The sequence below is a fragment of the Kitasatospora sp. NPDC059973 genome, from assembly GCF_042737525.1.
Taxonomy (GTDB): domain Bacteria; phylum Actinomycetota; class Actinomycetes; order Streptomycetales; family Streptomycetaceae; genus Kitasatospora.
In genome coordinates this window covers 1-41,030 of record NZ_JBHWUI010000072.1, presented here as the reverse complement: position 1 = coordinate 41,030, position 41,030 = coordinate 1, and the positions used below count along the sequence as shown (strand labels likewise).

The window sequence follows — 41,030 nt, the reverse complement described above, 5'->3', positions numbered from 1 at the left end:
GCCGGGCGGCCGACTCCCCGGCCGCCCCCGCCGCCCCCGCCGCCCCGGCCGCCCCCGCCGCCCCCGCCGCCGCCCCCGCCCTTCGTGGCGTGCTCTGCCTGGCGGGCGTCGACGAGCGGCCCGAGCCGGACCACCCCGAGATCACCCGCGGCCTCGCCGGCGCCCTCGCGGTCCAGCAGGCCGTCACCGACCTCGGCCTCGACGTCCCGCTCTGGACGGCGACCAGGGACGCCGTCCCGGCGACCCCGCAGGACGGCCTCGGCGGCTACGCCCAGGCCCCGCTCTGGGGGCTCGGCCAGGTCGCCCGGCTGGAACAGCCGCTGACCTGGGGCGGCCTGGTGGACCTCCCGGCCGCGCCGGACGGGCGGACCGGCGCTCGGCTCGCCGGCCTCCTCACCGGGGCGACGGGCGAGGACCAGGCCGCGATCCGCGGCGACGCGGTGTTCGCCCGCCGGCTGGTGCGCGCCCGGCCCGGCCCGACGCCGCCGCGCTGGCGGCCGTCCGGCACCGTCCTGGTGACCGGCGGCACGGGCGCGCTGGGCGCCGAAGTGGCCCGCTGGCTCGCCCGGGAGGGCGCCGGGCACCTGGTGCTCACCGGCCGCCGGGGCGCCGACGCACCGGGCGCCGAGGAGCTGGCCGCCGAACTGGCCGCGCTGGGCACCGAGGTGAGCATCGAGGCGTGCGACGTGGCGGACCGCGCCGCGCTCGCCGCCCTGCTGGCCGGGCTCCCGGCCCCGGTCACGGCCGTGGTGCACGCCGCCGGGGTGCTCGACGACGGCGTGCTGACCGCGCTGACGCCCGGGCGGCTCGCCGAAGTGGCCCGGGCGAAGGCCGCCGCCGCGCTGAACCTGCACGAACTGACCCTCGGTACCGAGCTGTCGGCGTTCGTCCTCTTCTCCTCCGTGGCCGGCACGCTGGGCAGCGCCGGCCAGGGCAACTACGCGGCGGCCAACGCGTTCCTCGACGCGCTGGCCGAGCGCCGGGTGCGGGACGGCCTGCCGGCCACCTCGATCGCGTGGGGGCCGTGGGCCGGCGCGGGGATGGCGGCGGGCGACGGCGCCCGGCAGAAGCTGGCCCGGCTCGCGGTCGAGCCGATGGCGGCCGGGCCCGCCCTCGCGGCGCTGCGCACGGCGGTGGACGCCGGCGCCGCCACCACCGTGGTCGCCGACGTCCGCTGGGCGCGGCTGGCCGCCGGGGGAGCGCCGCTGCCGCCGATGCTCGCCGACCTGCCCGAAGCCCGGCCGGAGTCCGCCCCGAGCGGCGCGACGGCCGGCCCGGGCAGCGCCACGACCGGGCTCGCCGCCCTGCCTCCCGCCCAACTCGACCGGGCCCTGCGCGACTTGGTGGCGGCCACCACGGCCCGGGTGCTGGGCCACCGGGACGCGACGGCGGTCGTCGCCGACAAGCCGTTCCGGGAACTCGGCCTGGACTCGCTCACCGCGGTCGAACTGCGCAACGCGCTGGGCACCGCCCTCGGCGTCACCCTGCCCCCGACCCTCGCGTTCGACCACCCGAACCCGCAGGCGCTCGCCGCCCATCTGCGCACCCGGCTGCGGGACGACACCGAGCAGCGGGCCGACCGGTCCGCGGCCGGTGCCGATCCCGCGGAGGACCTCGTCGCGATCGTCTCGATGGACTGCCGGTTCCCCGGCGGCGTCGCCGGTCCGGAGGACTTCTGGGAGCTGCTGCGCACCGGGCGCGACGCGGTGTCCGAGTTCCCCACCGACCGCGGGTGGGACCTCGCCACCCTGTACGACCCGGACCCGGAGCGGTCCGGCACCAGCTACACCCGCCACGGCGCCTTCCTGGACCGGCCCGACCGCTTCGACGCGGCGTTCTTCGGGATCGGCGAGCGCGAGGCGGCGGCGATGGACCCGCAGCAACGGCTGCTGCTGGAGATCGCCTGGCGGGCGGTGGAACGCGCCGGCCTGGACCCGCTCGGTCTGCGGGAGAGCCGCACCGGGGTGTTCATCGGCACCAACGGGCAGGACTACCTGTCGTTCGTCCGGGAGATCCCGGACGGCCTGGACGGCTACCTGGGCACCGGCAACGCGGCCAGCGTGCTCTCCGGCCGGCTCGCCTACACCCTGGGCCTGCGCGGTCCGGCGCTCACCGTGGACACCGCGTGCTCGTCCTCGCTGGTGGCGCTGCACCTCGCCGCCCGGTCGCTGCGCCAGGGCGAGTGCTCGCTGGCGCTGGTCGGCGGGGCGACGGTGATGTCCGGCCCCGGAGTGTTCGTCGACTTCAGCCGCCAGCGCGGACTCGCCGAGGACGGCCGCTGCAAGGCGTTCGCCGCGGGGGCCGACGGCACCGGGTGGGGTGAGGGCGCGGGCGTCCTGGTGCTGGAGCGGCTCTCCGACGCGCGCCGCAACGGGCACCCGGTGCTCGCGGTGCTGCGCGGCAGCGCGGTGAACCAGGACGGCGCCAGCAACGGCCTGACCGCGCCGAACGGGCCCGCCCAGCAGCGGGTGATCGGCGAGGCGCTGGCCGACGCCGGTCTGACGCCGGCCGAGGTCGACGCGGTGGAGGCGCACGGCACCGGCACCCGGCTGGGCGACCCGATCGAGGCGCAGGCCCTGCTGGCCGCCTACGGGCAGGAGCGCCCGGCCGACCGGCCGCTGTACCTGGGCTCGGTGAAGTCGAACATCGGGCACACCCAGGCCGCCGCCGGCCTCGCCGGGCTGATCAAGATGGTGCTGGCGATGCGGCACGGGGTGCTGCCCCGGACGCTGCACGTGGACGCGCCGTCCCCGCACGTGGACTGGTCGTCCGGCGCGGTGTCACTGGTGACCGAGCCGGTGGCGTGGCCACGGACCGACCGGCCGCGCCGCGCCGGGGTGTCCTCCTTCGGGGTCAGCGGCACCAACGCGCACGCGATCATCGAGGAGGCCCCCGAGCCGGAGCCCGGGCCGGCCCCCGCCCCCGCGGCGGACCTCGCGACCGGCTCCGTCGCCACCACCGGGACCGCCGCAGCGGCCGCCGGCGTCCTCGCGCTGCCGGTGTCCGCCCGGGGCGCGGACGCGCTGCGCGCCCAGGCCCGCTCGCTCCGCGCCCACCTCGGCACCCACCCCGACCAGACGCTCGCCGACCTCGGCTGGTCCCTCGCCACCGGCCGGGCCGCGCTGACCCACCGGGCGGTCGTCCTCGCCGAGGACCGGGCCGGCTTCGACGCCGGCCTCGCCGCCCTCGCGGCGGACCGCCAGGTGCCCGGGGTGATCACCGGCCGGGTGGCCGCGGACGGCGCGGTGGCCTTCCTCTTCACCGGGCAGGGCAGCCAGCGCCCGGGAATGGGAAGGGAGTTGTACGAGGCGTTCCCGGTCTTCCGGGCGGCGTTCGACGAGGCCTGCGACGGGCTCGAAGAGCGGCTCGGCCACTCCGTCCGGGGCGTGCTGCAGGCCGGCCCCGGCTCCACCGGGGCCGCCCTGCTGGACCGGACCGGGCACGCCCAGGCGGCGCTGTTCGCGCTGGAGGTCGCCCTCTTCCGGCTCGTGGAGAGCCGTGGCCTGGTGCCGGACGTGGTGGCCGGGCACTCGATCGGGGAGCTCGCCGCCGCCCATGTGGCCGGTGTGTTCGACCTCGCGGACGCCACCGCACTGGTCGCGGCCCGGGCGCGGCTGATGGAGGAGCTGCCGCCCGGCGGCGCGATGACGGCCGTCGAGGCCGGGCCGGACGAGGTGGCGGAGCTCGTCGCCGAGCGTGCCGACCGGCTCTCGGTGGCCGCGGTCAACGGCCCCGCCGCCACCGTGCTCTCCGGCGACGAGGACGCCGTCCGGGAGGTCGCCGCCGTGCTGGCCGCCAGGGGCCGGCGGACCAAGCGGCTGCGGGTCAGCCACGCCTTCCACTCCCCGCACATGGCGGGCATGCTGGCCGCGTTCCGCGCCGAGGCCGAGCGGATCGCCTACCACCCGCCGGTGATCCCGCTGGTCTCCAACCTGACCGGTGCGGTGGTCGGTCCGGCCGAGGTGGCCGGCGCCGACTACTGGGTGCGGCACGTGCGGGAGCCGGTCCGGTTCGCCGACGGCGTCCGGACGCTGGAAGGGCGCGGGGTGCGCACCTTCGTCGAACTCGGGCCGGACGCCGTGCTCACCGCGATGGTCCAGGACTGCCTCACCGATCCCGGGGCCGCCGCGGCCGTCCCGCTGCTGCGGGCCGACCGCCCGGACCGCGCCGCGCTGACGGCCGCGTTCGCCCGCCTCCACGTACGGGGACTGCCGGTGGACCTGACCGCCCCGGGCGGTGGCCGCCGGGTGGACCTGCCGGTCTACCCGTTCCAGGGCCGCGGCCACTGGCTGTCCGCGACCCGCTCCACCGCCGTGACCGGCCGGCCCGGGGCCGGGAACGGCACCGGCCGGGAGGCCTTCACCGGACAGGAGCCGGCCGGCAGCCCGCACACGAGTCCGCACACGTATGTGCGGCCGGGGGCGAAGCCGGAGGAAGCCGAGACCGGGAGCGAGACGCTGCGCCGACGGCTCCGCGAGGCGCCGCCCGCGTCCCGGACGGCGCTGCTGACCGAGGTGGTGCTGGATCAGGTCGCCGCCGTGCTCGGCGATCCGGACGCGCCCGCCGGGCCGGCCGACACCTTCACCGAACTCGGGCTCAACTCCCTGGGCGCGGCGGAGCTGCGCACCCGGCTGCACGAGGCTACCGGGGTCCGGCTGGCCCCGTCGGCGATCGTCGAGTGCCCGACGGGCGCGGCGCTGGCCGCCCTGCTGACCGAGCGGATCGTCGACGCGCCCCCGGTGGACCCGACTCCGACTCCCCCTCAGGCTCCGACTCAGGCTCAGGCTCAGGCTCCGGCCCCGAACGGGTCCGAGACCCCGCTGGTGGCGCTGTTCCGGCAGGCCAGCCTGGCCGGCCGGGCCGGCCAGGGGCTGCGCCTGCTCGCCGCCGCCGCCCACCTGCGCGACGAACCGGACGGCCCGGACCGCCCGGACCGCCCGGACGGACCGGACACCCCGGCGTCGGCGCCGCCCGCACCGCGGAGCGCCCGCTTCGCCGAGGGACCGGCCGGACCACCCCTGGTCTGCTTCCCCTCGCTGGTGGCACCCGCGCACGCCTACCAGTACGCCCGGTTCGCGACCGCGTTCCGGGGCCGCCGGGGCCTGACCGTGCTCGCGCCGTCCGGGTACGCGGCCGGTGAGGCACTGCCCCGCACCCTGGCGGAGTTCGTCGGCCGCCAGGCGGCCGCCGTCCGCGCGGAGCACGGCGACCGGCCCGTGGTCCTGGTGGGCTACTCGTCGGGCGGCTGGGTCGCGCACGCCGTGGCCGGAGCGCTGGCGCAGGAGGGAGCGGCCCCGGCCGCCGTGGTCCTGCTCGACAGTCACCTGCCGGGCAGCCCGGGTCTCACCGCCCTGGAGTCGACGCTGTTCACCGCCCTGGCGGACCGCGCGGAGCTGGTGGAGGCGACCACGGACGCCGGACTGAGCGCGATGGGCCGTCACTTCGACCTGTTCCGCGACTGGCGGCCGGCGCCGGTGGCGAGCCCGACCCTGCTCGTCCGGGCGACCGAGTCCCTCCCCGGCACCGCGGCCGACCGACCGGTCCCCGCGGCGTCCTGGCCCACCCGGCACACGACGGTCGACGTGCCGGCAGATCACCTGACCATCATCGGAGACTCCGGACCCTCGACCGGCCGTGCCGTCGAGTCGTGGCTGTCCGGATCGGTACCGGAGGAAGAAGCACCGCGATGACCACCGAATCCACCCCGCCCGCACCGGCCCCGGAGGCCGACACCGTGTTCGGTCCGACGTTCATGCAGAACCCCTATCCCTCCTACGACGTCCTGCGCACCGAGGCGCCGGTCGGCCGGCACGTGGTGAAGACGCTCGCCTCGGAGGTCAACGCCTGGGTGGTGACCCGGCACGAGGACGTCCGGGCGCTGCTGGCCGACCAGTCGCTGTCCAAGGACGCGCTCGGCCTGCCCCGGATCATCGAGCGGCACGCCCTGCACCCCGACGGCTCGGCGGGCAGCAACCCGCGCAGCATGCTCTTCAGCGACCCCCCGGACCACACCCGGCTGCGGCGGATCGTCTCCAAGGCCTTCACCATGCGCCGGGTCGAGCAGATGCGGCCGTGGATCGAGGAGTTGGCCGACGATCTGGTCGAGGACGTCGTGCCGGGCGCGGAGTTCGACCTGGTCGAGCAGATCGCCCTGGCCTTCCCGATCTACGTGATCGGCGCCCTGCTGGGCGTGCCGGTGTCCGACTTCGCCGATCTGCGCCGCTGGAACGGCGTGCTCACCAGCGTCCGGTCCACCGCCGCCGAGAAGCGGGAGGCGGTCGGGCTGGCGTACGGCCACTTGGCGGCGGTGGTCGAGGCCAAGCGCAAGGAGCCCGCCGACGACCTGGTGAGCGCGCTCATCGACGCCGAGGACGACGGCAACCGGCTGGACGGCGGCGAACTGATCTCCAGCCTGTTCCTGCTGATGAACGCGGGCTACGAGACGACCGCGAACATGATCAGCAGTGGCGTGCTGGCGCTGATCCAGCACCCCGACCAGCTGGGCCGGCTCCGGGCCGACCCCACCCTGCTGGCCGGTGCGGTCGAGGAATTCCTGCGCTACGAGAGCCCCTTGAACCTCGCCACCATCCGCTGGACCACCAAGCCGGTCCAGGTGGGCGAGGTGACCATCCCGGCGGACGAGATCGTCTTCGTCTCGCTCTGCGCCGCCAACCGGGACCCGGCGGTCTTCGCGGACCCCCACCGGCTGGACGTGGGCCGCACCAGGAACCAGCACTTGTCCTTCGGCCACGGCATCCACCACTGCATCGGCGCCCCGCTGGCCCGGCTGGAGGGCGAGGTGCTGTTCGGTCGCCTGCTGAGCCGCTTCCCCCGCTGGGAGCTCGCGGTGCCGGCCGACCGGCTGGTCTGGCGGCACAGCCTCCAGTTCCGCGGGCTGGAGAGCCTGCCCGTCCTGCTGTCCTGACCGGCACCCGCCCGGCCCACCCGGCCCGCCCGGCCCGTTCCGTACGACCGAGCGTGCCCGACACATCCCGACCGACACATCCCGACCAACAGATTCCGACCGACACATCCCGATCGACACATTCCGACCCGAGAGAGACGAGATCACGATGACCGACAACGCGGTAGCCGGCACGGCGGTGGGCGAGGGCAAGGTCGCGGCCTTCTTCGACGCGTGCGCCCGGGACGCCTTCGACGAGGCGGTCGCCTGCTTCGCCGAGGACGGCGTCTGGAGCGTGGCCGAGGGGCCCGAGCCCGGCACCACCTACCGGCGCGACGAGATCCGGGACTACCTGGTGGACCTGGTCAAGAAGCGCGAGGAGTTCGGCGACCAGGGGATCGCCCTGGTCTTCGAGCCGGCCGTGGTCGTGGGGGACCGCCAGATCATCGAGTTCACCCTGCGCGACGCCACCGGCCGGGTGCTGGACCGGGGCGTGGACCTCTTCACGCTCAAGGACGGCCTGATCCTCGTCAAGGACGTGTTCCGCAAGGCCTGACATCCCCGGTACCCGACATCCCCGGTACCCGACCACCCCGGTACCCGACCGTCCCAGGGCACCCGACCCCACCCGTCATGACCGCCGGGAGCACCCGGCACCCCTACCGAAGGAACGATGGACAATGTTCGAGAACCTCAGTGAGCACCTGGTCACCTTCGCCAACGACATCGACTTCGAGGACCCGAAGGTCGGACAGAGCGGCACCTACGTGGCGGAGCTGCGCGACCCGTCGGGTGCCGCGATCGGTACGGTCGACGGCTTCTACAAGATCGTCACGCGCCGCGAGAGCGACGACGAGCTGATGACCTGCATCACCGAGAAGATCGCGCTCGCCGACGGCGACGTGCACGTCGAGGCCTGGGCGCGGTTCAGCAACCTGGTCTCCGGTGAGTGGCTCTACTGCCCGGTGGTCGGCGTGAGCGGCAGCTACGCCGGGCGCACCGGGGTCCGCCAGTGGCGCCCGGTTGACCCCGGCAAGGTCGCCGAGGCCAAGCTGGTCTTCTTCTCGACCCTGCTCTCCTGACCCGGACGCATGGACACGACTCCGGACACGGCCGGTTCCGCGGGCCCCGCGAGGTCCGCGGACCTCGCGGGCTTCGCGGGCAAGGTCGTACTGATCACCGGTGGGGGCGGCGGAATCGGTTCCGCCGCCGCCCGGCGGTTCACCGCCCAGGGCGGTCACGTCGTGCTGGCCGACATCGACCGGGCCCGCGGCGAGGCGGTCGCCCGGGAGACCGGCGCCCTGTTCGTCCGGGCGGACACCGCCGAACTGGCCGACAACGAGCGGCTGGTGCGGGCCGCGGTCGACCGGTTCGGCGGCCTGGACGCCGTCTGGCTCAACTCCGGTGTCCTGGCCGGGAGCGCGATCGGCGACGGGTTCGATCCCGAGGCCTACCGGCGGCTGCTCGCGGTCAACGTCGACTCGGTGGTCTACGGGGTGCAGGCCGCGCTCCCGGCGCTGCGGGCCCGTGGCGGGGGCTCGATCACGGTCACCGCCAGTACCACCGGGCTGCGTCCCTCGCCCGACGTGTTCTACGCCGCCTCCAAGCACGCCGTGGTGGGGCTGGTCCGGTCGCTGGCGCCGGCCCTCGCGGGCGACGGCGTCACCCTCAACGTGCTCTGCCCGGGCGCGGTCGAGACGCCGCTGATCGCCGGGCGCCTCGCCGCCTGGCGGGCCGCCGGGGTGGCGGTGGCCGCCCCGGACCTCGTGGTGGACGCGATGGCCGTCGCCGTGCGGGACGGGCGCACCGGACAGGCGTGGGTCGTCGCGGCGGACACCGGCATCACCCGCTTCGAGTTCGCCGACCTGGTCGTCGCCGGGGAGGGCCGGCTGCGCTTCGCCGACGGCCGGGTGACCAGCACCACCGCCGATCCGCACGGCGACGGCGGCCACGACGCTCCGGGCGACCCGCCCGGCGCCCGCCCCGGCGACCCGGCGGCCGCCCCCGCCGCCCCGCCGGCCCCGGGTCGGTGACCCGGGGCCGGCCCCTGCCCACCGTCATGAGATGAGGACCCGAATGCTGTCCATCAAGGCCGCCGTCGCCCGAGGCAAGGGCGGGCCGTTCACGGTCGAGGACGTCCTGCTGGAGCCGCCCCGGGCCGACGAGGTGCTGGTCCGGCTCGTCGCCACCGGCCTGTGCCACACCGACCTGCTGGCGCTGGACCAGATCCTCCCGCCGGGCCTGCCCGCCGTCCTCGGGCACGAGGGCAGCGGTGTGGTCGCGGCCGTCGGCGCGGGGGTGACCTCGGTCGCCCCCGGCGACCCGGTGGTGCTGGCGCCGATGAGCTGCGGCTCCTGCCGTCCCTGCCTCACCGGCCACCCGATGCACTGCGCGTCGTTCCTGCCGCTCAACCTGCGCGGCCGGCGGGCGGACGGCTCGACCGCCTACCGGGACGCGGACGGCGCCGAGATCAACGGGCACTTCTTCGGCCAGTCCTCCTTCGGGGACCACGTCGTCGCCCACCGGCGCAGTGTCGTGAAGGTCCGTGAGGACGCCCCGCTCGAACTGCTCGGCCCGCTGGGCTGCGGGCTGCAGACCGGCGCGGGCGCGGTGCTCGGGGTGTTCGCGGCACCGCCCGGGAGCAGTCTCGTGGTGTTCGGCGCCGGGCCGGTGGGGCTGGCGGCGGTGATGGCGGCCAGGATCGCCGGCTGCTCACGGATCATCGCCGTCGACCTGAACCGCGCCCGGCTGGACCTCGCGCTCGAACTCGGTGCCACCGACGTGCTCGACGGCGCCCAGGACGGCGTGGCGGCCGCCGTGGTCCGGCTCAGCCGGGGCGGTGTCGACTTCGCGCTCGACGCGGTGGGCCTGCCGCGCACCGCCCGGGCCGCCGTGGAGTCGCTGGCGGTCGGCGGAACGGCCGGCATCGTCGGGTCGGCGGGCACCGGGCAGGACCTCTCGGTCGGGCTGGTCCAGCTGCTCGGCCGCACGGTGAAGGGCATCCTCCAGGGCGACAGCGTCCCGCAGCTGCTGATCCCGCAGCTGCTGGACTTCTTCCTGGCGGGCCGGTTCCCGCTGGACCGGCTCGTCCGGTCGTACCCGCTGGCCGACATCAACCGCGCGGTCGCGGACTCGGTCGCCGGAGCTGCCGTCAAACCGGTACTGCTGCACGGCCCGGCGCCCGCCTGAGCCCGGTGCGGGTCCGGATCCCGGTGCCGCCCGGCGCCCGCCTGAGCCCGGTGCCCGCCCGGTGCCCGCCGGGTGCCCGCCCGCCCCTACGGGCCCGGGCGGGCACCCGCGCCTCCCGCGCCTCCCGCGCGACCTACAGCGCGTAGGGCCGGTGCGTCCGGGCGAAGGCCGCGGCGTCCCAGTCGCCGCCCAGCTCGGGCGCCAGCGAGGCGGCGGCCAGCGCGGCGAAGTCCGGCGCGCCGCCCGCGTGCGCCGGGAGGGCGCCGAGCAGCGGAGCGTCCGCCGACCGGGGCAGGTCGGCGAGGTTGCAGCGCTCGGCGAGCCCGGGGCGCTGCGGCCAGGAGCCGACGACGACGCCGGCCAGCGGCAGCTCGCGCGCCCGCAGGGCCTCCGCCGTGAGCGCGACGATGTTGAGCGTGCCCAGCCCCGCCGAGGCCACCAGCAGCACCTCGGCCGCGAGACCGGCCCGCCGCACCGCGCGCGCCTGGTCGGCCAGCGTCCGGCCCTCGTCGTCGTAGTGCACCAGCAGTCCGCCGGCGCCCTCGACCAGTACCAGCTCGTGCGCCGCGGCCAGCGCCGCGACCTCCGCCGCCACCTCGTCGGGCGATACCGGGGGCAGTCCGGCGCGCCGCGCCGCCGTGTTCGGGGCCAGCGGCTCCGGGTACCGGGCCAGCTCACGCGTGGTCAGCCGACCGGCCGGCGCGCCCGCGGCCGGGCCGGCGGCGAGGCGGCGGACGTCGTCCACGTCGCCCGGCTCGCCGGCGGCCAGACCGGTCTGGCCGGGCTTCAGCACCGCGACCCGCGCGCCGCCCCGCAGCGCCGCCGAGGCGACGGCGGCGGTGGCGACGGTCTTGCCGACCTCGGTGTTGGTCCCCGTGACGAACAGGATCCGCGCGCTCATCCGGCCACCGCCGCCGCCGTCACGGCCGCGGCGATCCGCGCCACGTCCTCGTCCTGCGTCACGTACGGCGGCATCGTGTAGAGGAGGTCGCGGAACGGCCGCAGCCAGACGCCCTCCCGGGCGGCGGCCTCGGTCGCCGCCGCCACGTCCACCGGGTGGTCGAGCTGCACCACCCCGATGGCCCCCTGCACCCGTACGTCCCGGACCCCGGGCAGCTCGGCGGCGTCCGCCAGGCCGTCCCGCAGGCCGCCCTCGATCCGCTTCACCTCGACCTGCCAGTCCTGGCCCAGCAGCAGGTCGATCGAGGCGTTGGCGACGGCCGCGGCCAGCGGGTTGCCCATGAACGTCGGCCCGTGCGCCAGCACCGGCATCTCGCCCCGGCTGATCCCGTCCGCGACCTCGGCGGTGCAGAGCGTGGCCGCCATGGTCAGGTAGCCGCCGGTCATCGCCTTGCCCAGGCACATGACGTCCGGCGAGACGCCGGCGTGGTCGGCCGCGAACAGCGCGCCGCTGCGGCCGAACCCGGTGGCGATCTCGTCGAAGACGAGCAGCACCCCGTGCCGGTCGCAGAGTTCGCGCAGCATCCGCAGGTAGGCCGGCGAGTGGAACCGCATCCCGCCCGCGCCCTGCACGACCGGCTCGACGATCACGGCGGCCAGTTCGCCCGCGTGCCGCTCCATCAGCGACTCGAACCGCGCCGCGTACCCGGCGTCCGGCGGGGCGTCGAAGCCGGCCGGCGGCTGGGGTGCGAAGAGCTGGTCGGGCAGCACCCCGCCCCAGAGGTGGTGCATGCCGCCCTGCGGGTCGCAGACCGACATCGGGTGGAAGGTGTCCCCGTGGTAGCCGCCGCGCCAGGTGAGCAGCCGCCGCTTCTCCGGCCGCCCGACGGACTGCCAGTACTGCAGGCACATCTTCATCGCCACCTCGACCGCCACCGAGCCGGAGTCGCCCAGGAAGACGTGCCGCAGCGGTTCCGGGGTGATCTCGACCAGCCGGGCGGCGAGCCGTACGGCGGGCTCGTGGGTGAGCCCGCCGAACATCACGTGGCTCATCCGGCCCAGCTGGTCGCGCACCGCCTCGTCCAGCACGGGGTGCCCGTAGCCGTGGATCGCCGCCCACCAGGACGACATGCCGTCGACCAGCTCGCGGCGGCCCGCGACGGGCTCGGCGAGCCGCAGCCGCACCCCGGACGCCGATTCGACGACGTAGGGGGTGGCGGTGCCGGGCATCGGGCCGTACGGGTGCCAGACGTGCGCCCGGTCGAGGGCGAGGAGGGTGTCGGTGGTCAGCTGAGCCATGGTGAGTCTTTCCCTGCGGACGGTCAGGCGTTGGGGGCCAGCTCGGTACCGGCACCGCGCCGGCGGACCCGGACGAGGTCGCTGCGCAGCCCGTCGCCGGTGTTCGCCCCGGCGACGGCCGTCCCGGCCCCGGCGGTCTCGGTGGCCTCGGCGGTGTCCGCCTCGACGGCCGGCGCGGCGTGCCCGCCGCAGGGCCCGCAGCCCCCGGCCTGCTCCGCGGTCGGCTGTTCGGCCGGCGCGGCGTGCCCGCCGCACGGCCCGCAGCCGCCGCCCGTCCCGCACGCGCCGCCCTCGGCGGCGGCCGCGATGTCGGCCCGGTGCCGGGGCAGGGTGGCCTCGCCGGCGCCCTCCACCTCGAAGCCCGCGTCCTTGATCATGTCGAGGTCGGCCTGGCCGGCCTGGCCCTCGCTGGTCAGGTAGTCGCCCAGGAAGATCGAGTTGGCGATGTGCAGGCCCAGCGGCTGCAGCGAGCGCAGGTGGACCTCGCGCCCGCCCGCGATCCGCACCTCGACGTCGGGGCAGACGAAGCGGACCATCGCCAGGATCCGCAGGCAGCGCTGCGGGGTGAGGTTCCACTCCTTGGCCAGCGGGGTGCCCTCGAACGGGATGAGGAAGTTGACCGGCACCGAGTCCGAGCCCAGCTCGCGCAGCGCGAAGACCACGTCGACCAGGTCGCCGTCGCTCTCGCCCATGCCCGCGATCAGGCCGGAGCAGGCGGACAGGCCCGCGCCGTGCGCCTTCTGCACGGTGTCCACCCGGTCCGCGTAGGTGTGGGTGGTGGTGATGTCCCCGTAGGTGCCCTCGGAGGTGTTGAGGTTGTGGTTGTACGCGTCGGCGCCGGCCGCCCGCAGCCGCTCGGCCTGGTTGTCGGAGAGCAGGCCGAGGCAGGCGCAGATCTCGACGGCCGGGTCGGCGTCCTTGATGGCCGAGATGGTGTCGGCCACCCGGTCGATGTCACGGTCCGTCGGGCCGCGGCCGCTGGCCACCAGGCAGACCCGCTTGGCGCCGCCGGCGACGCCCGCCTTCGCCGCCTCGGCGGCCTGGTCCGGCTTCAGCCAGGTGTACTTGAGGATCTCGGCCTTGGAGCCCAGCCGCTGCGAACAGTACGAGCAGTCCTCCGGGCAGAGCCCGCTCTTGAGGTTCACCAGGTAGTTGAGCTTGACCCGGCGGCCGAACCACTGCCGGCGCACCCGCCCGGCGGCCGCGACCACGTCCAGCAGCTCGTCGTCGGTGGTGGCGAGGACGGCCAGGGCCTCCTCGCGGGTGGGGATTTCCCCGCGCAGGCCCTTGGCGGTGAGGGTATCGAGCAGATCCATGAGGCTGATCCTGCCTGCTGGCCGTCGGGCGACGCCAGAGGGAACCCACCAGAAGATCTCCGGGAGGATGTGCGAGTTGTCACAGTGTCACAGCTCACGGTAGTGGTGCAGGTCACGTCCCCCGGGGGCCGGGGTTACCGACCGGTAGTACGGGTGATCGTCAACGGCCCGCCCCCGTGATCTCCACCACCCGCGCACTGCTTAGAATCTGCGCCATGACCACGCAGGGGGAGCGGACCCCGCCATCGGGTGACCAGGAACAGCACGGAGCCGCCCGGCCGGCCGAGGCCCATCGACAGCCGCCCGGGAGATTCGGCGCCCGCCGCGTCGTGGGCTGGGTCGTGGTGGTCGGCGTGGTGGCGGCCGGCGGCTGGATCATCACCCGCCCGGCGCCCGGCGACTGGATACCCGGACTGGGCCCGGCCAGCAAGGACGCCTCCAGCACCCCGCGGGTGGTCGGCAGTCCGCCGCCGCGCGCCGCGACCGACCCCGAGGGCCTCAACGTCGACACCCTCTTCCCCGCCCAGCGGGTGATCGAGGTCGGCGCCTACCGGGGCAAGCGCTCCGGTGTCCGGCAGGGCGAGAGCTGCGCCGAGACCCTCCAGGACCGCGCCGAGGACCTGCTGCGCGACAGCGGCTGCCAGGCCTACCTCGCCGTCAGCTTCGCCGGCCAGGCCCAGCCGGTGCTCAGCAGCGTCACCCTGCTGCGCTTCGCCGACCACGCCGCCGCCGCCAGGGCCGCCGAGACCCTGCGGGCCAAGCCGGGCGCGCTCACCTTCATCCTCCCGGACGCCTCCACCGCCCCCGCCCAGCCCGCCGGCAGCGCCAAGCCCGGCTCGGAGCAGCGCGTCGCGGCGGTCGGCCAGTACGTGACGGTCACCAGCTCGCGGCCCGTCGAGCCGCACGGCGCCCCGCCCGCCCCCTCCGGCCCGCCCACCCCGGTCGGCGCCCCGTCCACCGCCCCGGCCGGCGGCGAGCAGGCGCTCGACGAGGCCACCCGGGCGGTCTCCTACTCGGCGGGCGCGCCCTTCGTCTGGATGTGACGCGGCGGCGGGGCCCACCCGTGGTGGACCCCGCCGCCGTCGGGTGGTCAGCCGTCGAGCCGGTCCACCGAGGTGACCCGCAGGACCGCCCGGCCCTCCTCGTCGGAGCCGTACAGGTCGACCTCGGCGCTGATGCCCCAGTCGTGGTCACCGGCCGGGTCGTCGAAGATCTGCCGGACCTTCCAGGAGGAGTCCTCCTCCTCGATCAGCAGCATCTTCGGGCCACGCGCGTTCGGCCCGGTCCCGAGGTCGTCGTGCTCGTCCCAGTACCCGTCCATCGCCTCCGCCCAGCGGTCCGCGTTCCAGCCGTACTCGCCGTCCAGCTCGCCGAGGGCGTGGTAGTTCTCCAGCGCGGCCAGCTCGACCCGGCGGAACAGCTCGTTGCGCACCAGCACCCGGAACGCCCGCGCGTTGGCCGTCACCGGCGCCGGCTTGTCGTCCAGCGCGACCTCGGGGGCCTGCGGATCGGTCGGGTTGGCCAGCTGCTCCCACTCGTCCAGCAGGCTGGAGTCGACCTGGCGGACCAGCTCGCCGAGCCAGGCGATGACGTCCTTGAGGTCGTCGGTCTTGAGGTCGTCGGGCACGGTCTGCTCCAGCGCCTTGAAGGCGCCGGCCAGGTAGCGCAGCACGATGCCCTCGGTGCGCGCCAGGTCGTAGTGGCCGACGTAGTCCGAGAAGGTCATCGCCCGCTCGTACAGGTCGCGGACCACGGACTTCGGCCGCAGCTCGTGGTCGCCGATCCACGGGTGCGCCCGCCGGTACACCTCGTAGGCGTGGGTGAGCAGCTCCTCCAGCGGCTTCGGGTAGGTGATCTCCTGGAGCCGCTCCATCCGCTCCTCGTACTCGATGCCGTCGCGCTTCATCTCGCCGATGGCCTCGCCGCGGGCCTTGTTCTGCTGCGAGGCGAGGATCTGGCGCGGGTCGTCGAGGGTGGCCTCGACCACCGAGACGACGTCCATCGCGTACGAGGGCGAGGCCGGGTCGAGCAGCTCGAAGGCGGCCAGCGCGAAGGTGGAGAGCGGCTGGTTGAGGGCGAAGTTCTCCTGGAGGTCGAGGGTCAGCCGGACGATCCGGCCCTCCGCGTCCGGCTCCGGGAGCCGCTCGACCACGCCGCCCTCCAGCAGCGAGCGGTAGATGGCGATCGTGGTGCGGATGTGCCGGCGCTGCGCACCGCGCTCCTCGTGGTTGTCGGTGAGGAGCTTGCGCATCGCCTCGAAGGCGTTGCCGGGCCGGCCGATCACCGACAGCAGCATCGCGTGGCTCACCTTGAACCGGGAGACCAGCTGCTCCGGGTCGGCCGCGATCAGCCGCTCGAAGGTCTCCTCGGACCACCCGACGAAGCCCTCCGGCGCCTTCTTGCGGACGATCTTGCGCTTCTTCTTCGGGTCGTCGCCCGCCTTGGCGACGGCCTTGTCGTTCTCGATCACGTGCTCGGGCGCCTGCGCGACGACCTGACCGACGGTGTCGAACCCGGCCCGCCCGGCCCGTCCGGCGATCTGGTGGAACTCCCGGGCCCGCAGCACCCGCACGCGCACGCCGTCGTACTTGGACAGCGCGGTGAACAGCACCGTGCGGATCGGCACGTTGACACCCACGCCGAGCGTGTCGGTGCCGCAGATGACCTTCAACAGCCCCGCCTGGGCGAGCCGTTCGACCAGCCGGCGGTACTTGGGCAGCATGCCCGCGTGGTGCACGCCGATCCCGTGCCGCACGAAGCGGGACAGGTTGCGGCCGAACTTGGTGGTGAAGCGGAAGTTGCCGATGAGGGCGGCGATGGCGTCCTTCTCCGCCTTCGAGCACATGTTGATGCTCATCAGCGACTGCGCCCGCTCGACGGCTTCCTTCTGGGTGAAGTGCACGACGTAGACCGGGGCCTGACCGGTCTTCAGCAGCTCCTCCAGGGTGTCGTGCATGGTGGTGCGGCGGTACTCGTAGAACAGCGGGACGGGCCGGGTCGCCGAGCGGACCACGGTGGTCGGCCGGCCGGTGCGGCGGGTCAGGTCCTCCTCGAAGCGGCGGACGTCGCCGAGCGTCGCGGACATCAGCAGGAACTGCACCTGCGGGAGTTCCAGGATCGGGATCTGCCAGGCCCAGCCGCGGTCCGGCTCCGCGTAGAAGTGGAACTCGTCCATGACGACCTGGCCGACGTCGGCCCGGGCGCCGTCCCGCAGCGCGATCTGCGCCAGTACCTCGGCGGTGCAGCAGATGATCGGCGCGGTCGGGTTGACGCTCGCGTCGCCGGTCATCATGCCGACCTGCTCGGTGCCGAACATCTTGCAGAGGTCGAAGAACTTCTCCGAGACCAGTGCCTTGATCGGCGCGGTGTAGAAGGTCCGCTTGCCCTCCGCCAGCGCGGCGAAGTGCGCACCGGCCGCCACCAGGCTCTTCCCCGACCCGGTCGGCGTCGCGAGGATGACGTTGTTCCCCGACACCAGCTCGATCAGGGCCTCCTCCTGCGCCGGGTACAGCGTGATCCCGCGCTCCTCCGCCCAGGCGGCGAACGTCTCGTACAGCGCGTCGGGGGTAGCGGGCTTCGGCATCAGATCAAGGAGGGTCACCCGGCTATCTTGCCTGCTCGCGCACACCCCGGGCAAAGCCCGGGGCTCAGCTCCTCCCGGAGCCGCGGGCACCCGCTCGGCGAGGCGCACCCCGGCGCACCCCTCCTGCCGGACGGCCTCCCCGGCGCCCCGGTGCGCGAGGTCGACGAACGCCCGGGCCCGCTTCCGCTCCGACGGCGCCGGCAGCCCGAGGCCCCCACTGACCTCGATCCGCCGGGAGACGGCGTCGGAACGGCCGCCCGGGCGTGTGCCGCTTCGCACATTGCCCGGGTCGCGCCCGCCGTGCCAGAGTGCCGGGCATGGCCCACCGCACCGCGTCCGAACCGCCCGTCCGCACTCCGGCGGACGCCGTTCCCGCCCCCGCCGCCGTCTTCGACTGGCTCGACGAGACGGCCGAGCTGCGGGCCCGGGCGGGCCTCACCCGGACGCTGCGCAGCCGCCCGGCCGAGGACCCGGTGCTCGACCTCGCGGGCAACGACTACCTCGGGCTGACCCGGCACCCCGCCGTCACCCGGGCCGCCGCCGACGCGGCGCTGCGCTGGGGCGGCGGCGCCACCGGCTCCCGGCTGGTCACCGGAACCACCGCCCTGCACACCGAACTGGAGGGCGAGCTGGCCGAGTTCTGCGGGGTGGAGGCGGCCCTGGTGTTCTCCTCCGGCTACACCGCGAACCTGGCCGCGCTGACCGCGCTCACCGACCCGGACACCCTGATCGTCTCCGACGCCTACAACCACGCCTCGCTGATCGACGGCTGCCGGCTCGCCCGCGGCGACGTCCACCGCGCCCCGCACAGCGACCCGGACGCCGTCCGGGCCGCGCTCGCCGAACGCGCCCACCGGCGGGCGCTGGTGGTCACCGACTCGGTCTTCTCCGTCGACGGCAACGCCGCCCCGCTGCCCGGACTCTCCGCCGCCGCCCGCGCCCACGGCGCCGCCCTGCTGGTGGACGACGCGCACGGCCTGGGCGTGCTCGGCCCCGGCGGCGCCGGGGCGCTGGCCGCCGCGGGCCTGGCCGGCGAGCCCGACACCGTCGCCACCGTCACGCTGTCCAAGTCGCTCGGCTCGCAGGGCGGCGCGGTGCTCGGCCCGCGCCGGGTGATCCGCCACCTCACCGAGACGGCGCGCACCTTCATCTTCGACACCGGCCTGGCCCCGGCCGCCGCCGGCGCCGCCCTCGGCGCCCTGCGCCTGCTGCGGGCCGAGCCGCACCGCGCCGAGCGGGCCCGCGAGGTAGCCCGCACCCTCGCCGCCCGGCTCACCGCCGCCGGCCTGCGGGTCTCCACCCCGGACGCGGCGGTCGTCTCGGTCCGCGCCCCCGGCCCGGAGGCCGCCGTGGCCTGGGCCGCCGACTGCCGCCGGGCCGGTCTCGCGGTCGGCTGCTTCCGTCCGCCGTCCGTCCCGGACGGCGTCTCCCGGCTGCGCCTCACCGCCCGGGGGGACCTCACGGACGGCCAGATCGCCGACGCGGTCCGGATCATCGCCTCCCTCGCCCCGGCCGGCGCGCACTCCGCCTGACCGCACCCGCCCCCCCGCAACCACGCACCGGTCGGTCCGCGTCCCCTCCCGGGGGCAGTGCGCTCCGCCGGGGGGCGGAGCGAATTGCGGGGGAGCCACGGCGGGGGCGGCGGATGCGACCGTTCCTCGGCAGGGTGTTCGTCCTGACGGCGGCCGCCGCGCCGTGCGGCGTCGGCCCCGCTGGTGCCGAGCCGCACCGCAGCGCACGCGGCCCCGGCCGCCGGGTGGTCCGGCGAGCCCGGCCGGTACATTCGCGGACTCTGCGCACCGTGGCACGAGGGCCCACCCGAGAACTGCCCGGGGACGTTCAAGCCCGCGCACGGCGCACCCGTCTCCTCCTGCACGTTCCAGGAGGACGTCGGCCACCTGGCCGTCAGGCCCGTCCGGTTCGAGGACGGCGTCTGCCGCGCGAGCGGGGGGAAGCCGGTGGCGCTGGCCGGCGATGAGCCTGTTCGGACTGGCCGCCGTGCCGTTGGCGGCCTTCCTGCTCGTCGTCGGCTTCAGTGGCCCGGACTCCTGGGAGCGGCTGTTCGTCGGGCTGCCCCGGGTCACCGGCGGCGCGCTCCCGCTCGCCTTCCGCTGCCTCCTCGTCTCCGGCGAGGCCGCGGAGCACTCCTGACCGCTGCCCTTCCCGACCGCCGGCCTACGGAGCCGAACCGGGCGGCCGGTCGGTGCGTCCCTGCAACCGGGGGCGACGGAACAGGGGTGGCGATGGATCCGGACATTCGGCGGGCACTGGTGAAGGCGCTGACGATCGCCGCCGCCGTGCTGGCGCTGCTCGGGGTGGGCGGCTGGGGCGCGTTGACGGCCGGGGAGGGGCTCGGGTACGCGACCGGCCTCTCCGGCACCCCCGGGGTGCTGGTGGCGGACCGGTGCCTGCGGACCGACTCCGCCGAGGCCGTCCCGACCGAGACCGGCGACTGCCGGGGCACCTTCTACCCCGACGGCGGCGGCCTGCCGAACGAGTACGCCCGGATCGACTGGAAGGTCGACACCCACCACCGCGTCCGGGTCTCCTGCGAGGACGGCGAGTGCCGCCTGGCGGGCACGGCCGGGCTGTTCAAGTGGCTGAGCCTCTTCCTATTCGCCCTCGCGGCGATCACCCTCGGCGCCTGCCTGGCAGCCCGGCTGCTGAAGTCGCTGATCCCCTGGAAGTGGCTGGTCACCGCCCTGGCGATCACGACCGGCGCCCTCCTCACCGGCGCCTTCGCCTTCCTCCTGGGCGGCCTCGCCGCGGGCTGAGGTCCCGCCCTCGGCACTCGCGCAGGAAGTCGGCCCCGCCGACTTCCTGCGCGGACAGGGTGGCCTCAGGACCCCGGCGCCGTCCGGTGCTGCGCCGGGGCCTCAGAACCCCGCCAGCTCCAGCAGGAACGCCGTCTCCGGGTCGTGCCGGCCCGCTGCCGCGCGGGGGGCGGCGACGATCACCGCGAGGGCGCGGCACCAGGCCAGGACGCGGGCCGGATCGGCCCCGGGGACGCGGGCGCTCAGGTCGGCGATCGCCCGGTCCAGGGCGGGCCGGTCGGTGACGCTGTCGAGCACCCAGTCCACCAGGTCGAAGTCCGGGTCCCCGAGGGACGGGCGCGGGTCGATCGCGACCGGTCCGGCCGGGCCGTCCAGGACGTTGGCCGGGTGCAGGTCCCCGTGGACGAGCGCGAGCGGCCCGCCGGCCGCCAGCTCCCGGGCGAAGGCACGCGCCCCGGGCGGCACCGCGCCGGGCGCGCGCCGTTCGGTGAGGTCGAAGAGGAACTCCACCCGGTCGCCCAGCGGCCGCAGGGCCAGCCCGTCCACCGGCACCGAGCGCAGGGCGCCGAGCAGCGGCGCCACCTCCGCCGGCCGCCAGGCCCGCTGCCGCAGCGGCGCCCCGGGCTCCACGTCCGCCAGCAGCAGGGCGTTCGCCGCCGTGTCCGTCGCCAGGAGCCGCACCACGGACGGCAGCCCCGACCAGGCCCGCAGGGCCACCGCCTCCTGCGCGGCCACCTCGGGATCGGGCGTCAGCTTCAGCCAGACCGCGGCGCCGTCACCGCGCTCGCAGCGGAACACCCGGGACGTCCCGCCGCCGCCGGCCGCGCGCAGCTCCAGGCCCCAGCGCCGGGCCAGCTCCTCGACCACCGCCGGGAGGGCCGCGCACCACGCCTCGGCCGCCGGCCCGAAACGGACCGTCAGCCGGTCCCGGACCTCGGCCGGCACCGTCACCAGGTCACCCGGAACCGCCCCGCCCGGGACCACCTCGCCCGGAACCGCCCCGCCCGGGACCGCCTCGCCCGGAACCACCTCGCCCCCGTTCACGGCCGCCCCACCACCAGCAGCGCCTCCGCGCCCACCGGGCGGTAGCCGGCCGCCTGGAACGCCCGCACGCTGGTGGCGTTGCCCGGCGCCTGCTGCGACCAGATCCACTCGCCCTCCGGGAGCAGATGCCGGGCGCTCGCCGCCAGCGCGCGCCCCAGGCCCCGGCCGCGCGCCTGTGGGTCCACCTCGATCGCGCACTCCCACCGTCCGGCCACCCCGCGCCCGAGCACCAGGACCCCGCCGTCGACCGTGAGGACCCGGACGTCCTCGCGGTAGCGCAGCGCGCGCACCACCCGGGGGTGCGCGCGGTCCCGGACCTCGGCCAGCGGCAGCGGGGGAGCACCGGGCAGCCGGCCGGCCACGGTCAGCAGGTCGATGGCGCCGGCCACCCGGCCGGTCCGCTCGGCGAGCGCGGTCAGGAAGGGCGGGCAGAGCGGTGCGGCCAGCGGGTCGCTCGGCACGGCGGCCAGCGCGGCCCGCACCCAGGCCGGGTCCTCGTCGGTGAACACCATGGCGTGCGCGGAGAACGCCAGCACCCCGGCCTCGCGCGCCGACGGCTGCGGCACCACCGTCACCGAGCCGTCCGGCGGCGGGAACAGTCCGCCCGCCGCGTCGGCCATGATCTCCCGCAGCCCTCGCCCGCCCACCCCGACGCCCCCCCCGTTCCACCCGTTCCACCCGTTCGGAGAGCGTCAGCCTATGCGACCACCGCGCGGTGCCCGCCGCCCCGTCAGGTCTTCCGGGCCCGGCTCGGCTGCACCCGGCTCGGCTCGCCGGGGGCCTTCGGATGGTCGGGCGGGTACGGCAGCTCGCCCAGCCCCTCGTCCCGCAGCTGGCGCTCGTACAGCTCCAGCAGCCCGTCCAGCCGGTACGCCTTGTCGTCCATCTCCGCCTGGAGGTCGCCGAGTTCGGCGAACCGCGGTGGCACCGTCCGCAGGTCGAAGTCCTCCGGTGCGGCGTCGTCCAGCTCCTCCCAGCGCAGCGGCGTCGAGGCGGTCGCCCGAGGGCGGGCGCGCAGCGAGTAGGCGGAGGCGATGGTACGGTCCCGGGCCATCTGGTTGTAGTCCACGAAGATCCGCTCGCCGCGCTCCTCCTTCCACCACGCGGTGGTCACCCGGCCCGGCATCCGCTGCTCCAGCACCCGGCCGAGCGCGATCACGGCGTGCCGGCCGTCGGTGAACGTCCACCGCGGCTCCAGCGGCACGTACACGTGCACCCCGCGTCCGCCGGAGGTCTTGGGCCAGCCGCGCAGTCCGTGCTCCTCCAGCACGGCGCGGAGTTCGTGGGCGGCCAGGGCGGCGTCGTGGAAGTCGGTGCCCGGCTGCGGGTCGAGGTCGATCCGCAGCTCGTCGATGTGGTCGGTGTCGGTGCGCCGCACCGGCCACGGGTGGAAGGTCAGACAGCCCAGGTTGGCGGCCCAGAGCACGGCGGCCGGCTCGGTGGGGCAGATCTCGTCGGCGGACCGCCCGCTCGGGAAGCTGATCCGGGCCGTCGGCAGCCACTCCGGCAGGCCCTTCGGCGCCCGCTTCTGGTAGAAGAACTCGCCCGTGACGCCGTCCGGGAACCGCTGCAGCGTGGTCGGCCGGTCCCGCAGCCCGCGCAGCACCCCGTCCGCCACGGCCAGGTAGTACTGCGCGACGTCCAGCTTGGTGAAGCCGCGCTCCGGGTAGTACACCTTGTCCGGATTCGACAGCCGTACGCTGCGCCCGGCGACATCCAGTTCCACGGCTGCGCCCATGCCTCTCACGCTAGACGCGCTCCGCCCGGCGCGCGCCCCGGAACGGTTGGCGCGAGGATCGGAGCCATGGACCTGCCCGTGATGCCGCCGGTGGCGCCGATGCTCGCCAAGTCGGTCGCCAAGATCCCGCCGGGAATGCAGTACGAGGCCAAGTGGGACGGCTTCCGCACCGTCGTCTTCCGCGACGGCCACGAGGTCGAGCTCGGCAGCCGCACCGGAAAGACGCTCACCCGGTACTTCCCCGAACTGGTGGAGGCCCTGAAGCGGGAGCTGCCGCCGCGCTGCGTGCTGGACGGCGAGGTGGTGATCGCCCGGGACGGCCGGCTGCGGTTCGAGGAGCTGCTGGAGCGGATCCATCCGGCGGCCAGCCGGGTGCGGCTGCTGGCCGAGCGCACCCCCGCCTCCTTCGTCGCCTTCGACCTGCTCGCGCTCGGCGACGTCTCGCTGCTCGACGAGCCGCTCTCGGTGCGCCGCCCGGCCCTGGAGGCGGCGCTCGGCGGGGCCGCCGACCCGGTCTTCACCGCCCCCGCGTCCACCGACCGCGAGCTGGCGCAGAGCTGGTTCGCCGAGTTCGAGGGGGCCGGACTGGACGGCGTGGTGGCCAAGCCGCTGGACCAGCCCTACCGGCCGGGGGAGCGGACCATGTTCAAGATCAAGCACGAGCGCACCGCCGACTGCGTGGTGGCCGGCTACCGCGAGCACAAGAGCGGACCGGTGGTCGGCTCGCTGCTGCTCGGCATCAACGACGCCGAGGGCCGCCTGCAGCACGTCGGCGTCTGCGCCGCCTTCTCGATGGCCCGCCGACGTGAACTCGTCGAGGAACTGGCGCCGTTGCGGATGACGGACGTCTCCGCCCACCCGTGGGGCGGCTGGGCGGACGAGGCCGCCCACGCCGATGCCCGGCTGCCCGGCGCGGTCAGCCGCTGGACCGGCGGCAAGGACCTCTCCTGGGTGGCGCTGCGCCCCGAGCGGGTGGTCGAGGTGGCCTACGACCACATGGAGGGCACCCGGTTCCGGCACACCGCCCAGTTCCGCCGCTGGCGCCCGGACCGCACCCCGGAGAGCTGCACCTACGCGCAGCTGGAGGAGCCGGTCTCCTACGACCTGGCCCGGGTGCTGGGGAGCTGACCGGCCCGCCGGCCGGTCGGCTCCCCGGGTCACCGGGGGGACCGCTCAGGTCACCGAGGCGGACGGCGACGAGCTCGCCGTCGCGGGCGGGAACGAGTAGACGTTCCCCGGCGAGACGATCTCGGTGATCGCCTTGGCGAAGAGCGTCGACGGCTCCTCGCCCTGGGACGAGATGTCCGTGTTCAGCAGCACCGCCAGGGTGGCCTGCGCCGACGGCAGGTAGACCACGGCGCTCTGGTAGCCGGGCAGCGAGCCGTTGTGCCCGACCCAGCCGTGGTTGACGAACAGCCCGAGCCCGTAGCCGACGTCCGGCAGCGGGGTGGGCGGCGTCACCAGCCGCTCGGCCTGGGTGGCCGGCTTGAGCAGCGTGCCGGTGGCCAGCACCTTCGCCCACTTCTGCATGTCGGCCAGGTCGGAGATGACCGCGCCCGCCGCCCAGGCCCAGGACGGGTTCCAGTCGGTGGCGTCCGCGATCGAGCCGTCCGGCGTCTGGTCGGTGTACCCGCGGGCGTGCGGCTGGGGGAACGCCGCGTCGGTCGGGAAGACCGTCCGGCCCAGCCCGGCGGGGTCGAAGACCTGCTGCTTCAGGAAGACGTCGAGCGGCTGCCCGCTCAGCTTCTCCACCACCAGGCCGATCAGCACGGTGTTGGTGTTGCTGTACTCGAAGGCGCTGCCCGGGGCGAAGTCCGCGGGGTGGTCGAAGGCGTAGGAGAGCAGCTGCTGCGGGGTGAAGACGCGGTTCGGGTCGTTGACCACGGCCTGCTGGAAGTCCGGGTCCGCGCTGTAGTTGAAGAGGCCGCTGCGCATGTCGGCGAGCTGGCGCAGGGTGATCGTGTCCCCGCCGGGCACGCCCGCGATGTACGTGCCGACCGGGTCGTCCAGCCCGGCCTTGCCCTGGTCGACCAGCCGGAGCAGCCCGGTGACGGTGAAGGTCTTGGTCTCGCTGCCGATCCGCATGTTCAGCCCGGTGACCATCGGCGTACCGGCGACCTTGTCGGAGACGCCGAAGGCCTTGAGGTAGCTGCCGTCGGGCGTGGTCAGAGCGACCATCACCCCGGGGACGGAGGCCTCGCTCAGCACCTTCTGCACCGCCGAGTCCAGCCGGGCGGTGACGTCCGGGGTGAGCGCGGCCACGGTGCCGCCGGCCGTCGGCGAGGAGCCGGACGCGCTCGGCGAGCCCGAAGCGGAGCCCGAGGCGGGGCCCGAGGCGGAGGACGGGCCGGACGACGGACCCGACGACGGGCCGGACGGGCTCGCCGAGGGGCTGAGCGCGGCGGGGACGGCCGTGACCGCGCCGGCGGGCGGGGGGTCGGACGCCGTCCGGCCGGAGCAACCCGCGGCGGCCAGCAGACCGGTCAGGGCCAGGACCGCGGTGGCCGCCCGCACGGAGCGGCGGGGGAGCGGGGCGAGCGGCCGTCGTGTCTTCGTCATGATCGGAGCGCCTCTCTGGGCCGAACGGCCCCGGAGCGGCGCTCCACGGGGCCATGGGGGGAGCGATCGCCACCGTATGCGCGCCACGACCGGCCCGCGCGCGGGCCGCCGCCGCACTGGCCCGAACGGCCCCACCCCCAAGCACCCCGGAACCGCCGGCGCGCCGAACCAGTCGAACCCCCAGTCACCCCGGCCCGGTTCACGCCCGGCCGGGCCGCCGCGCCCGTGCCGAGCGCCCCCAGCGCTCCGCCGAACGGGTGGCCACCGGCACGCCGCGCCGGTCGCCGGGCCCGGCTCGGGCACGATCGTTTAGCCCAGCTGTGGCGCCCCTTAAGAATTCCTCGATGGACCGCACCCCCTCCCACCAGGCAGATTGCTCCATGTTCGGTGCGAGGAGGCAGGAGCAGCCACCCCGCCGGGCCCCGTCGGCCTGCCCACACCAGGCCGCCCCACCATGCGTCAGGAGCCGCCGCAGTGAAGGCACTCGTCAAGCAGAAGGCAGAGCCCGGACTCTGGCTGATGGACGTCCCGAAGCCTGCCATCGGCCCCGGCGAGGTGCTGATCAAGGTACTGCGCACCGGGATCTGCGGCACCGACCTGCACATCCGCAAGTGGGACGGCTGGGCCCAGCAGACCATCCGGACCCCGCTCGTCCTCGGCCACGAGTTCGTCGGCGAGGTGGCCGAGATCGGCGCGGCCGTCGCGGACATCTCGGTCGGCGACCTGGTCAGCGGCGAGGGCCACCTGGTCTGCGGCAAGTGCCGCAACTGCCTGGCCGGCCGCCGTCACCTCTGCCGCAACACCGTCGGCCTCGGGGTCGGCCGGGACGGCGCCTTCGCCGAGTTCGTCGCGCTGCCCGCCTCCAACGTCTGGGTGCACCGGGTCCCGGTGGACCTCGACGTCGCGGCGATCTTCGACCCCTTCGGCAACGCCGTGCACACCGCGCTCTCCTTCCCGCTGGTCGGTGAGGACGTGCTGATCACCGGTGCCGGTCCGATCGGCATCATGGCCGCCGCCGTCGCCAAGCACGCCGGTGCGCGCAACGTGATGATCACCGACGTCTCGCCGTACCGCCTCGACCTGGCCCGCGAGGTCGGTGTCACGCTGGCCCTGAACGTGGCCGAGCACACCATCGAGGAGGGCCAGCAGAAGCTCGGCCTGCGCGAGGGCTTCGACGTCGGCCTGGAGATGTCCGGCCGCCCCGAGGCGATGCAGTCGATGATCGCCAACATGACCCACGGCGGGAAGATCGCCATGCTCGGCCTGCCCGCCGAGCAGTTCCCGGTCGACTGGGCCTCGGTCGTCACCTCGATGATCACCATCAAGGGCATCTACGGCCGCGAGATGTTCGAGACCTGGTACGCGATGTCCGTCCTGCTGGAGGGCGGGCTCGACCTCAGCCCCGTGATCACCGGCCGCTACGCCGCCGCCGACTTCGAGGCCGCCTTCGACGAGGCCGCGAGCGGCCGCTGCGGCAAGATCATCCTCGACTGGACCGTCTGAGACCGTCTGACCCCCTCTAGGGAGACACCGTGTTCGACAACGTGCGCGACGACCTGGCCGCCACCCTCGACGAGATCCGCGAGGCCGGCCTGTTCAAGCCGGAGCGGGTGATCGGCACCCCGCAGAGCGCCGCCGTCACCGTCACCGCCGGCGGGCAGCCCGGCGAGGTACTGAACTTCTGCGCCAACAACTACCTCGGCCTCGCCGACCACCCCGAGGTGCTCACCGCCGCCAAGGACGCCCTGGACCGCTGGGGCTACGGGATGGCCTCGGTCCGGTTCATCTGCGGCACCCAGGACGTCCACAAGGAGCTGGAGGACCGCCTCTCCGGATTCCTCGGCCAGGAGGACACGATCCTCTACTCCTCCTGCTTCGACGCCAACGGCGGCGTCTTCGAGACCCTGCTCGACGAGCGCGACGCCGTCATCTCCGACGCGCTGAACCACGCGAGCATCATCGACGGCATCCGCCTCTGCAAGGCCCGCCGGCTGCGCTACGCCAACCGCGACCTGGCCGACCTGGAGCAGCAGCTCAAGGAGGCCCAGGGCGCCCGCCGCCGGCTGGTCGTCACCGACGGCGTCTTCTCGATGGACGGCTACGTCGCCCCGCTGCGCGAGATCTGCGACCTGGCCGAGCGCTACGACGCCATGGTCATGGTCGACGACTCGCACGCGGTCGGCTTCGTCGGCCCGAACGGGCGCGGCACCCCCGAGCTGCACGGTGTGATGGACCGCGTCGACATCATCACCGGCACCCTCGGCAAGGCCCTCGGCGGCGCCTCCGGCGGCTACGTCGCGGCGCGCCGCGAGATCGTCGCCCTGCTGCGCCAGCGCTCGCGGCCGTACCTGTTCTCCAACTCGCTCGCCCCGGTGATCGCCGCCGCCTCGCTGAAGGTGCTCGACCTGGTCGAGCGCTCGACCGAGCTGCGCGAGAAGCTGGCCGCCAACACGGCGCTGTTCCGCTCGCGGATGACCGAGGCCGGCTTCGAGATCCTGCCCGGCGACCACCCGATCGCCCCGGTCATGATCGGCGACGCGGCCAAGGCCGGCCGGCTCGCCGAGCTGCTGCTGGAGCGCGGCGTGTACGTGATCGGCTTCTCCTTCCCGGTCGTGCCGCACGGCGCGGCCCGGATCCGGGTGCAGCTGTCCGCCGCGCACTCCACCGAGGACGTCGAGCGCGTGGTGGCGGCCTTCGTCGACGCCCGCGCCGCCCTGGGGGAGTAGCCCCCGGCCGGGGCACCTCCCGGGACCGCCCGTGGCCCGTCCGCCCGGAACCGGACGCGCCACGGGCACCCCCGGGCCGCCGTGCGGCGCACCACGTCCGCTCGGCACCCCGCCGCCGCACGGTGCGCCGCGGCGCACCACCAGAGACCAACTGCCCCACCCTCCCGCCCGGGAGTGGGACGTCGGCCCGGCCGACGCCCCACTCCCGTTCGCGGTTTCGGCGGACCCGCCCGCCCACGGCGCCGCCGCTGTTCCGCCCGCCCACGGCGCCGCCCGTTGTTCCCCCCGCTGCGCCGCCGGACGTCCCCCCGGTGGCTCCGGCACCCCGCGGCACGCTGGCAGAATTGGCGTGTGATCGACGCACGACGGCTGCGGACCCTGCGGGCCGTGGCGGACCACCGCACGGTGACCGCCGCGGCGGCCGCCCTCTACCTCACCCCCTCGGCGGTGTCCCAGCAGCTGGCCGCGCTGGAGCAGGAGACCGGCCACCACCTGCTCGCCCGCGAGGGCCGGGGGGTGCGGCTCACCGCCGCCGGGGAGATCCTGCTCGGCCACGCCGACGCCGTCCTCGCCCAGCTGGAACGGGCCGAGGCGGATCTCGCCGCCTACAGCGCCGGTGTGGCCGGTGAGGTCACCGTGGCCTCCTTCGCCACCGGGATCTCCCTGGTGCTGGCGCCCGCCATCGGGACCCTCGCCGCCCGGGCGCCCGGCGTCCGCCTCAAGGTGCTGGACGCGGAGGGCGACGCCAGCCTGCCGATGGTCCTGGAGGGGCGGGCCGACCTGGCGGTGGCCGTCGAGTACCGGGGGGCGCCGCGGGCCGACGACGCCCGGCTCACCCGGGTGCCGCTGTACGCCGAACCGTTCGAGGCGGTGCTGCCGCTCGGCCATCCGCTGGCCGCCGGGGAGGGGCCGATCGCCGTCGCCGACCTGGCCGCCGAGCCGTGGATCGGGCCCTACCCGGGCAATCCGTGCCACGACGTGGTGCTGCTGGCCTGCGAGCACGCCGGGTTCCAGCCGCGTCTGGTGCACTCCTCGGACGACTTCCGCGCCGTCGTGGCGCTGGCCTCGGCCGGTGCGGGGGTGGCGCTGGTGCCCCGGTCCGCCCTGCTCGGGGTGGATCTCGGACGGGTCGCGGTGCGGCCGGTGGACAGCGCGCTCGCCACCCGCCGGGTCTTCGCCGCCGTCCGGGCCGGCGCCGACGGCCACCCGTTGATCCGCCCGGTGCTGGAGGCCCTCACCGAGGTGGCCGCCGCCACCGGGTGACCGCGCCCGGGGCGGCGGCCCCGGAAACCACGAGGACCCCGACTCCCCCCGGTGGGCCGGGGAAGGCGGGGTCCCGGGTGGGACTCAGATGCTGAGCAGACCGATGACGTGCCCGTCGTCGTCCACCACCGGCCAGGTGTCCAGACCGCGGGCGCGCATGGTGGCCGCCGCGGTGGCGGCCGGCATCCCGGCGGTGGCGAACGGCGCGCGGTCGTGTTTCACCGCCCGCACCGGGGTGCGCTCGGTGTACCAGGAGCGGGCCCGGAACGGCGCGAGGTGCAGACGGGTCAGCAGCCCGGCGCAGCGGCCCTCCTCGTCACGGACCAGGGCGTGCGGGGCGCCGGAGCTGAGCAGGATGTCCAGCGCGGTGTCGACCATGACGTCGTCACTGATCTGCAGCTCGGGTCGGGTCATCACGTCCCCGACCGTGGTCAGGGCGTCGGCGGCGAAGTCGGCGGGGTGTTCGAGGGCCATGGTCATGGGGCTCCTTCGGGTCGGTCCACCGGTGACGGCGGCGATCAGGGAGGTGCTCGACGGTGCTGCCGCGGCTGGGCCCGGCCCGCGGGTGTCCGGCCGGACGCGGGGCCTACGCGGCCAGGTCGACGCGCCGCGGCCCGCCACGGCGGGCGCCGCCGGTGCCGCCACCCTGCTGGCCGCGGCCGGCCGAGGTGGGGCGGCTGCGGCGGTTGCGACCGCCCGAAGCGCTGCGCCGGGGCCGCTCGACCACGGGGTCGGCGATCACCACGGGCACGCCGGTGGGCACGCGGGCGCCGGTGATGCGGGCCAGCTCGTCATCGGTGGAGTGGACCCGGGTGGACTCGGGGGTGATGCCGGCGGTGGCCATCATCCGGGCCGTCTCGCGGCGCTGGTTGGGCAGGACGAGCGTCACGACGGTGCCGGACTCGCCCGCCCGGGCGGTGCGGCCGCCGCGGTGCAGGTAGTCCTTGTGGTCGGTCGGCGGGTCCAGGTTGACGACCAGGTCGAGGCCGTCGACGTGGATGCCGCGGGCCGCGACGTTGGTCGCGATCAGGGCGGTGACCTGGCCGTTGCGGAACTGCTGGAGGGTGCGGGTGCGCTGGGGCTGGGACTTCCCGCCGTGCAGCGCGGCCGCCTTCACCCCGCTGGCGAGCAGCTCGTCCACCAGCCGGTCGGCGCCGTGCTTGGTGTCGGTGAACATGATCACGCCGCCCTCGCGCGAGGCGATGTGGGCGATCGTGGCGTTCTTGTCGCCGTTCTGCACGTGCAGGACGTGGTGCTCCATGGTGCTGACCGCCCCGGCGGACGGGTCCACCGAGTGGGTGACCGGGTCCTTGAGGAACCGGCGCACCAGGCGGTCGACGTTGCGGTCCAGGGTGGCGGAGAACAGCATCGTCTGGCTGTCGGCCTCGACCTGGTCGAGCAGCTCGATGACCTGCGGCAGGAAGCCCATGTCGGCCATCTGGTCGGCCTCGTCGAGGACGGTGATCCCGACGCTGTCGAGCCGGCAGGCGCCGCGCTGGATCAGGTCCTTGAGGCGGCCGGGAGTGGCCACGACGACCTCCGCGCCCCGGCCCAGGATCTGGGCCTGGCGGCCGATCGAGACCCCGCCGACCACGGTGGCGAGCCGCAGCCGCACCGAGTGGGCGTAGGGGGTGAGCGCCTCGGTGACCTGCTGTGCGAGCTCACGGGTGGGCACCAGGACGAGAGCCAGCGGCCGGCCCGGCTCGGCCTGCCGGCCGGCGATGCGGGCCAGCAGCGCGAGGCCGAAGGCGATGGTCTTGCCGGAGCCGGTCCGGCCGCGGCCGAGGACGTCCCGGCCCGCCAGCGAGTTCGGCAGCGTCGCGGCCTGGATCGGGAACGGCGAGGTGACGCCCTGGCGGGTGAGCACCGACAGCAGGGCCTTCGGCATGTCGAGCTGGTCGAAGGTCTCGACGGCCGGCAGGGCCGGGGTGGTGCTGACCGGCATCGCGAACTCGCCCTGCATGGAGGAGCTCTGGCGCCGCCTCGGACCGCCGCCCGAACGGGAGCCGTACGAGGAGCCACCACCACCGGAACGCGAGCCGTAGGAGCCGCCGCCACCACCCGAGCGGGAGCCGTACGAGGAACCGCCCCCGCCGGAACGGGAGCCGTACGAGCCGCCGCCGGAGCGGGACTCGGAATTCTGGTACGAGGAGCGACTGGAGCGATTCATCTGGAGACCTTCCTCAAGGTGGCACGTCACGAGGAAGGCTCCGCGCCCACGGGTAATCCGGGCGGAGGCTGCAAGGAACGGGCCGGAACTGGCGGAGCGTGGACGGTGAAACCGTGCGGCACGTCACCTACGGTCGGCGCTCACCGCGCGGGCGGGAGCGAAGAACCTCGAACCGTGAGTCATCACGGCGGGGCGCCGACCCGGACGCGGCGCGGAGCAGCTCGCGTGGGGAAGGCCGCCGGTGGCGGAGCCGGGAATGAAGCCCGGGCAGCGGTGGGTCCTGCGAAAAGCCGAGGGGCCCGCACCAGGCATGAACGCGGTGCGGGCCCCTCGCTGCCGGGCGGGTGCCGTGGCAGAAACTACAGCGGACGAATGTTCTCGGCCTGCGGGCCCTTCTGGCCCTGCGTGACGTCGAACTCGACCTTCTGGCCCTCGAGCAGCTCACGGAAGCCGTTGGCGTTGATGTTCGAGTAGTGGGCGAAGACGTCGGGGCCGCCACCCTCCTGCTCGATGAAGCCGAAGCCCTTTTCCGCGTTGAACCACTTCACAGTGCCATTAGCCATAAAGAAATCTCCTTCAAGGGGCTGTCCGGAGCTCGCACGGTGCGTGCTCCGAGATGCCGCGATGATGACCCACCCGGGGAAGAGCCGGGAAACAAAAATGCGCCTGCGAGACCTCAGCAGGCCCACACAAAGTTCATGGGAACCACTACTGCAACTCATTCGACTCTAGCAGGCCGGGGGTCTCCGTGGTGGAGCGATTCACCCCCGGCGGCTCCGCGGCCCCGCCCGGGGCCGGCTGTCGCGGCGGCGGAAGCAGCGCCAACCGGTCGGCCGCCCGGCGGAGTTGGCGTCCCGGTGCGCGGGGTCGGCCGGGCCTGCGAATCGCTCGAAAGAGCGGCGGGCACAGGTGCGCTGACCGCCCCCGCCGACGCGGTTCGCGCCGGTGGCAGACCGTCCGCGCCCGCGAAATTCCGTCGGCGCGGTGGTGAACCGCACCATACGGATTCCGGTTATGTGCGAATTCGAGACCTTCCGGAGGGCCCGCTGGGGCGAGTTCCGGCGCATACTGGGGGAGATGACGAAATCAGCAGCAGTCCGGCGTACTCTGCCCACCAGCCCCTTCAAGGCCCGGGTCGAAGCTCCTCTCAAACGGTTCGCCGTCGGCGACAGGGTCACCCACGACACGTACGGCCTCGGCCGGGCCATCGCCGTCGAGGGTGGCGGTGACATCGCGGTACTGGTCGACTTCGGTTCACGGCAGGAACGGATCACCCAGCCGTACACCGCCATGTTCAAGCTCTGATCCGCGGTTCGACCTCCACCCGGGGCGCCCCGGGGCCGTGCGGCCCCGGGGGCGCGGTGCTGTCCCGCCGCACCGGCCCGGCACCCGTGCCGCCGTGGAGTTCCGGCGGCCGGCCCGTCCGTCTGCCCTAGCGGCGCCGGGCACTCCCTCCATGCTCCGGCCGCGCTGTCTCTGCCGCCCCGGTCTCCCGTCCGGCGCGGCCGGTCACAGGCCTGTCCGCGCCCGGGTCAGCCGCCAGACCTTGTCCACCCCGGTCTGGGCGGGCGCGAGGCGCTCGGCGGGCCGGCAGAGGTGCTCGGCGAAGCCGAGGCGCGCCGGTACGGCGCCGCTCGCCCGGTTCGCCGGGTCGTGGACGATCTCGACGTGGTCGACGCCGGGCAGCAGGAACGCCTCGTCGACCAGGGCCCGGACGGCTCTGGTGGCCAGACCGCGGCCGGTGGCGGCGGGGTGCAGCCAGTAGCCGATCTCCAGGCCGTCGCCCGGCAGGCCCTCGCGGCGGAACAGCTGGCAGGCGCCGACGATGCCCCGCTCCGTCACCATCGCGTAGGTGAACGCGGCGCCGCTCTCCCACTGCTCGGCGCGGCCGGCCAGGAAGGCACGGGTGGCGTCGGGGCTGTGCGTGGCGACCCAGGGCATCCACGGGCGGAGGTGCTCCAGGGACTCCTCGATGACCCGGAAGAGCTCGGGAAGGTCCGCCTCGCCGTCGAAGCGGCGGAGCGTGAGGTCGTCCAGCGTGATCGACTCGGGCGGAGTGGTCATGCCGAGAGCCTCGCCCACGAGCCGTCCCGGTCACAACCGGATTCTCCCGTCGGGGGAGGCCCGGCGCGGGGGCGGAGTGAGGCCGACTCGCGGACGACCATGCGCACGCCCAGCAGGTTCCGGGTAGCGGGCACCCGGCCGGGCTCGTTCACCGACCGGTCGACCGGGGCGGCGAGCTCCTCCCCGCCCGGCAGGGCCGGATGGCCGGTGGTCGGCCTCGGGCGGCCCGGCATGATCGTCTTCTCCGTGGTCAACGGACTGGCCTTCGGCCGCTCCACGGCCGTCGACACCGCGCCGGTCACCCTGGTGCTGCCCAAGGCGGACGACGCCCGGGACATGGGCGGGCTCGACATCGTCAACGCCCGGCCGCGGATCCTGGCGCCCTTCGTCGCCTCCGTCGTGCCCGGCCTCGGCGGCCGCACCCCGCTGTTCCTGCTCGGCGCGGCCCTCGCCGGGCTCGGCGCCCTCGCGCCGAAGCCGGTCCGCGGTGTTCGCTGAGTACGCCGGCACCTCCGGCACACCCACGACGTTCACCCGACCGAGTAAGTCCGCCCACCCGAGCGTTCCCAGAGAGGTTTCGATCTCGTGAAGTTGCACACCCAGGAGTGGGGTTCCGGCGACCGCGTCGCCCTGCTGGTGCACGGCATCATGTCCGACCACCGCACCTGGCGGCGGGTCGGCCCGGCCCTGGCCGCGCGCGGGTACCGCGTCATCGCCGTCGACCAGCGCGGCCACGGCCGGAGCCCGCGCGGTACCGGCGGGAGCCCGCAGGAGCGGTACGCCCTGGAGGCCTACGCCGAGGACCTCGTCGAGGCCCTGCCGGCCGGCGCGGAGCTGGCCGTCGGCCACTCGCTCGGCGGCATCAGCCTGCTGGGCGCGGTCGAGCGGCTGAAGCCGGCCCGCGCCGTGTACGTCGACCCGGCCTGGCAGTTCGGCCGGATCGAGGGCGCCGACCCGCGGATGTTCGTGGAGTTCCGGCACGCCACCCGGGAGCAGATCGCCGGGTTCAACCCCCGCTGGGAGGCCGCCGACGTGGACGTCGAACTCGCCACCCTCGCGGCCTGGGACGAGGAGTCCGCACTCGCCCTGTCCGGCCAGGAGTGCGGCCTGCCGGCCGCACCGGCCGTGCCCTCGCTGGTGCTCCTGGCCGACCGGAGCTTCCTGGTGAGCGCCGGGGACGCCGAACTGCTGCGCGCCCGGGGCTTCGAGGTGCGCACCGTGCCCGGCGCCGGCCACACCGTCCACCGGGACGATCACGACGGTTTCCTGGCCGCGCTCGACGGCTGGATCTGAACCATGACGAGGACGAGGAGTTCGCCGTGACCGCCGGCGTCAGGCGCGAGGCCGCCGTCGAGGCCGCCCTCGCGCGACTGGACCTCACCGCCGAGGCCGCCCTGCTGAGCGGGCCGACCTGTGGTCGCTGCCCGCCGGCGAGGCGATCGGCCTCGGCCGGCTGACCGCCCGAAAGAGCACCCCGCTGCGGGCGGTGCGGACCCGGGACACCGCCGCGCGCGCCTGGGCGGCCCGCCCCGGCGGGTCCACCGTCACGGCCGGCCGCCGCGTGGCGGACCGCTCGCTGACGCGGGCGCTCGACGTCGACTGAGCGGGGGACGGTGGGGCCCCGGCCACCGGTCGGGGCCCCACCGCGCCGGCACCGCCGCACGCGTCCGCCGGGTGCGCCGGGCCACCCCGCCGGCCGCCGGGGGAGCGGCGAGTAGGGTGGGCCGGGCCGATGATCGTCCGGACCACTGGAGCACCGATGAGCCTGACCTCCGCCCCCGACGCTCTCCTCCCCGTCGGGGTGATCGGGCTCGGTGACATCGCCCAGAAGGCCTACCTCCCGGTCCTCGGCACGCTGCCCGGCCTCGACCTGCGCCTGATGACCCGGGACCGGGCCAAGCTGGACCGGATCGGCGAGGCCCACCGGATCGCGCCCGAGCACCGGTTCACCGACCTCGGCGCGCTGATCGGCAGCGGCATCCGGGCCGCCTTCGTGCACGCCGCCACCGACCAGCACGTCCCGATCGTCGAGCAGCTGCTGACGGCCGGGGTCGACGTCTACGTGGACAAGCCGCTCGACCAGACCCTGGACGGGTCCCGCCGGCTGGTCGACCTCGCCGACCGCACGGGCCGCTCGCTGATGGTCGGTTTCAACCGCCGCTACGCGCCCGGCTACGTGCAGGCGAAGGAGCGGCCGCGCGACCTGATCGTCCTGCAGAAGAACCGCGAGGGCCTGCCCGAGGCGCCCCGCTCGATGGTCTTCGACGACTTCATCCACGTGGTGGACCTGCTGCGCTTCCTGGCGCCCGGGGAGATCGAGCAGGTCGACGTCCGCTCCCGGGTGCGCGACGGCCTCGTCGAGCACGTCGTCCTCACCCTCTCCGGTGAGGGCTTCACCGCCCTGGGCATCATGAACCGCGTCTCCGGCTCCACCGAGGAGATCCTCCAGGTCTCCGGCGGGGACTCCAAGCGCGAGGTCCACAACCTCGCCGACGTGATCGACCACCGCGGCCAGCCCACGATCCGCCGTCGCGGCGACTGGGTCCCGGTGGCCCGCCAGCGCGGCATCGAGCAGGTCGTCCTCGCCTTCCTCGACGCCGTCCGGACCGGGAAGACGATCGACGCCCACGACGCCCTGCGCACCCATGAGCTCTGCGAGCTGATCGTCGGGCGCCTGGAGGGAACGGCGACGGCCGCCACCCGGTAGGAGCCGCCCCGCCCCGGCCCCGGCTGGTGAGCCTGCGGCCGCGATCCGGGCCGCGAGGTGACAATGGGGCATGCCCTCCAGCCCCCACCCGACGGATCCGCGGCGGGTGACGCCGGACCGGGCCGCGGTGAGCGGCGAGCACTGGTGGCCGGTGGTGCTGGCGGTCGCGGTCGTCGCGATGCTCCACGTGACGCTGCCGGCCCGCTACCGGGTCGACCCCGCCTGGGTGCTGCCGGTCGCCGTGGGCTCGTTGCTGGCGGTGCTGATCATCGGCGACCCGGGCCGGATCGACCGGCAGAAGGCCTGGCTCCGGGTCGTCACCCAGCTGCTGATCGGCGCCATCACGGTGGCCAACGTGTTCGCGGGCGTCCATCTGGTGGTGGACATCCTGACCGACAACAAGCTGTTCGCGAACAACGCCGTCGGGCTGCTGGCGACCGGCGGCGTGGTCTGGGTGACGAACGTGGTGGCCTTCGCGCTCTGGTACTGGAGCCTGGACCGCGGCGGCGCCGCCGCCCGCGCCCACCGGCCCTTCGCGAACCCGGCGTTCGTGTTCCCCGAGATGCAGTACCCGGACCACGCGCCGGCCGCCTGGGTGCCGCGGTTCGCCGACTACCTGACGCTCTCCTTCTGGACCGCCACGGCCTTCAGCCCCACCGACGTCTCGGCGGTCAGACGGTGGGCCAAGCTGCTGATGATGGCGCAGGCGGCGACCTCCCTCGCGCTGGGCGCCCTGGTCGTCGCCCGGGCGATCAACATCCTGCAGTGAACGCGCTGTGAGCACGGTGCGACGGCACTGTTTCGGCCCGGCGTCGGCGTCCGGCGATTCGGGATTGCCCCTGGTCCCGGGCCGGTCGAGCGGTACTGTGGACCTTCACGGTTGCCGGACGCGAAACGGACGGGCGATGCACGCACGCCAACTGCGGGGCGGGCGGGTGGTCTTCGGACACCCGCTGCGGCCGCGCGCGGCGTTCCGCCCGCAGGCCGGAGCCCACGCGGCCGCCGGCACCCGGACCGTCGGCATCCGGCCCGGTGGCGCCCGGCTGGTGCGGCGCCGCTGGATCGACGGGGTCGGCTCCCCGACCGGCCTCTGTCGCCCGTAACCGCCCGTAACCGCCCGTCGTCACGCGTGCCCGGCGCCCCGGTGCGCCCGGCAGCCCCGCTCCGCCGTGGCCCGTGCCGCCCGCCCGGCCTGCCGGCGGCCGCCCGAGGTCCTGCCCCCGGCCGGCGACGCCCCGGGCCGACGCGACCGAGAAGACCGAGATCGAGGAACGGCTCCCGCATGCCCCAGTACCCCGTGCTCATCCCCGACGACGCCCCGGACACCGCCGAGCGGCGCCACCCCCTGGACAACCCCGCCCGCGCCGCCCTGCTCGGCCCGCACGCCCACCTGGCCGAGCGAAGCGGTGAGGTGCTGCGCTACCCGGCCGACGTGTCGCCGTTCGTCGCCCTCCCCGACCGGCCCGACCGGGAGACCTGGCGGGACGTCGCGGCGCTGTACGGCCCGGGCGCCGTCGTCGCCGCCACCGGCTCCCCGGACGCCGTACCGGCCGACTGGGAGATCCTGCTGCGGGGCCGGGGCGTCCAGCTGGTGGACGACGGCGTCCGGGCCCGGCCCGACGAGGAGGCCGTCCGACTGGGCCCCGCCGACGTACCGGAGATGCTGGCGCTGGTGGAGCACGCCCGGCCCGGCCCGTTCCTGCCCCGGACCATCGAACTCGGCGGCTACCTGGGCATCCGCCGCGGCGGCGCGCTGGTCGCGATGGCGGGGGAGCGCCTGCGCCCGCCGGGCTGGACCGAGATCAGCGCCGTCTGCACGGCCGAGTCCCACCGGGGCCGGGGGCTCGGCTCCCGGCTGGTCCGGGCGGTCGCGGCCGGGATCCGTGAGCGGGGCGACACGCCGTTCCTGCACACCTCCGCCGAGAACACCACCGCGATCCGGCTCTACGAGTCGCTGGGGTTCCGGCTGCGCCGGCACGTCACCTTCCTGGGCCTGCGGACGCCCGGCGGGGGCCCGGGCGCGTGACGAAGCCCCGGCGCCCCGCCTCCGCACCGAGACCACCCGCCGAGCCGCACCGTTCCACCCTTCCGAGGAGTCCGAGGAGTTCGATGTGAGTCAGAACGCGCACTACGCCAGCCCCGCCGACACCGCCGTCCACGGCGAGTACCGGATCACCAGGGCTCCCGGCGACGAGCGCCCGCTGTACCGCTTCACCGGGCGGATCACCGCCGACGGGAGCAGCGGCTTCGCCGCCGAGCCCGGCCGCTACCACATCTACGCCGGCTGGTTCTGCCCCTGGGCGCAGCGCACCACCATCCAGCGCGCGCTCAACGGGCTGGAGGACGTCGTCTCGGTCTCCTACGTCGACGGCCGCCGTGACGGCCGCGGCTGGGCCTTCCGGGAGACCTACGGGCCGGACCCGGTGAACGGGTTCACCCTGCTGCGCGACGCGTACGAGCGGACCGAGCCCGGTTTCGACGGGCACATCTCGGTGCCGACGCTCTGGGACCGCCGGACCGGCCGGGTGGTCAGCAACGACTTCCGGACCATAGGCATCGACCTGGCGACCCAGTTCGGCCGGTGGAGCAACGGCGCCGACACCTATCCGGAGGACCTCCGGGCCGAGATCGACGCGCTGGACGCCCGGCTGGGTCCGGCCGTGAACCACGGCGCGGGCGCGGCGGCCGGCACCGGGGACGCCGCGCTCGCGGCCCGCACCCTGCTGCTGGAGACCTTCGCGGAGCTGGACGCCCGGCTGGCCACCAGCCGTTACCTGCTGGGCGACCGGCTGACCGAGGCCGATGTGCGGCTCTGGGTGACGCTGGTGCGCTACGACGTCGGGCCCAACCACGCGCGCGCGGTGAACCCCGGTCTGGCCGCGTACCCGCACCTGTGGGCCTACGCCCGCGATCTCTACCAGCGGAAGCCGTTCACCGGCACCACGGACTTCGCCGCCTTCACCGAGTCGGGCGCGAGCGTCCCGGACTGGCACGCCCCGGTGGAGCGTCCGCTCCCCGCCTGAGTCCGGCGGCCCGGGGCCGCGGACCCGAACGGCCGGTGCACCGGGAACCATCCCCGGTGCACCGGCCGTTCCGTCTGTGGTGGGCGCCGCTGACCAGGGCGCCGACCGGTCGCCCGGGCGCGGCGGCGGCGCCCTGACGGGCCGTCGGTCGACCTCCGGACGTCCGCCCGGTAGCGGTACGTGGATATGACATGTACGCTGCGTATCGCTGGTTGTACAGCATGCGGGCCTGGCCGCCGCTCCGTGGGGGGAGTCACGTCCAGGCCCGGTCGCCGGCCGGGGCCTCGGTTGCGCTCGTGGGGGAGCTTCAACCGGGGCCCTTCGGCGGGCTACTGACGGTATGCCCGCTCGGGGCCTGGTTCAGTCATGTCAAATTCGCCGGCGCCGCCCCGATGCCGGGGCGCGGTCGCCCGGACGGCCTCCGGCCCGCTCCGCACCGCCCCCGCGCCGTCCTCCCTGCCGCCCGCAGGGGTGACCGCCCGGCTGCTCCGAACGGCCGTCCCGGCTTGCGCTCCGTCCGGGTGCTCGCCCGGCCCTGCGGACCGGCGGGCCGCCGCAACCGCTGCTATGACTGGTTTGAGCCTTTTTGTCCGGCTCCCAGTTCCGAGGAGGCATCCTCATGGGTGCTGCAGCAACGAGCGCCACCGACGCTGACGTGGTGCACATTCTCTGGATCAACGCGGGCCTGAGCTGCGACGGTGACTCGGTCTCCCTGACCGCGGCCATGCAGCCGAGCATCGAGGAGATCGTCACCGGCGCGCTGCCGGGCCTGCCGAAGATCGCCGTCCACTGGCCGCTGATCGACTTCGAGTGCGGGCCGGTCCAGGGCGCGGACAACTTCGTGGAGTGGTTCTTCAAGGCGGACCGCGGGGAACTCGACCCGTTCGTCCTGGTCGTCGAGGGATCCATCCCGAACGAGAGCATCAAGGAGGAGGGCTACTGGTGCGGTTTCGGCGACGATCCGCGGACCGGTCAGCCGATCACCACCAGTGAGTGGCTGGACCGGCTCGCGCCCAAGGCCACGGCGGTGGTCGCGATCGGCACCTGCGCCACCTACGGCGGCATCCACGCCATGGCCGGCAACCCGACCGGTGCCATGGGCGTCCCCGACTACCTGGGCTGGGACTGGAAGTCCAAGGCCGGCCTGCCCATCGTCTGCGTGCCGGGCTGCCCCATCCAGCCCGACAACTTCTCCGAGACCCTGACCTACCTGCTCTACCAGCTGGCCGGCTCCGCGCCGATGATCCCGCTGGACGACAAGCTGCGCCCGACCTGGCTGTTCGGCGCCACCGTGCACGAGGGCTGCGACCGCGGCGGCTACTACGAGCAGGGCCAGTTCGCCACCGAGTACGGCACCCCGGAGTGCCTGGTGCGGCTGGGCTGTTGGGGCCCGGTCGTCAAGTGCAACGTCACCAAGCGCGGCTGGATCAACGGCATCGGCGGCTGTCCCAACGTGGGCGGCATCTGCATCGCCTGCACGATGCCCGGCTTCCCGGACAAGTTCATGCCCTTCATGGACCCGCCGCCGGGCTCGCACATCTCGGCCAACGCCAGCTCCGCGTACGGCGCGGTGATCCGGCGACTGCGCTCGATCACCATGAAGACCCTCGACAAGGAACCGAAGTGGCGCCACCCGGGGCGCACGCTGACGACCGGTTACCGCACACCGCGGTGACCAGGCGGGGGGGGGCGCCCCCCCGGGGGGGGGCGCCCCCCCCCCCGCCCCCCCCCCCGCACCCACGGGGCCCCACGCACCCAAGACACCACCCCC

Annotated in this window: 36 protein-coding genes; 24 read left to right on the top strand and 12 right to left on the bottom strand. The window is 75.0% G+C overall.

The features are described from left to right. The 6 genes from ACFWA9_RS20705 to ACFWA9_RS20680 all read left to right on the top strand — a co-directional run. A partial coding sequence (locus tag ACFWA9_RS20705; RefSeq protein ID WP_380388748.1) for a type I polyketide synthase occupies nucleotides 1-5,690 on the top strand: 5,690 nt, incomplete at its 5' end. Further along, nucleotides 5,687-6,925 (top strand): cytochrome P450, encoded by a 1,239-nt coding sequence (locus ACFWA9_RS20700; protein ID WP_380388746.1) that lies wholly within the window; start codon nucleotides 5,687-5,689, stop codon nucleotides 6,923-6,925. The genes ACFWA9_RS20705 and ACFWA9_RS20700, both read left to right, overlap by 4 nt. A 148-nt stretch (nucleotides 6,926-7,073) precedes the next feature. After that, a complete protein-coding gene (locus ACFWA9_RS20695; RefSeq protein WP_352294862.1) occupies nucleotides 7,074-7,460 on the top strand; it encodes a nuclear transport factor 2 family protein in 387 nt (128 codons plus the stop codon). A gap of 124 nt (nucleotides 7,461-7,584) precedes the next feature. Further along, nucleotides 7,585-7,986 carry a hypothetical protein gene (locus ACFWA9_RS20690; RefSeq protein ID WP_329486217.1) on the top strand — a complete coding sequence of 134 codons (402 nt, stop codon included), beginning with the start codon at nucleotides 7,585-7,587 and terminating at the stop codon, nucleotides 7,984-7,986. Nucleotides 7,987-7,995: 9 nt separating this feature from the next. Continuing rightward, nucleotides 7,996-8,937 carry an SDR family NAD(P)-dependent oxidoreductase gene (locus ACFWA9_RS20685; RefSeq protein WP_380388744.1) on the top strand — a complete coding sequence of 314 codons (942 nt, stop codon included), beginning with the start codon at nucleotides 7,996-7,998 and terminating at the stop codon, nucleotides 8,935-8,937. Nucleotides 8,938-8,968: 31 nt separating this feature from the next. Next, nucleotides 8,969-10,093 (top strand): NAD(P)-dependent alcohol dehydrogenase, encoded by a 1,125-nt coding sequence (locus ACFWA9_RS20680; RefSeq protein ID WP_380388742.1) that lies wholly within the window; start codon nucleotides 8,969-8,971, stop codon nucleotides 10,091-10,093. Between the two features lie 133 nt (nucleotides 10,094-10,226). Here ACFWA9_RS20680 and bioD read toward each other — a convergent pair whose 3' ends face one another. From bioD to bioB, 3 genes are read right to left on the bottom strand one after another with little or no spacing between them, the layout of a single operon-like run. Further along, the gene (gene bioD, locus ACFWA9_RS20675) at nucleotides 10,227-10,994 is read right to left on the bottom strand and encodes a dethiobiotin synthase (RefSeq protein WP_380388740.1); all 768 of its coding nucleotides are present in this window, start codon (nucleotides 10,992-10,994) and stop codon (nucleotides 10,227-10,229) included. Then, nucleotides 10,991-12,292 carry an adenosylmethionine--8-amino-7-oxononanoate transaminase gene (locus ACFWA9_RS20670; RefSeq protein WP_380388738.1) on the bottom strand — a complete coding sequence of 434 codons (1,302 nt, stop codon included), beginning with the start codon at nucleotides 12,290-12,292 and terminating at the stop codon, nucleotides 10,991-10,993. Before ACFWA9_RS20670 ends, bioD begins: the two co-directional genes overlap by 4 nt. 23 nt (nucleotides 12,293-12,315) lie before the next feature. After that, a complete protein-coding gene (gene bioB, locus ACFWA9_RS20665; RefSeq protein ID WP_380388736.1) occupies nucleotides 12,316-13,608 on the bottom strand; it encodes a biotin synthase BioB in 1,293 nt (430 codons plus the stop codon). A gap of 215 nt (nucleotides 13,609-13,823) precedes the next feature. Between bioB and ACFWA9_RS20660 the strand changes: the two genes are divergently transcribed. Further along, complete coding sequence (locus ACFWA9_RS20660; protein WP_380388735.1) at nucleotides 13,824-14,651, top strand: hypothetical protein; 828 nt, start codon at nucleotides 13,824-13,826, stop codon at nucleotides 14,649-14,651. 47 nt (nucleotides 14,652-14,698) lie between these two features. Here ACFWA9_RS20660 and ACFWA9_RS20655 read toward each other — a convergent pair whose 3' ends face one another. Beyond that, nucleotides 14,699-17,191, bottom strand: a complete 2,493-nt coding sequence (locus tag ACFWA9_RS20655; RefSeq protein ID WP_380388750.1) for a DEAD/DEAH box helicase — start codon at nucleotides 17,189-17,191, stop codon at nucleotides 14,699-14,701. Between the two features lie 317 nt (nucleotides 17,192-17,508). Between ACFWA9_RS20655 and ACFWA9_RS20650 the strand changes: the two genes are divergently transcribed. From ACFWA9_RS20650 to ACFWA9_RS20640, 3 genes are all read left to right on the top strand, one after another. Further along, nucleotides 17,509-18,723 carry an 8-amino-7-oxononanoate synthase gene (locus ACFWA9_RS20650; RefSeq protein ID WP_380388733.1) on the top strand — a complete coding sequence of 405 codons (1,215 nt, stop codon included), beginning with the start codon at nucleotides 17,509-17,511 and terminating at the stop codon, nucleotides 18,721-18,723. 442 nt (nucleotides 18,724-19,165) lie between these two features. Beyond that, nucleotides 19,166-19,342 (top strand): hypothetical protein, encoded by a 177-nt coding sequence (locus ACFWA9_RS20645; protein WP_380388732.1) that lies wholly within the window; start codon nucleotides 19,166-19,168, stop codon nucleotides 19,340-19,342. 92 nt (nucleotides 19,343-19,434) lie between these two features. After that, a complete protein-coding gene (locus tag ACFWA9_RS20640) occupies nucleotides 19,435-19,965 on the top strand; it encodes a hypothetical protein (protein ID WP_380388730.1) in 531 nt (176 codons plus the stop codon). A 102-nt stretch (nucleotides 19,966-20,067) separates the two neighbouring features. On the opposite strand, the gene ACFWA9_RS20635 is transcribed toward ACFWA9_RS20640, so the two are convergent. The 3 genes from ACFWA9_RS20635 to ligD form a co-directional block, all read right to left on the bottom strand. Next, nucleotides 20,068-21,009, bottom strand: a complete 942-nt coding sequence (locus ACFWA9_RS20635; RefSeq protein WP_380388728.1) for an aminoglycoside phosphotransferase family protein — start codon at nucleotides 21,007-21,009, stop codon at nucleotides 20,068-20,070. Then, nucleotides 21,006-21,629 carry a GNAT family N-acetyltransferase gene (locus ACFWA9_RS20630; protein WP_380388726.1) on the bottom strand — a complete coding sequence of 208 codons (624 nt, stop codon included), beginning with the start codon at nucleotides 21,627-21,629 and terminating at the stop codon, nucleotides 21,006-21,008. Before ACFWA9_RS20630 ends, ACFWA9_RS20635 begins: the two co-directional genes overlap by 4 nt. Nucleotides 21,630-21,739: 110 nt before the next feature. Beyond that, nucleotides 21,740-22,747 (bottom strand): non-homologous end-joining DNA ligase, encoded by a 1,008-nt coding sequence (gene ligD / locus ACFWA9_RS20625; RefSeq protein WP_329486204.1) that lies wholly within the window; start codon nucleotides 22,745-22,747, stop codon nucleotides 21,740-21,742. Nucleotides 22,748-22,813: 66 nt separating this feature from the next. Here ligD and ACFWA9_RS20620 point away from each other — a divergent pair, with 66 nt between their 5' ends. Then, nucleotides 22,814-23,875, top strand: a complete 1,062-nt coding sequence (locus tag ACFWA9_RS20620) for an ATP-dependent DNA ligase (RefSeq protein ID WP_380388724.1) — start codon at nucleotides 22,814-22,816, stop codon at nucleotides 23,873-23,875. Nucleotides 23,876-23,920: 45 nt separating this feature from the next. On the opposite strand, the gene ACFWA9_RS20615 is transcribed toward ACFWA9_RS20620, so the two are convergent. Then, nucleotides 23,921-25,306: a serine hydrolase domain-containing protein gene (locus tag ACFWA9_RS20615; RefSeq protein WP_380388722.1), complete on the bottom strand. Its 1,386-nt coding sequence runs from the start codon at nucleotides 25,304-25,306 to the stop codon at nucleotides 23,921-23,923. A gap of 474 nt (nucleotides 25,307-25,780) precedes the next feature. Between ACFWA9_RS20615 and tdh the strand changes: the two genes are divergently transcribed. From tdh to ACFWA9_RS20600, 3 genes are all read left to right on the top strand, one after another. Then, nucleotides 25,781-26,809: an L-threonine 3-dehydrogenase gene (tdh, locus tag ACFWA9_RS20610; RefSeq protein ID WP_329486201.1), complete on the top strand. Its 1,029-nt coding sequence runs from the start codon at nucleotides 25,781-25,783 to the stop codon at nucleotides 26,807-26,809. A gap of 29 nt (nucleotides 26,810-26,838) precedes the next feature. Then, nucleotides 26,839-28,032 carry a glycine C-acetyltransferase gene (locus ACFWA9_RS20605; protein WP_380388720.1) on the top strand — a complete coding sequence of 398 codons (1,194 nt, stop codon included), beginning with the start codon at nucleotides 26,839-26,841 and terminating at the stop codon, nucleotides 28,030-28,032. A 351-nt stretch (nucleotides 28,033-28,383) separates the two neighbouring features. After that, nucleotides 28,384-29,295: a LysR family transcriptional regulator gene (locus ACFWA9_RS20600; protein ID WP_329486199.1), complete on the top strand. Its 912-nt coding sequence runs from the start codon at nucleotides 28,384-28,386 to the stop codon at nucleotides 29,293-29,295. A gap of 84 nt (nucleotides 29,296-29,379) precedes the next feature. Here ACFWA9_RS20600 and ACFWA9_RS20595 read toward each other — a convergent pair whose 3' ends face one another. The 3 genes from ACFWA9_RS20595 to ACFWA9_RS20585 form a co-directional block, all read right to left on the bottom strand. Further along, on the bottom strand, nucleotides 29,380-29,775 hold the full coding sequence (locus tag ACFWA9_RS20595; protein WP_380388718.1) for a CBS domain-containing protein: 396 nt from the start codon (nucleotides 29,773-29,775) through the stop codon (nucleotides 29,380-29,382). Nucleotides 29,776-29,881: 106 nt separating this feature from the next. Continuing rightward, nucleotides 29,882-31,465, bottom strand: a complete 1,584-nt coding sequence (locus tag ACFWA9_RS20590) for a DEAD/DEAH box helicase (RefSeq protein WP_380388716.1) — start codon at nucleotides 31,463-31,465, stop codon at nucleotides 29,882-29,884. A 359-nt stretch (nucleotides 31,466-31,824) separates the two neighbouring features. After that, on the bottom strand, nucleotides 31,825-32,028 hold the full coding sequence (locus ACFWA9_RS20585; protein ID WP_030918248.1) for a cold-shock protein: 204 nt from the start codon (nucleotides 32,026-32,028) through the stop codon (nucleotides 31,825-31,827). Between the two features lie 514 nt (nucleotides 32,029-32,542). Between ACFWA9_RS20585 and ACFWA9_RS20580 the strand changes: the two genes are divergently transcribed. Continuing rightward, on the top strand, nucleotides 32,543-32,770 hold the full coding sequence (locus tag ACFWA9_RS20580; protein ID WP_329486196.1) for a hypothetical protein: 228 nt from the start codon (nucleotides 32,543-32,545) through the stop codon (nucleotides 32,768-32,770). Nucleotides 32,771-32,974: 204 nt separating this feature from the next. Here ACFWA9_RS20580 and ACFWA9_RS20575 read toward each other — a convergent pair whose 3' ends face one another. After that, nucleotides 32,975-33,529, bottom strand: a complete 555-nt coding sequence (locus ACFWA9_RS20575) for a GNAT family N-acetyltransferase (RefSeq protein WP_329486195.1) — start codon at nucleotides 33,527-33,529, stop codon at nucleotides 32,975-32,977. Nucleotides 33,530-33,628: 99 nt separating this feature from the next. Here ACFWA9_RS20575 and ACFWA9_RS20570 point away from each other — a divergent pair, with 99 nt between their 5' ends. The 9 genes from ACFWA9_RS20570 (at nucleotide 33,629) to ACFWA9_RS20530 (ending at nucleotide 40,934) form a co-directional block, all read left to right on the top strand. After that, nucleotides 33,629-34,027, top strand: coding sequence for a hypothetical protein (locus ACFWA9_RS20570; protein WP_380388714.1), 399 nt, complete (start codon nucleotides 33,629-33,631; stop codon nucleotides 34,025-34,027). A gap of 87 nt (nucleotides 34,028-34,114) precedes the next feature. After that, nucleotides 34,115-34,822 (top strand): alpha/beta fold hydrolase, encoded by a 708-nt coding sequence (locus tag ACFWA9_RS20565; RefSeq protein ID WP_380388712.1) that lies wholly within the window; start codon nucleotides 34,115-34,117, stop codon nucleotides 34,820-34,822. A 26-nt stretch (nucleotides 34,823-34,848) separates the two neighbouring features. Then, nucleotides 34,849-34,986 (top strand): hypothetical protein, encoded by a 138-nt coding sequence (locus ACFWA9_RS20560; protein ID WP_380388710.1) that lies wholly within the window; start codon nucleotides 34,849-34,851, stop codon nucleotides 34,984-34,986. A 302-nt stretch (nucleotides 34,987-35,288) separates the two neighbouring features. After that, on the top strand, nucleotides 35,289-36,236 hold the full coding sequence (locus ACFWA9_RS20555) for a Gfo/Idh/MocA family oxidoreductase (RefSeq protein WP_329486190.1): 948 nt from the start codon (nucleotides 35,289-35,291) through the stop codon (nucleotides 36,234-36,236). A 70-nt stretch (nucleotides 36,237-36,306) separates the two neighbouring features. Next, nucleotides 36,307-37,005 carry a hypothetical protein gene (locus tag ACFWA9_RS20550; RefSeq protein WP_352294826.1) on the top strand — a complete coding sequence of 233 codons (699 nt, stop codon included), beginning with the start codon at nucleotides 36,307-36,309 and terminating at the stop codon, nucleotides 37,003-37,005. 136 nt (nucleotides 37,006-37,141) lie between these two features. After that, nucleotides 37,142-37,339 carry a hypothetical protein gene (locus ACFWA9_RS20545; protein WP_352294825.1) on the top strand — a complete coding sequence of 66 codons (198 nt, stop codon included), beginning with the start codon at nucleotides 37,142-37,144 and terminating at the stop codon, nucleotides 37,337-37,339. Between the two features lie 179 nt (nucleotides 37,340-37,518). Beyond that, nucleotides 37,519-38,262, top strand: a complete 744-nt coding sequence (locus ACFWA9_RS20540) for a GNAT family N-acetyltransferase (RefSeq protein ID WP_329486186.1) — start codon at nucleotides 37,519-37,521, stop codon at nucleotides 38,260-38,262. Between the two features lie 85 nt (nucleotides 38,263-38,347). Further along, nucleotides 38,348-39,259 (top strand): glutathione S-transferase C-terminal domain-containing protein, encoded by a 912-nt coding sequence (locus tag ACFWA9_RS20535; RefSeq protein WP_380388707.1) that lies wholly within the window; start codon nucleotides 38,348-38,350, stop codon nucleotides 39,257-39,259. Nucleotides 39,260-39,878: 619 nt separating this feature from the next. Further along, nucleotides 39,879-40,934 (top strand): hydrogenase expression protein HypE, encoded by a 1,056-nt coding sequence (locus tag ACFWA9_RS20530; RefSeq protein ID WP_352294821.1) that lies wholly within the window; start codon nucleotides 39,879-39,881, stop codon nucleotides 40,932-40,934. Nucleotides 40,935-41,030: the final 96 nt, after the last annotated feature.

Coding starts and splice junctions, on each gene's coding strand:
- ACFWA9_RS20700 (WP_380388746.1), top strand. CDS start 5,687: ATGACCACCGAATCCACCCCGCCCGCACCGGCCCCGGAGGCCGACACC.
- ACFWA9_RS20695 (WP_352294862.1), top strand. CDS start 7,074: ATGACCGACAACGCGGTAGCCGGCACGGCGGTGGGCGAGGGCAAGGTC.
- ACFWA9_RS20690 (WP_329486217.1), top strand. CDS start 7,585: ATGTTCGAGAACCTCAGTGAGCACCTGGTCACCTTCGCCAACGACATC.
- ACFWA9_RS20685 (WP_380388744.1), top strand. CDS start 7,996: ATGGACACGACTCCGGACACGGCCGGTTCCGCGGGCCCCGCGAGGTCC.
- ACFWA9_RS20680 (WP_380388742.1), top strand. CDS start 8,969: ATGAGGACCCGAATGCTGTCCATCAAGGCCGCCGTCGCCCGAGGCAAG.
- bioD (WP_380388740.1), bottom strand. CDS start 10,994: ATGAGCGCGCGGATCCTGTTCGTCACGGGGACCAACACCGAGGTCGGC.
- ACFWA9_RS20670 (WP_380388738.1), bottom strand. CDS start 12,292: ATGGCTCAGCTGACCACCGACACCCTCCTCGCCCTCGACCGGGCGCAC.
- bioB (WP_380388736.1), bottom strand. CDS start 13,608: ATGGATCTGCTCGATACCCTCACCGCCAAGGGCCTGCGCGGGGAAATC.
- ACFWA9_RS20660 (WP_380388735.1), top strand. CDS start 13,824: ATGACCACGCAGGGGGAGCGGACCCCGCCATCGGGTGACCAGGAACAG.
- ACFWA9_RS20655 (WP_380388750.1), bottom strand. CDS start 17,191: ATGCCGAAGCCCGCTACCCCCGACGCGCTGTACGAGACGTTCGCCGCC.
- ACFWA9_RS20650 (WP_380388733.1), top strand. CDS start 17,509: ATGGCCCACCGCACCGCGTCCGAACCGCCCGTCCGCACTCCGGCGGAC.
- ACFWA9_RS20645 (WP_380388732.1), top strand. CDS start 19,166: ATGAGCCTGTTCGGACTGGCCGCCGTGCCGTTGGCGGCCTTCCTGCTC.
- ACFWA9_RS20640 (WP_380388730.1), top strand. CDS start 19,435: ATGGATCCGGACATTCGGCGGGCACTGGTGAAGGCGCTGACGATCGCC.
- ACFWA9_RS20630 (WP_380388726.1), bottom strand. CDS start 21,629: ATGGCCGACGCGGCGGGCGGACTGTTCCCGCCGCCGGACGGCTCGGTG.
- ligD (WP_329486204.1), bottom strand. CDS start 22,747: ATGGGCGCAGCCGTGGAACTGGATGTCGCCGGGCGCAGCGTACGGCTG.
- ACFWA9_RS20620 (WP_380388724.1), top strand. CDS start 22,814: ATGGACCTGCCCGTGATGCCGCCGGTGGCGCCGATGCTCGCCAAGTCG.
- ACFWA9_RS20615 (WP_380388722.1), bottom strand. CDS start 25,306: ATGACGAAGACACGACGGCCGCTCGCCCCGCTCCCCCGCCGCTCCGTG.
- ACFWA9_RS20595 (WP_380388718.1), bottom strand. CDS start 29,775: ATGACCATGGCCCTCGAACACCCCGCCGACTTCGCCGCCGACGCCCTG.
- ACFWA9_RS20590 (WP_380388716.1), bottom strand. CDS start 31,465: ATGAATCGCTCCAGTCGCTCCTCGTACCAGAATTCCGAGTCCCGCTCC.
- ACFWA9_RS20585 (WP_030918248.1), bottom strand. CDS start 32,028: ATGGCTAATGGCACTGTGAAGTGGTTCAACGCGGAAAAGGGCTTCGGC.
- ACFWA9_RS20580 (WP_329486196.1), top strand. CDS start 32,543: ATGACGAAATCAGCAGCAGTCCGGCGTACTCTGCCCACCAGCCCCTTC.
- ACFWA9_RS20575 (WP_329486195.1), bottom strand. CDS start 33,529: ATGACCACTCCGCCCGAGTCGATCACGCTGGACGACCTCACGCTCCGC.
- ACFWA9_RS20570 (WP_380388714.1), top strand. CDS start 33,629: ATGCGCACGCCCAGCAGGTTCCGGGTAGCGGGCACCCGGCCGGGCTCG.
- ACFWA9_RS20555 (WP_329486190.1), top strand. CDS start 35,289: ATGAGCCTGACCTCCGCCCCCGACGCTCTCCTCCCCGTCGGGGTGATC.
- ACFWA9_RS20550 (WP_352294826.1), top strand. CDS start 36,307: ATGCCCTCCAGCCCCCACCCGACGGATCCGCGGCGGGTGACGCCGGAC.
- ACFWA9_RS20545 (WP_352294825.1), top strand. CDS start 37,142: ATGCACGCACGCCAACTGCGGGGCGGGCGGGTGGTCTTCGGACACCCG.
- ACFWA9_RS20540 (WP_329486186.1), top strand. CDS start 37,519: ATGCCCCAGTACCCCGTGCTCATCCCCGACGACGCCCCGGACACCGCC.
- ACFWA9_RS20530 (WP_352294821.1), top strand. CDS start 39,879: ATGGGTGCTGCAGCAACGAGCGCCACCGACGCTGACGTGGTGCACATT.